Below are 57,194 nucleotides of genomic sequence, written 5' to 3'. Positions count from 1 at the left end.
ATGGTGACGGCAGCGAGAACAGTAACGATGGCGGTAAGTTTACGTGATGTCATAAGATGTCTCCCCGAGTAGGACGTTCAAAAGGAACGTTGGAACTTGCGGAAGCGTAACGTCGCGATGTGCATTTGGTTCCCGCGGTCACGAGAAAAAATAAAACCTCTGCGCGCTTAATTCATTTTTGAAACAACATGCGCAATCTGCTGGCCAAACAGTGGAGCATTTGAATGCCGGACAATGAGACAGATGACGTGCAAAAGCTGCAACCCGCAGCCGTGCAGGGCCGGATCGTTATATTCACCGCCGGTGGTCTTAACCCGCAGGTGATGATCAACGCATTGTCAGAGCGCTTTACCGATATTCACATCATCAAGGAATTGCCAGAATCAAAGGGCGAGATTGTAAAACGTCGCGCCAGACGTCTTGGCTGGATCAATGCCTTTGGCCAACTGGCAACGATGATTGCCTCACGACTTTATAAAACCGTCGCTGCCAAACGCTCGGCTGAAATCATCGCGCAGCACGGCCTGAGGGCCGACGAAAACCCTGATATTCCTGTCATCAAGGTCCTATCACTCAACAGTGACGAATGTCGCACGGCTGTGGAAGCGCTGAAACCCGATGTGGTCTTCACCATTTCCTGCCGTATTCTTTCGGAAAAAAACCTGGCCGCCATACCCTGCCCGGTCATCAACTTTCACGCTGGCATCAACCCTATGTATCGTGGCCAGATGGGCGGTTACTGGTCGTTGGTCGAAAATGACGCGGGCAATTTTGGCGCAACGGTGCATCTGGTCGACAAGGGCGTGGATACCGGTGGCACTTTGTACGAGCAGCGCACCACACCTGATAAGGCCGATACCATGGCCACTTACCCGCTGCTGTTGACCGCAGCCTCCACTGGCATTGCCATCAACGCCATTGAAGATGCGCTGTCGGGCACCCTGAAACCGCATCAACCGGCAGGGAAATCCGTGCTGCGTTTCCCTCCACCGGTGTGGATTTGGCTGGGCACGGCATAAAAAGGAATATCTGGTAGTCGCCAGTCGCATTCCTACAATAGAAGTGTCGTGTTAATTAAAGAAGCATCCAATAGAAACAGGCATGTTTCATAAAAAGGAATGTGCACACCTTGAAACAAATCGCAGCCTCCATCGAAGTGTCCCCCAAACAGGCAGTCGAATCGAAAGACTTGCCCGGCCTGTTTCCCGAGGGAACGTCGGTCTATCTTACGGATATCGGCACCGAGCCGCTGGACACCATGATCGGTGCGGCAAAACGGCTGCGCGATCTGGGCTATGAACCGGTGCCGCATTTTGCAGCGCGCCGCATGCCATCCCGCGAGTTGCTGGAAACCCGCATTAAACGCTCTGCCAGCGAAGCTGGCGTCAAGGATGTGCTGATCATCGGGGGCGGTGTGCCAAAACCGCTAGGCGAATTCACCAGCGCCATGGATTTGATTAACAGCCACCTCTTTGAAAAATACGGCATCAACCGCATGGCTGTTGCTGGCCACCCCGAGGGAAGCCCGGACTTTAATGACGCGGTTGCGCAGGAGGCACTGCAGCAGAAACAACTTTATGCTGACACCAGCGGAACTGAACTGCGACTATTGACGCAGTTCGGCTTTGCACCAGACAAATTCATCACCTGGTCTGAAACGCTGAAACAACAGGGCATTACCCTGCCCGTCCACATTGGTGTGGCAGGTCCGGCGAAGGTGACCACCCTCATTAAATATGCAGCCTTGTGTGGCGTCGGCAATTCCATTGCCTATCTGCGCAAGAACGCCCTGTCGCTGACCGCGCTTGCCACCCGCCATTCTCCTGAAGGCGTGGTGAAACCGATTGAGGATTTTTGGCTCAACAATCCTGACAGTGCCATCCGCCAGATGCATGTTTTCCCATTTGGCGGTCTGGTCAATTCGGCGCAGTGGTTGCGAGAGCGCGGCACATGGCCACCTTCTCTTTCACCCACCCAGGGCGCCGCCACTCTATGAAATGATTGCGCATCGCCGTCATAAGCGATGCCTGACCACTCAGACCGATTTCACCAGTTCGGCAAAGGCGTTGCGAATGCTTTCAGCCACCGTCTCAATCGGCCGGGATGGCTTGTCGCAAACCAGCAGACGAATATCGAACCAGCCAAGCTCCGGTAACCCTTCCTTATCACCCAGAATGACCATGTCATTCTGCACATAAGAACGTGGCAAAGGCGCAATGGCGAGATCAGCGGCAATCGCCGCATGCTGCGCCATGGTGTGGCCGCTCAGATAAGCGACGCGGTAGGAGCGATTGCGTTTATCGAGCGCGGTAATGGCGTCGGAACGCCAGATGCAGCCATCTTCCCAGATAGAAATCGGCAACGGATCCCGCAGATGCGCCGTACCACATTTCGCACCGGCCCAGACCAGCCTTTCGCGCATCATCACCTCACCGGTGTTGCGCAACGGGTGTGAGGCACAGTTGACCAGCGCCAGATCCAGACGTTTTTCATCCATCCGCTTATAAAGGCTGGAGCTGGAATCAATCGTCACATCCACCATGATGCCGGGAAACACTTCCGCAAAGCTCTTGAGGATACCCGGCAGCAACCCACGCTCGCCAATATCTTCCGGCGCGCCAAGCCGCACGACGCCTGACAGTTCCGGCATGATGAAACGCGACACCGCCTCGTTGGACAGCGCAATCATCCGCCGCGCATAGGTCAGCAGCATTTCGCCATGCGCGGTCAGTGTTACGGAACGCGCGTCGCGCAGGAACAATGTGGTGCGCAACTGCTCCTCAAGTTTCTTGATCTGCATGGAAACGGCCGACGGCGTGCGAAACACCACCTCAGCCGCCGTGGAGAAATTGCCCGTTTCGGCAATAGCCACAAACGTTCTCAGAATATCATTGTCCAGCAACGGCAAGGGCTGGCGAAACGGAACGGTCATGAGGCGCGCCTTCAAAATAATTTGAACGAAGCGACCTTACTATTATTTTTTCTCAACTTCAATATCGGCCACACCACGCCATCACGACTTTAAAAACCACTCGTGGTAAAACGTCGCATGACCACGCAGTCTCTTCACATCCCGTCCGGAATTTTCATATGACAAGGATGAAACGCAAATGGAGACCGTGACGTGACACGCCGTACCCTGCTTGTGACAACAGCCTGTCTGCTCTGTCTTTCTATACCGGCCCATGCCGAAGGTGATGTGGTGCGCGGCAAACAGGTGTTCAGCATCTGCGCGCCCTGCCATGCCATTGAACAGCCAAGCAACCGTATGGGGCCACATCTGGTCGGCATCATGGACAGGCCTGCCGGATCAATTGAGGACTACAAATCCTATTCGCAGGCGATGAAAGATGCCGGCGCCAATGGCCTTGTGTGGTCAGAGGATCAGTTGTCGCAATTCCTAGCCAGCCCGAAAAAATTTCTGCCCGGCACATCCATGCGGTTTTTCGGTTTCTGGACTGAGGACAAGGTCGATGACCTCATCGCCTATCTGAAACAACAGTCTGCCGAACAACAGGCACCGAAACCATAAACGGAGCCTGATCAAGGGCCGTTGGCCAGAACCTCTTCGGCATCCTCAAAGCTCATCGCAAATACCTTCTTGCCAATATCAAAGCTGAAGCCGCTGCGCGCAAAGGACGACATTTCCTTGCCATGGCGTTTTTCATCGAGATCAACACGCCGAAACGGCCCAAACGCCCGTTTGCGCGCAAACACCACAGCGGCGTAGAGATCATCCGCCTCATCCAGCGCCACGGCTGCCGTCTCTGATGCCACACCCTTGATCGACAGTTTCTGGGCAATCATCCGCCGCGACTTGCCGTTTCTGACCGCATTGCGGGTGGTAATGCCGGCAAAGACCTCATCATCCAGCGCCTTGAGATCGTAACCGATCTTCACCGCTGCATCCGCCAAGGCCTGCACCTGCTCCGGCGTTATGCCCTCGAACTTCTTCTGCGCCTTGCGTTTGATGGCATTGGCCAGTTGCTGCTCCGACATGATCTGCCGCTGCAAACGATAAAGCGTCGAGTTCTTGGCCCATGACAACATGCGCTTGGTTGGCACGGTATCAGGCACATCATCAAAGCTTGGCAGTGGTTCAGGTTCAAACACAGGATTCGCACGGAGGTTTAGGGGTTGGTGGGCGGTAGTTCTAGAGAATGAATCAATGAAAGGAAACTAGAGCACAGTCTCTTGTTTTCGCAGAAATGCAGTATTGCAGATCCACAAAACGCCCGCGCGAATACAAAAAAATAAAACGCGGAGAAACTTCACACCACCAGTTTTTTATTTTTTTATACTTACAATCTATTCTCAAAACGAAACTTCAATTCGCTCTAGACTCCACGATTAGTGTGAATATGATCTGGTCGTCACAACGCTGGGTTGGAGGGAGTTCGATGGTGGTTTCAAGTAACGATGCCAAAATCATGATTGGAATGGTGGCAAGGGGAGACGATCAGCATAATGTTGCGGCTTGGTTCGGTGAAAACCAAGGAAGAGTGGCTGATGCCTTGAGTGGCAAATACGGCACGACAGACGCCGCGCCTAAAAATGAACTCCCCCCAAGCGGCCCACCCGGCATGAAAGGACGAAGATTGCGCTACAAAGCCATAAAAGCAATTGAGGCATTAGAAGCAGGAGATAGCACAACCGCTCTGTCTCTCCTGAAAGAAGGCATCGAAAACTTCAACAAAAACGAATGAACTACAAGTAATCTCCCGGCCGCTCGAGCGAACGTCGACACGGCGGAACCCAAGCGAGCCGGGAGCTCTGAACACCGTTTTCCCACACAAACCAAGCATATCCAGTGGCCGTCGACGCCTTGGCGTCAACTCGTCCTTTGACCATAGGTACACGTTCGGTAAATTGTGCAAATAATGTTGGTGGTCGCTTCTTAAATATATTCTCGTAACGACCGACGCTTTCTAAAAAAACGGTCCTAGCCAATATTGCCACCCCAGAACGCGCCACAACTAGGGCTCGCTCAACAAATTCCTCTGCCAATCTGAATGGTGGATTTGTTATTACCCAATCGCGCGATCTCGTTTCATAAGGGTGAGTTAGAAAGTCGCGCACAGGACAGAACCCATAAGGATTCGCATCCGAAGCGTCGACCTCCCGAAAATACTCGGACAAAGGTCTAGCCATGTATCCGCGTCCAGCCGCTGGTTCAAGGCAAGTTAACTCACGTACTTTTTCTTTACCGATCACATGCTCAATGAGAGCTCTTGTTGCCCAAGGAGGCGTTGGGAAATCGTCTGCGCTGTCTTTAGGTTCTGTACGCTGGGCCATTACGGCATGAGAAGTATTCTGCATTCAAAAACTATATCGTAGTTTGCTAGAGACCGGAATCCCGCGTTCCCGAATAAGAGCACTTATGCATTAGATATTTCGGTTAACCATAGCCACTCTCACCAGAGCAGGCAAAAGACCATTACTGCCATAGTCACCAACTCTCACGTCGATATCAGCAAGAGCAGGTATGGCTCAACAACTGAGTAAATCGGAGAGATTTCCGACTCCAAAACACCCCGCACTTCGGCAGTGCATAATCATCATTTCTGGAAGAAAAGAGGCTCTAAAATTCAGGCAATAAAAAAGGCGGCAGAGCCGCCATTTTTATTTTTAAACCAACAAGTTGTTGATTTAATTGGTGCGGTCGAGAAGACTCGAACTTCCACGGGTTGCCCCACAGCGACCTCAACGCTGCGCGTCTACCAATTCCGCCACGACCGCATCGTGGTAGAGTGTCGTCCTTGCGGCGACGAACGAGCATGTAGCAAAAGCATTTCCGGTACACAAGTGTGTCGTGACAGTTTTTTGAAATTAAAAATCGGAAGGTGAATTACTACATTCAAGAAGCCCGGAAACCGGGCCTTGCAGCCCTATAATCATTCTGCGAAAAGGCTGTGGAAAGGACGCATATTATGCTCACACGCACCGATTTTGAAAAAACAATGCTGCCAACGGTCGAGTCAGTACCTGTTGAGTGGCGAATCTCGGACTGTCCCGTGCCCTATGAAGAGGCCATGGCCGAGATGGAAGCTCGTGTCGGCGCCATTTCAGAGGGCAAGGCAAACGAACTGGTCTGGCTTCTGGAGCATCCGCCCCTTTATACGGCCGGCACAAGCGCAACATCATCCGATTTGCTGGAGCCAAGCCGCTTTCCCGTCTACCAGACCGGGCGTGGTGGCGAATATACCTATCACGGCCCCGGCCAGCGTGTTGCCTATGTCATGCTGGACCTGAAAAGACGCCGACAAGATGTGCGCGCTTACGTGAGCTGTCTTGAGGAAGTGATTATCCGTACGCTTGACAAGATGAATGTGCGCGGCGAGCGCCGCGAAGACCGGGTTGGCGTATGGGTGCAGCGGCCGGAGCGCCCTCGCCTGCTGGATGGGCGTATTGCCGAAGACAAGATTGCCGCCCTTGGCATTCGCTTGAGAAAGTGGGTAAGTTTCCACGGACTTGCCATCAACGTCGATCCTGACCTGTCACATTTTTCCGGTATAGTGCCCTGTGGCATTTCGGAATTCGGCGTCACTAGCCTGGTGGATCTGGGTCTCCTAGTGATGATGAGCGATGTCGACCCGCTGTTGCGCCAGTCCTTTGAGGAAGTATTTGGCGAGACGATCAACGAGACGGCCTGAAAACTGATTGATAACGGGTGGAGGACCCGGCCCGCTCCTTTCGATTTTACAACAACACCATAAAGGAAAGTGACAATCATGTTCACAACATCAGCCTATGCCTGTGACGACGGTTCTTCCCCTCTGAAACTCGCCTCGATCAAACGTCGCGATCCCGGTGAGAACGATGTTGAAATTGAAATCGAATTCTGCGGCGTCTGCCACTCCGATATCCACACCGCACGCGGCGAATGGGCGGGCAGCCTTTATCCTTGCGTGCCCGGCCATGAAATCATCGGTCGTGTTGGCCGCATCGGCGCAAAGGTCACCAACCTCAAACAGGGCGACCGCGTCGGCGTTGGCTGCATCGTTGACAGTTGCCGCGCCTGCGACAGCTGCCGTGAAGGTCTGGAGCAATATTGCGAAAACGGCATGACCGGCACCTATAATGCGCCCGACAAGGCGATGGGTGGCAACGCCCATACGCTTGGCGGTTATTCCGGCCATATCGTTGTCGACAGACGTTACGTGCTGCGCATTCCAGAAACGTTGGATGCAGCAGCTGCCGCACCGCTTTTGTGCGCCGGCATCACCACTTATTCGCCCCTGCGCCACTGGAAGGCTGGTCCCGGAAAGCGGGTCGGTGTTGTGGGTCTCGGCGGCCTTGGCCACATGGCGGTAAAACTGGCCAATGCCATGGGAGCAACGGTTGTGATGATTACCACCTCGCCCTCCAAGGCCGATGACGCGAAGAAGCTTGGCGCGCACGAGGTGATCGTGTCGCGTGATGCAGACCAGATGGCAAAGGCCGCCTCCAGCCTTGACCTGATTATTGATGCGGTTGCTGCCGACCACGACATTAATGCCTATCTGGCGCTTCTCAAGCGCGATGGCGCGCTGGTGCAGGTTGGCGCACCGGAAAAACCGCTGTCGGTTCATGCCTTCAGCCTTATTCCTGGCCGCAAGACCTTTGCCGGTTCGATGATTGGCGGCATTCCTGAAACGCAGGAGATGCTGGATTTCTGCGCCCAGAAGGGCATTGCCGCGGAAATCGAGATGATCAACATCGATCAGATCAATGATGCTTATGAACGCATGATAAAAAGCGATGTGCGTTATCGCTTCGTCATTGATATGAAGAGTTTGCCCAAACAGGCTGCATAAGCAACAAGGGGCGCGACCAGCGCCCCTTTTTCTGCCGCTGCTGTTCGGTGATGACAAACAGCAAATGTGGTGGCAGCAGACATGGCAATGACGCAGGATAATTCCAGCAGCAATTCCTTTCGTGGCATGATGATCATGGCCGGGTGCATGGTGGTCTTGCCGGCCATGGATGCCATTGCCAAATACATGGCCACCTACGGCGGCATGTCACCGGGTCAGGTCACCTTCTACCGTTTCTTTTTCCAGCTGGTTTGCACACTGCCGCTGTTGCTGGCGGTGTCGCCCAAGGCGCTGTTGTCCACCCGCCGGCCGTTTCTCAACCTGTTTCGCGGTGTGTTGCATGCCGCCGCCAGCCTGATGTTTTTCGTGGCGGTCAAATACATGCCGCTGGCAGACGTGTTTGCCATCTACTTTGTTGAGCCCTTCATGCTGACCATGATGTCGGCGCTGTTTCTGGGCGAGAAGGTTGGCTGGCGGCGGTGGCTCGCCATCGTCATCGGTTTTGGCGGGGCGATGATCGTCATTCAGCCAAGTTTTGAAATCTTCGGTCTGAAATCGCTGCTGCCGGTGGCATGCGCATTCCTCTTTACACTCTATCTTTTCCTCAACCGCGCCATGGGTGACGGCGACACACCTTTGACAATGCAGACCATGGCCGGCATTGGCGGCACATTGTTTATGGCGGTAGCGCTTGGCATTGGCCATTCGCTTGGCGACGTGGATTTTGAGATATCACTGCCCGGTAACAGCCAGGCATGGCTGCTGCTGATTCTGCTCGGCGCGATCTCCGGTTATATGCACCTGTTGGTCGTCAAAGCATTTCGACTCGCCCCGATCTCGCTTCTGGCGCCCTTCCAGTATTTCGAAATCATCTCGGCAACGGCGCTGGGATTCGTTCTGTTCAGTGATTTCCCAAGCCCGTCCAAGTGGCTCGGCATCCTTATCATCGTTGCATCGGGCCTTTTCATCATCTGGCGGGAGCGTGTTCGCGCCACCTGAAGGATAAATCGCCATATGGATGGAGGAAAATTCATTTCCTCACACCAGCAAGATAGCTGTTGCACAAGATAACGGACAAGATTCGACAAGGACAAAACCGGAAAAAATCATCCGGTTTGCTGGCGATCCGCACTATTATGCGCAAAGGTGCGTTACTATTTTTCTCAAATATCTTTGCGCATTTCTGCCGTTGATCTCTTGATGCCACAGGGATTGAAACAGTCTTTTACGGCCACAGAAGTCCGCGTCCCGGACTGGCACAAGAACAACAGATCATTCAAATTTTACCTGAAATGTGAAGGCTTCATTAGCCGTCTTTATTGGCATCTCGTAAACCGTTCGCATCTACGCTTTGCCCAGTTTCATGATGAAACGGAGAGACGAAAGATGAATAATATGGGTGCTGCTTTCCCGCTTCCCGGCGAGGAAACAGGGCAGCGTTATATTGATGATACGACCTTTTTACGAAAACGAGCATTTCCAGACGGCATCAAGACAACAGCAGACGTTACGGCACTTATTGCGTTGAACCGGACGATTTCTCCCGACTCGGACGGCTGGGCCAGATTTTTTGTCGATAGCCTGACTGACTTCATTGTCTTTCACAGCTATCCGCAAGGGTCGATGGACACCTATAATGCCGACTGGTTTGTTGCGACCTTTGCGCCGGAAGGCATTATTCACAACAAGCTGAAACTGGCACTGTTACAAAACATCATCCGCAAGGCCCGTTATACACCGGTGTCACTGCGGGTCCTGGCGCTCAATCAGTTGCGGCTGGCCATTATTGCCCGCAAGGGCGCCTATGCGGATTTCCGTTCTGATGATGCGGTCATTACCGCGCAGGACATGGACTATATTGCCAGCCTGATCGACCTGCCATTGCAGACAACTGAAACATCCCTCCAGGCAGCCGAGCTTGCAGTGCTGCGCCATATCGATAACGCCGTCAAAGAAGATGGCAACCATCCCGACTGGGTGGAACTGATGGAAACCGTCAAAACCCTGTCAGCCCGCAAATCCTCCCGCATGCAAAGCAATGGCTGGCTGCAACTCAATTCCGACATGCTGTTTGGCGACGCCGCCAAAGCCTGAAACCCACCCCCGTGCGACATCCTTGTGTCCAGCTTCGCACGGGGCGCATGAAACTCCGCTATTGCCTTATAACGAATTAGTTTTTTGCATTTTTCGCCTTGTTTAGAATAACAAGCTCAGGCAAAAGTCTGACATATAACAATTCGCTCAAGGAGATACCCGATGGATGTACGCGCAGCAGTCGCCGTGCAGGCAGGCAAACCGCTCGAAGTCATGACCGTCCAGCTTGACGGCCCACGCGCCGGTGAAGTGCTCATCGAAGTCAAGGCAACGGGTATCTGCCACACTGATGATTTCACGTTGTCGGGCGCTGATCCGGAAGGCCTGTTCCCGGCCATTCTCGGCCACGAAGGTGCCGGTATCGTTGTCGACGTCGGCCCCGGCGTGACCTCGGTCAAGAAAGGCGACCACGTTATTCCGCTCTACACGCCGGAATGCCGCGAGTGCTACTCCTGCCTGTCGCGCAAGACCAACCTCTGCACCTCGATTCGCTCCACCCAGGGCCAGGGCGTGATGCCTGACGGTACTTCGCGCTTCTCGATCGGCAAGGACAAGATCCACCACTACATGGGCTGCTCGACCTTCGCGAACTACACGGTTCTGCCGGAAATCGCGCTGGCCAAGGTCAACCCCGACGCGCCGTTCGACAAGATCTGCTACATCGGTTGCGGCGTGACTACCGGTATCGGCGCCGTCATCAACACCGCCAAGGTCGAAATTGGCTCAACGGCAATTGTTTTCGGTCTCGGCGGCATCGGCCTCAACGTGCTGCAGGGCCTGCGCCTTGCCGGTGCGGACATGATCATCGGCGTGGACATCAACAATGACCGCAAGGAATGGGGCGAAAAGTTCGGGATGACGCACTTCGTCAACCCGAAGGAAGTCGGCGACGACATCGTGCCTTACCTCGTCAACATGACCAAGCGTAACGGCGACCTGATTGGCGGCGCGGACTACACATTCGACTGCACCGGCAACACCAAGGTCATGCGTCAGGCGTTGGAAGCCTCGCACCGCGGCTGGGGCAAGTCGGTCATCATCGGCGTGGCCGGTGCGGGCCAGGAAATCAACACCCGTCCGTTCCAGCTGGTGACCGGCCGTAACTGGATGGGCACTGCCTTCGGTGGCGCGCGTGGCCGTACCGACGTTCCGAAGATTGTGGACTGGTACATGGAAGGCAAGATCCAGATCGATCCGATGATCACCCACACCATGCCGCTAGAAGACATCAACAAGGGCTTCGAGCTGATGCATTCCGGTGAAAGCATTCGCGGCGTGGTGGTTTATTGATTACCTCGCAACCCTATACGGTCGATGTGCGGAGGCTCAACGAGTTCTCCGCCATCGAACTTTACGCCATGCTGAAACTGCGCGTGGATGTGTTCGTTGTCGAGCAGGAATGCCCCTACCCGGAGCTGGATGGCAATGACATCGACTGCCTGCATTTGCGGTTGATGCATGGTGATGAGTTGCTGGCCTGCGCGCGGCTGTGGCGCCCCTCAAATGAGGTGTTGCCACGCGTTGGTCGCGTTGCCGTGTCGCCCGATCATCGCGGCAAGAAACTCGGCGAAGCGCTTATGCGGGAAGCCATTATTGCCTGCGAACGCGAATATCCCGGCGAGGCCATTGAGATATCGGCGCAAAGCCATTTGCAGCGCTTTTACGGCTCGCTCGGGTTCACAGTCACATCGGAAGAATATGTCGAAGACGGCATTCCGCATGTCGATATGATACGGTCTGCACCATGATCTATGTTGACGCCGATGCCTGCCCGGTCAAACCGGAAATCCTCAAAGTTGCCGAACGGCACGGTCTGGAAGTGACATTCGTCGCCAATTCCGGACTGCGCCCGTCGCGTGATCCGATGATCAAGAATGTCATTGTATCCAACGGATTTGACGCCGCCGATGACTGGATTGCAGAACGTGCCAAGGATGGTGACATTGTTGTCACCGCCGATGTGCCGTTGGCCGGACGCTGCGTGTCCGCAGGCGCACTGGTGACAGGCCCGACCGGACGGGTGTTTGACGTTGCCAATATCGGCATGGCAACCGCCATGCGTGACCTTGGCCAGCACCTGCGCGAAACCGGCGAAAGCAAGGGTTACAACCCGGTTTTCAGCCCGCGTGATCGATCAGCTTTTCTCGAGACACTTGACCGTCTTTGCCGCAGGGTCAAAAAATAAACCGGCAAACAGGGGAAAGCCATGCGTGAAGGCGGAAAACGGCACGGCATCGACAGGCGTCATCGCCCCTTCCTGATCGCGCTTTTGCTGGCGGCACTCTCCCTGCCCGCCTCCCTGTACCTGATGCCGGAGCTGGCCATCGAAATTGCCGCGCTGATCTTTTTCTTAAGTTATCTGGCGCAGATCGCACGGCGCCTACACCTGTTGACGGCAGCCCATTTTAAAGCCCATGCCGATAGTGATGATGCACCAGCCATTGCCATCATTACAGTGACGCTGGTTGCCGTTGCCGTGTCGGTTGTCTCGCTGTTTTTTGCCCTGAACCACGCAGAAGGTGAAACCGTGCCGGCGCTTGCCATGGCGTTTGCTTCCGTGCTGCTTGGCTGGGTGACCATCCACACCATGGCCGCCATGCATTACGCCCATCTGTTCTGGCGGCCCAACGGTCGTGCCGACCATACGGAGCATAAGGGCGGCATGGATTTTCCAGACACGGAAGATCCCGGCGTTTATGAGTTTCTCTATTTCGCCTTCGTCATTGGCATGACGGCGCAAACCTCCGACGTTGGTGTCACCACCACGGTAATGCGCAAGGCAACGCTTGCTCATTCCATCGTTTCGTTTTTCTTCAACACCGTGCTTGTCGCAGCCTTCGTCAACGCTGCGGTGTCACTGGCCGGTTGATCCCTATACTCCAAGGAAAATTGCATGAAAATCATCTCCCAGAACACATCTTTCGGCGGCATGCAGGGCGTATTTGCCCATGATTCAGAAAGCTGCAAATCCGAAATGACCTTTGCGGTCTATGTGCCACCAAACGCGATCTCGGAGCCTTGCCCTGTTGTCTGGTATCTCTCCGGCCTCACCTGCACCCATGCCAACGTCATGGAAAAGGGCGAATACCGCCGCATGGCATCGCAACTCGGCCTGATCGTCATCTGCCCGGATACCAGCCCGCGCGGCAATGACGTACCGGACGAACTGACCAACTGGCAGATGGGTAAAGGCGCTGGTTTCTACCTCGACGCCACCGAAAAGCCCTGGGCCGAACGTTTCCAGATGTACACCTACATCACCGAGGAACTGCCTGCCCTCGTCTCGCAGCATTTTCGCATCGACATGAACCGTCAGGGCATTTTCGGCCATTCCATGGGTGGCCATGGCGCGATGACCATCGCCCTGAAAAACCCGGAACGTTTCAAGAGCTGCTCGGCCTTTGCACCAATCGTTGCACCAACCAGCGCCGACTGGTCGGCACCGGCACTGGAAAAATACCTCGGTGACGACAAGGCGACATGGCGCAAATATGACGCCTGCGAACTGGTCAAGGACGGTGCCCGTTTCCCGGAATTCCTGATCGATCAGGGCAAGGCAGACAGCTTCCTTGAAACCGGCCTGCGCCCATGGCTGTTTGAAGAAGCGATCCAGGGAACGGATATCGGCCTGACGTTGCGCATGCACGAACGTTATGACCACTCCTATTACTTCATCTCGACCTTCATGGACGATCACCTGAAGTGGCACGCTGAACGTTTGGGCTGATTGGCGAATAGCTGATTGGCGCACCTCCGCTTGGAGATGACGTTGCGCCACCCACGACCCTCATTCCCGCACGTGTTGCGGGAATCTAGTCATCCCAAGTCCTTGGGATGGAAAATATACTCTTTTCGCCGCGCAAATGCGCGGCGACTGGATCCCTGTGACATCCCTCGGGTCATACCCGAGGACAGGGAAGAGGAAGAGTGGCGCAAGCATGCGCCACACAGATATGCGTTCACCGGCAGCATAACCTTACGTTATGCAAAAACGTAAGTGCGATGAACCCGATATAAGCAGCTATTATCTCAAGGAAAAAGTGCGGTCGCCAGCGTTGCCGGAGCCGGCTTGGCCAGTTGGAATTCCTGAATGACCCGCGAGGCAACGCCATAGGCCAGATCACGCTCAAGGCTGTCCTTGTCCAGGCCGTAAACCGTGGCCGTAAACTTCGCCTCGGCAATCACTTCCCCCGTCGTGACCGCCGCTGCCCGCACCACGACCCGTGCTGATGAGCGAGCGCCCAGCAGGAACGGCTCTTTTTTCACTGATGCCAGACGAATGGTCAGCACCACACGCGGCCGCACAGTGGCGCGGCTAGTGACATCAATCGATTCAGAAACGTAGGAATGCACCATCTGCATCAGGCGGTGCGAAATTTCCGGCTGGGCGGCAACAAAGGCGCCGCGCACATCATAGACCAGCCTGTTTTTGTCGGCATCGTCAGGCATAAGCCGGAACGACATCAACGCCAGACAACACACCAGAAACGCGCCGGAACGCAGCACGGAACAACCGAAAACGCCTGTTGAACCAGATGTATGCGCGCGTGCAATTCCCGCCCGGTTTCCGAACACGAAAACCGACCAGAACGCTGTGATGCGCTGCAACTGACGTCTCATAATAACGACAACCCCGTCCCTGGGAATATGCCGCTATGATTTCCCGTTAGGGTTACGGAAGCGTTAAGAACCGCTTCTCAGTGATGCAAAAACATCGGCTGCAGCCTGCATGTCCACAAGGCGGTGAGCACGTCGCTGCGTGGCCTCTTCATCCTCACCCCAATGTTCGGCCGTCCAGTCTTCGTCCAGATGGGCAAAGGTCCAGATGTCTTCGAGGCTCCAGGCGCCCTCAGCAAAGGCCACCGCCAGAATGGCCGAACCGGTGATGGTGGTCATGGTGTGCAGTGCTGCCAACTCAAGCGCCGTATCATATTTGCGCAGCGTCACCGCAAAGGCAGCAACCGCTTCGCGCGGCTGTTCCTGATGAATAATGCCTTCCACCAGAATGAAGCGCGCACCGAGACTGTTGGCCGCCCAGTCAATGACCGGATCCCACAGATCGCCCTGACGCTCCACAAGCTCCTGCGGTTCGCCGGCCCGGTAGCACAAGAGATCGCTGGAGGAAAACCGCAAAATGTCTTCAAACACTGCCTGCGTATCTATGGCCACACCATCAATCGCCGTATTGACCGTGCGGGTGATTGGCATCACCGCCGGATTGACGACCTCTTTCTGCGCATCCCATTCCAGACACAGCAGGTCAGCAAGTGCCAGTGTCGGCACCACCAGCGGCTTTTTGGCCGGCGTACGAACTGGCTTGCCATCCAGCAACACCGAGAACTGGCCGTCATCGGCCTCGCCAACCGTGACCTCCTTGTAGAAACGCTTTGGCAGCGGTTTCTGCATCTGGATTTGCGCACGCAAAATAGGGTCCGGATGGCTCAAGCCTTCGGTCAGATCGTTCAACAGATCACGCATGATTAAGCCTCATCAATTCGCCTTGATATAGCCCGGTATTTCTCTGGGGTGAGCAACAACGGCATCGGCACCGGCCGCCCAAAGCTCAGGCTCGCTGGCATATCCCCACGCCACGCCAATTGCCGTGGCACCTGCAGCCTTTGCCATCTGCATATCATAGATGGCATCGCCAATCACGATCGTATCGGCTGGCACCATGCCGGTTTCGTCACAGCATTCGGTGACCATGCCCGGATGCGGTTTCGACGGGCAGTCGTCAGCAGTACGCGACACGATGAAATGTTTGCGAAAGCCATGGGTGTCCATGATCAGGTTCAGACCACGGCGAGACTTGCCGGTAACCGCACCCATCAGGATTTCTTCACGTGCCGCAAGCGCGGCAATCATCTCGGAAATGCCGTCGAACAAAGGCTCTTGCAGCCCCTCTTCAGCGCGCGTTTCCGCAAAGATCGCCTTGTAATGCGCCGTCATTGCCGTTGCTTCATCATCGACATGCGGTTTGCCCTGCATACGGGCAATCGCGATATCCAGCGTCAGGCCGATAATCGCCTTGGTCTGTTCGATGGTCGGGCGATCATAACCAAAATGTACGAACGTGCGCGCCATGACCTCGTGAATGAGCTTCACACTGTCAACCAGCGTGCCGTCGCAATCGAAAAGTACCAGTTTCATTCGTCGTCCTTGTCGCCATCAGCCTGGTCGAACCCGAGAAGGTTCCAGGTTTGCACCATGTGTGGTGACAATGGCGCAGAGACGCGCAGACGACCACCGGATGGATGCGGAATGTCGATATGGCGGGCGTGAAGATGCAGGCGCTTCTGAACACCACCGGGGAAATCCCAGTTGGGATCATCGATATAATATTTCGGGTCGCCAATGATTGGATGGCCCATCTGCAAGGCGTGAACGCGAAGCTGGTGCGTACGGCCCGTATAAGGCTCCATCTCAAGCCAAGCCATGGTCTGCGCGGCCGTATCGATCACACGGTAATAGGAAATGGCGTGGTCAGCGCCCTCCTCACCATGGGTAGCAACGCGCATGCGGTCGCCATCCGGCGTTTGCTCTTTCACCAGCCAGCTTGAAATCTTGTCCTGATGTTTGCGCGGCACGCCCCGCACCAGGGCCCAGTAGGTCTTCTTGGTGTCACGCTCACGAAACGCTGCCGTCAGCTTCTGCGCGGCACCGCGTGTACGGGCAACAACCAGCACGCCTGACGTATCACGGTCGAGACGGTGCACGAGGCGCGGTTTTTCACCCTTCGGACTGACCCAGGCTTCCAGCAGGCCATCGATATGGCGTGTAACACCTGAACCACCCTGCACGGCAATGCCAGCGGGCTTGTTGAACACGAACACCTTGTCGTCTTCATGCAGTAGCATACGACGCAGCAGCTCACCGTCTTCGGCGTGCTTGAGGTCCTTGGAGCCAATCGGCCCGCCTTTGACCTTGGCATCAGAATCGATTGGCGGCACGCGTACCATCTGGCCTGGCTGCACGCGGGCATCGGTCTTTACACGTCCGCCATCAACGCGCACCTGGCCGGAGCGCATCAGCTTCTGCAATTGACCGAAACCTAGGCCGGGATAATGCACCTTGAACCAGCGGTCCAACCGCATACCAGCCTCATCGGCTTCAACCTTGATATGCTCGATACCTGCCATGGGAAAATTCCAGTCTCGTTTGTTCTGCCTGCACCAATTATCCGGCAGGCCCTATTATTTAGAACGAGCCTTTAAAACAAAGCGCGGCCCAAGGCCAGCCCGACGCAAACCGCAAGAATTGAAATAACGACACTGGCAACAATATAAACCGCCGAAAGTGCCATTTCCCCGCGCTCAAACAGGCCGACAGCATCAAGAGAGAATGAGGAAAAGGTCGTAAAGCCTCCCAGCACGCCGGTCACTACCAGCAGCCGCATTTCCGTAGACGCATTGAACTTGCGCGCAATCACTTCCGACAGAAAGCCGATTGCCAGGCCGCCGACAACATTCACGGCCAGCGTTCCCCACGGAAAATGTGCACCCCACAGGCGAAGTGCCCAAAGGTTCACGAAGTAACGGGCAACCGAACCGACTGCACCGCCAATGGCAACAAGTAAAACATGAATCATGCTTCCAGCATAATTCAATGCGTTTCGTCCCGATACACCACGCCAAACAAAATCCAATTTTACTAAAATACAACCACGAGATTTAGCAGGAATGCAACTTGCAGGACATAGGATGAACTATGGTCAAGATTGTCAGATAGTGGAAAGAGATCATGACGCAGGTCTTAAGCATTTCGGCAAATACTGCCGCATACGCTATGGAGGCGTTAAAGCCGGCTCAACGCGAACCGAAAAAGACGGTCGTGGAAGAAGCGATCCATGCGCTTGCTCGCCGGGTCGAGCAAGGCAGCGACCAACAACTGCGCGCACTCATTAACGTAGTCAAACCACCATCATTGGCGCTTTATTTCCTGACCAGCAGCCATCATCAAAATCCCCAGGCGACCTATGAACAGGTTCAGGAAGCTTATGAGGATAACGAGAGCAAACACGAGGCCGCATAGTCCAAGTGAAGAGCTGCCCCTTTAAATCCCCCCCAAGAGAAAAGCGCCGGAGAGATTTCTACGGCGCTTTTTGTTTTTGACAATACCATGAGCTCTCAGAGTAATGCCTCAGTTGTGCTTGTGTTCGCTGGCCTCACCTGGCTTGGCGCTCTGCACCGACAGGGTAATGTCAACCTTGCCTGCCTTTTCGAAGGTCAGGGTAACAGGCACAGTGTCACCTTCGGCAAACGGCTTTTTGACTTCAAAGAACATGAAGTGCAGACCGCCGGGCTTCAGCTCAACTGTCTCGCCTGCCGGAACAGTAATGCCGTCATCCAGCTTGCGCATTTTCATCACTTCGCCCTGCATGGCCATTTCATGCAACTCAACACGGCCAGCCACATCTGATACTGCCGATACTAGCTTGTCATCAGCCTTGCCGGAATTGGTAATGCTTACAAAACCACCGCCAACCGGCTGGCCCGGCAACATGGCCTTGGAGAAACCGCCAGCAACCTCGAGATCACCAAGCTTGACGGCTGCCGCAGCATGATCAGCACCATGTCCAGCGGGTGCCACACCATGATCATGACCACCGCCATGCTCGGCCTTGGCGGCGATTTTCAAAACTGGAGCCGGATTGGCTAGGGAATGGGGGTCCGCACCCTTTTCAGCCACCTGATCCCAGACAACGGTGCCCTTGTCGCCGCACAGCTGCTTGACCTTGAAAGGCAGGTCGGTGCCCGCCTCTACGCCTGATATCTTGCCCTGAAAAACGAAGGTATCGTAAAACTCGTCCGGCAGATTGCCGTTCTTCCAGCGAAATTCAACCGGGCCGCTTTTGATCTCCTTGCCGTGGTTGCTGTAGGCCTTCTGGTAATCGCCCTTGACGATTTCCAGTTCCCAACCAGCCTTTGGCTGTGGTTTGGCGGAAATGAAACCTTCCGGCAACTGCACCTGAACCTCAGTGGTGGCTAGACCACCATCGCAGCCATGCGGCACCTGAAGGGCAGCGACAAATGTGCTTTCCGCCGTCGCGGTTTCATTGACGAAGGTAGAATGGGCAAAGCCCTGTGTTGCAGCAACCGACGTGAGCAATGTGGCATAGGCCAGAACGCTAATCTTTTTCATCTTGTTATCCCTGCGGCCGGTCCCCCGGACCATCAGCCGCCTTATGCCCAAAACAGGCGTTTTCATTTAATGCGTAGCAACGGATCAGATGAAAAAGGGAGGCGCGCGTGCTCTGGATCTTTCCAGAACAGTGGTATCGGCAAGGAAACGCTGCGGGGCTGGGGTGTTGTCCAGCCAGGTAAAGCTGGTGACAAGCCATGCTTCACCGTCTGGCAGCGGCAGCAGAATGGATGAGGCAAGCAGGCAAGCCTCGCAGAACAGCTTGCCGCTGATATCGAGGTGGCCTGCGGGGTCACCGGCGTGACCAAGGGTTGCGCCTGGCGCATCCTCGCCGTCATGTCCAAAGCATATTTCGGCAAAAGTACCGTCTGGCAGACGATAGCTCTCATCCAACACCGGCGCGGCAACCGCCGCCTCAACCGGCTTGTGGGCAAATCCAAGCGACAGCATCAGCATGGCGCAAAAAATGCGCACAAACCTCTCTATCGATTTTGATCTCTTGTTCATGGCCCACCTGTTTACAGCAAAGCGCTCTCTGCTTTTTGCCGCAAATCAAACACGCACGATTTATAACGCGTCCTGCAAAAGGAACAATTGGTTTTCCCAAGGCTTTTCATTTCATCAATGTGCAGTTTCAGGAGATGAAATCATGCCCGCAAAATCCAAGGCACAGCAGAAAGCAGCAGGAGCCGCCCTCGCCGCCAAACGCGGCGAGATCAAGAAATCGTCCTTACAAGGTGCTTCAAAAGAAATGGCCAAGTCCATGACAAAAAAGCAACTTGAGGAGTTCGCCTCCACTGACCATAAGGGTCTGCCGGAGCGTGTCGATAAAAAAGACTGAACGGACAGCACACCTTGTGACATGCCCGTAAAAATGCTTGGGTAACGTCACGACGACAATTATCTGTTCGCCTGCGGCATTTGGTCCTTGCCAAGCCACAGGGTTCGCAGATAATGAGCAAACTTCACCGCTGGGAGAAGCCGCTTAGGTGCGGTGCCGAAGGAGCAACCGCCCCGGAAACTCTCAGGCAAAAGGACCAGCGGGGAATGCATGACTCTGGAGAGAAGCCGCCTTTGCATGAAGGAATAGGCTCGCCGAAGGGATAACAATCTCAGGCGACAAGGACAGAGGGGGCTCTTGAACCGGCGCATTTGCGCCAAAACACGAGCCCGCGCGTTTTCGCGCAACCCTGGAGGCGTCTTTTGGACGATACCGCCGAGCTTAAAATCACCCCGCTTCATTCCCTGCATCTGTCGCTTGGCGCCCGCATGGTGCCATTTGCCGGTTATGACATGCCTGTGCAATATCCAGCCGGTGTCATGAAGGAGCATATCCAGACGCGCACCTCTGCTGGTCTGTTTGACGTGTCCCACATGGGTCAGGTCATCATCAAGGCAAAATCCGGCAAGGTTGAAGATGCAGCGCTTGCGCTGGAAACGCTGGTTCCTGTTGATATCCTGGGCCTGAAAGAAGGCCGCCAGCGCTACGGTTTCTTCACCGATGACAATGGCTGCATTCTCGATGACCTGATGATCACCAACCGTGGCGATCATCTGTTTGTCGTCGTTAACGCCTCCTGCAAGGACGCCGATCTGGCACATATGAAAGCGCATCTTTCCGACAGCTGCGACATTACTCTTCTTGATGATCGCGCGCTGATTGCCCTGCAAGGCCCGCGCGCCGAAGCAGTTCTGGCAGAACTGTGGGCCGGTGTTTCCAGCATGAAGTTTATGGATGTGCGCGAAGTGCCACTTCTTGACGTGTCCTGCATCGTTTCCCGCTCCGGTTATTCCGGTGAAGACGGTTTTGAAATCTCCGTACCGGCTGACAAGGCGGAATTTATTGCCAAGGCACTGCTTGAGCATCCCGACTGTGAGCCGATTGGCCTTGGTGCACGCGACAGCCTGCGTCTGGAAGCCGGTCTTTGCCTTTACGGCAACGACATCGACACCACCACTTCGCCAATCGAGGCTGCACTGGAATGGGCCATTCAAAAGGCCAGACGTGCGGGTGGCGAACGCGAAGGCGGTTACCCCGGCGCATCGCGCATTCTGACGGAACAGGCAAATGGCACATCGCGCCGTCGCGTTGGCCTCAAGCCTGAAGGCAAGGCGCCAGTGCGCGGTCACGCCAAGCTGTTTGCAGATGCTGAAGGCAAGACTGAAATTGGCGAAGTGACATCAGGCGGTTTCGGCCCTTCCGTAGAAGGCCCGGTTGCCATGGGTTACGTGCCGACAGACTATACCGCTCCTGGCACTGCAATTTTTGCGGAAGTCCGCGGCAAGTACCTGCCGGTTAGCGTCGCAGCCCTGCCCTTCATCACACCGACTTACAAACGATAAACTCTTTTAAAGACCTCCCGGAGAGAACCATGTTGAAATTTACCGCTGAACACGAATGGCTGAAACTTGAAGACGGCGTTGCCACTGTTGGCATCACCTCCCATGCGGCCGAGCAGTTGGGTGACCTCGTGTTTGTCGAACTGCCGGAAGTTGGCGCGACATTCAAAAAGAATGGTGAAGCCTCAACCGTTGAATCTGTGAAGGCTGCATCCGACGTCTATTGTCCACTGGATGGCGAAATCACCGAAATCAATCAGGCCATTGTTGATGACCCTTCGCTTGTGAACTCCGACCCGCAGGGTGCCGGCTGGTTCTTCAAGCTGAAACTCGCCAACGCTTCCGATGCTGATGCGCTGCTCGACGAAGCAGCATACAAGGAGCTGATTGCGTAATGACAACGCCAACTGATTTCCATTTCACGGACTACCAGCCCTATGACTTCGCAAACCGTCGTCATATCGGCCCGTCGCCGGCTGAAATGGAGGAAATGCTCAAAGTTATCGGTTACCGCAGCCTTGATGCGCTGATCGATGCCACCGTGCCCTCCTCCATTCGCCAGAAAACCCCGCTGACCTGGGGCGCGGCGCTGTCCGAGCGCGAAGCGCTGGACCGCCTGCGCGAAACGGCAAACAAGAACCAGGTTCTGACCTCACTGATCGGCCAGGGCTATTACGGCACCATCACGCCACCGGTTATCCAGCGCAACATTCTGGAAAACCCGGCCTGGTACACAGCCTACACCCCTTACCAGCCGGAAATCTCGCAAGGCCGTCTTGAAGCTCTCTTGAACTTCCAGACGATGATTTGCGATCTGACCGGTCTTGATGTGGCGAACGCCTCGCTTCTCGATGAAGCAACAGCGGCAGCCGAAGCCATGGCCATGTGCCAGCGTGTTGCAAAGTCCAAGGCAGCCTCTTTCTTTGTTGATGCCAACTGCCACCCGCAGACCATCGCCCTGATTGAAACCCGTGCAGCGCCGCTCGGCTGGAAAGTTATCGTCGGTAACCCGTTCGCCGATCTTGATCCGGTTGATGTGTTCGGTGCGATCTTCCAGTATCCCGGCACCCATGGCCACGTCAGCGACTTCTCCGGCATGATTGCCCGTCTGCACCAGACCGGTGCCATCGCAGCGGTCGCCACCGACTTGCTTGCACTGACACTGCTGAAATCTCCGGGTGAAATGGGCGCCGATATCGCCATCGGCTCCTCGCAGCGTTTCGGCGTACCTGTCGGTTACGGCGGTCCACACGCAGCCTTCATGTCGGTCAAGGACGCCATCAAGCGCTCCATGCCGGGCCGTCTGGTCGGTGTTTCCGTTGATGCACGCGGCAACCGCGCCTATCGCCTGTCGCTGCAGACCCGCGAACAGCACATCCGCCGCGAAAAGGCGACCTCCAACATCTGCACCGCGCAGGTGCTGCTGGCCGTTATGGCATCGATGTACGGCGTGTTCCACGGCCCGCAGGGCATCAAGGCCATTGCCCAGCAGACCCACAAGAAGGCCGTACTGATGGCCAAGGGTCTGGAAAAGCTTGGTTACACGATTGAGCCGGAAACCTTCTTCGACACGATCACCGTTGATGTTGGCCACATGCAGGGCGTTATCATGCGCTCGGCCGTTGCCGAAGGTGTGAACCTGCGCAAGGTCGGCTCGACCAAGATCGGCATGAGCCTTGACGAGCGCACCCGCCCGGCAACACTCGAAGCCGTCTGGCGCGCATTTGGCGGCAACTTTGTCGTTGCAGATTTTGACGCCGACTACCGTCTGCCGAAGGATCTGCTGCGCACCAGCCAGTACATGACGCATCCGATCTTCCACATGAACCGCGCCGAAAGCGAGATGACCCGTTACATCCGCCGCCTTTCGGACCGCGATCTGGCTCTGGACCGTTCGATGATCCCGCTCGGTTCCTGCACCATGAAGCTGAACGCCACAGCCGAAATGCTGCCGATCACCTGGCCGGAATTTTCGGATATCCATCCGTTCGTGCCAGCCAATCAGGCACTCGGCTACAAGGAGATGATCGACGATCTCTCGGAAAAGCTGTGCTCGGTCACAGGTTATGACGCATTTTCCATGCAGCCGAACTCCGGCGCGCAGGGCGAATATGCCGGCCTTCTGACCATCCGCAACTATCACCTTGCCAATGGTGATACGCACCGCGACGTATGCCTTATCCCGACCTCCGCGCACGGCACCAACCCGGCGTCTGCACAGATGGTTGGCATGAAGGTCGTACCGATCAAGGTTCGCGAAAACGGTGACATCGACATCGACGATTTCCGTGAAAAAGCAGAGCAGTATGCGGCGAACCTCTCCTGCTGCATGATCACCTACCCGTCCACCCACGGCGTGTTTGAGGAAACGGTTCGCGAGATTTGCGACATCACCCACAAGCATGGCGGTCAGGTCTATCTCGACGGCGCCAACATGAACGCCATGGTCGGCCTTGCCCGCCCCGGCGACATCGGCTCCGACGTCTCGCACCTCAACCTGCACAAGACCTTCTGCATTCCGCATGGTGGTGGTGGTCCCGGCATGGGTCCAATCGGCGTCAAGGCACATCTTGCTCCGTTCCTGCCCGGCCACGTCGCAAGCGATGGTCGTGAAGGCGCGGTCTCTGCTGCACCGTTCGGTTCACCATCGATCCTGCCGATCTCATGGAGCTACTGCCTGATGATGGGCGGTGAAGGCCTGACGCAGGCAACCAAGGTTGCCATCCTCAACGCCAACTACATCGCAGCCCGCCTCAAGGGTGCCTACGACGTGCTCTACAAGTCCGAAACCGGCCGTGTAGCGCATGAGTGCATCATCGACACCCGCCCGCTGGTGGATAGCTGCGGCGTGACCGTGGATGACGTGGCAAAACGTCTGATCGACTGCGGTTTCCACGCACCGACGATGAGCTGGCCGGTTGCAGGCACGCTGATGATCGAGCCGACAGAATCGGAAACCAAGGCAGAACTCGACCGTTTCTGCGATGCCATGCTGGCCATCCGTGAGGAAGCCCGCGACATCGAAGAAGGCCGCAGCGACAAGCTCAACAACCCGTTGAAGAATGCGCCGCACACGGTGGAAGATCTGGTTGGCGAATGGGATCGTCCTTATTCCCGCGAAAAGGGTTGCTTCCCGCCCGGTGCTTTCCGCATCGACAAATACTGGTCGCCGGTCAACCGCATCGACAACGTCTATGGTGACCGTAACCTCATCTGCACATGCCCGCCGATGAGCGAGTACCAGGAAGCTGCAGAATAAAATGAAATGGCCCGCCTCTGGCGGGCCTTTTTTTAGCGCAAAGCATAGCTCACTGCAGAACAGCGCTCCCAAAAAATTAGTTTCATTAACAAACGATAAAACAAATATAACTAATTATATCCACAGCATATCCCCTCCTACTTTCCTCCCTGTGGATCCCAAGCATATGTCTATCCGCTTCAAGCTAATTGCAAGCATCTCGATGCTATCGGCAGCTATTGCCACGATCGTTGCTGTTTCATTTTTCAGTATTTCCACCATTTCCGAGCGCACTTATTCATTGCTGCAAGACAGAATTCAGCCAATGGCCCAGCTCAAGATGGTTGCAGACATGTATGCCGTCAATATTGTCGACACCACGCACAAAATCGCTGGTGGTGAAATGAGCTGGGAGGACGGCAGCAGCAGTCTGGCAAGCGCTCAGTCAAACATTGACAAGGCTTGGAGTGCTTACGAGAGCAGCTACATGACGCCGGAGGAAAAAAATCTTGCGACGACATTCAAGGCGCATCTTGCCGAATCCGCCCCTGTCTTGAACGAATTGTCGCAAATCATTGCAAAGCGCGACATGCAGTCTTTGGTGATGTTCAGCCGCACCAAGCTCTATCCGACGATTGACCCACTTTCCGGTCCGATCAACGATCTGATCAATTTGCAAATCGAAACTGCAAAGTCCGATTATCAGGCAACGCTCAAGGAAAAGAATTCCATATTCTTCTGGATGAGTGCTCTTAGCCTCGTCGCACTTGGCATCGTTGGTTTCTCGGTAGCTGTCGTTACCGGCGGAGTCTCCAAACCCCTCTCGCGGCTTGAAAACCTGATGCGCCGCATCGCCTCTGGCGACCTTGAGGTAAAGCTGTTTGGCGAAGACCGTAAAGATGAAATCGGCAAGATGATCGCCGCCGTTGCCGTGTTCCAACAATCTGCCATTACCAACCGTCAACTGGAAGCAGATGCCGCCGGTGCCCGTGCGCGCGCCGAGCAGGAACGCGCTCGCCTGACAGCAGAGGCGGAAGCCGCAGCCCAGGCACGCCTTGAAGCCGCAACATCTGGTCTTGCAACAGGCCTGCAGCGCCTTGCTGCTGGTGATCTTGCTTTCCAAATCACCGAACCCTTCTCGGCAGATTTCGATGCGCTGCGCCACAACCTCAACAGCGCTGTCAGCCAGTTGAACACCACCATGATCGAAATCACCCAGGCTGCATTCAGCATTGAAAGCGGTACATTCGAGATCAGCCAGAGTGCAACCGACCTGTCGCGCCGTACCGAACAACAGGCCGCATCTCTGGAAGAAACCGCAGCAGCGCTCGACCAGATCACCGCAAATGTGTCGAATTCCGCGCAGCGCACCAACGACGCCCGCAAGCTGACCGGACAGGCCAATGAAAACGCTAAAAAGTCTGGCGAAGTGGTCGCGAATGCGGTGGCTGCCATGCAGAAAATCGTCCAGTCCTCGACGCAGATCTCCAGTATCATTGGTGTGATCGATGAAATCGCCTTCCAGACCAACCTTCTGGCTCTGAATGCAGGCGTGGAAGCGGCCCGCGCTGGCGAGGCTGGCAAGGGCTTTGCCGTCGTCGCTCAGGAAGTGCGCGAACTGGCACAACGTTCCGCGCAGGCTGCCAAGGAAATCAAGGAACTGATCCGCAATTCCGGCAACGAAGTTGAAAACGGCGTGAAGCTCGTTTCCGAAACAGGCACGGCGCTGAAATCCATCGAAGAGATGATTGACGAGATCAACCACCATGTTGAATCCATCGCAACATCGTCGCGTGAACAATCCACGGGCATGTCAGAGGTCAATGTTGCCGTCAACCAGATGGATCAGGTTACCCAGCAGAACGCAGCCATGGTCGAAGAGACCAATGCAGCCAGTGCTACACTTGCCTCTGAAGCGTCGCGCATGAAACAGCTGATGAGTCAGTTCAAGCTGGGCCAGCAGCAGACGCAAGGTTACGCGCAAAGCCGTTACGCAGCGTAAGACAGAACTTCCTGCCCAAACAGAAAGCGCCGCACTTACCAGCGGCGCTTTTCTTCTAAGTGCACGGCAGGAACATGTCCTGTTTTGCGACAGTGACGATAACTCTGAGAAGATTTCGCTTACCGCGTCGCTTCACCTTTCCATAAGCCGTGCCGCTTAATGTGCACGACAGGTAAATGGGGCCAGAACAGGCAGGGCAACGCATGAGCATTTCAGCAATCACCAGCAACGCTTTATCAGGCATGCAGGCCCATAGCCGAAGCCTCGCAGCAACCGCCAACAATATCGCCAATGTCAGCACGCCAGGTTATGCCCGCCTTGAAACCAGCTTTTCAAGCAACGCCTTTGGTGGTGTTTCCGCTTCTGTCAGCCCATCCAGCGATGGCGCCGGCGTCGGCCTCGCCAGCGAAATGCTTGATAGCATCAATGCCGAAATCGGCTTCAAGGCCAATGCGGTCGTCTTCGAAACTGGTGCCGACATGTGGGACATGTTGCTGACCATCAAGCGCGACTGAACTTTGCAATTAGAGATATGAGTAAGAAGAAATTACTTATGAAAAGCATTCTGGCGAAAGCCGTTATCATTACATCCACACTCTTAGCTGCCCATAATCAAGCCTCTGCCGATGCCCTTATAGACGATCTGAAAGACGCGAAATCCAGGCTATATGGATACGATCTGGGCCCTGTAAATCCAGATGTATATTACGAAGTAATGCAGAAAAACCTGTCCACCAGACTGCCTGGGAAATGGATTCAGATATCCGACATCGAAGTTGACAAGGACAATATAGATAAGAGATGCGAAGCGAATTATTTTGAGTTCGCCCGGATAGACGAATATTCATTCTCGAAAAAATACCAAACTGCCGAAACCGCGGACATCTACATCCTCAAAGCGGGAACGACGTACAGTGTTCGTCGCGACTATCAGCAAGCAATAAAAGACATCGAAAAACTCGGGAAAGATTTTCCGGATTTCGATAAGAATGCAACCCAACGCTCTCTACGGTTCTTAAACCTAGAGCGGATTGTCTTGATGACCAGCGCCAGCACGGTGATTGAAGCATCACTCGAAGGAGCGGTGTCGATGTACGGACGCTGCCCTTGAAACGGCAGCGACCGTTGACTGTACCTCACACCTGACCGCTTAAACTGTCCTGGTAATTACAGAGGCGATGCCTAAATTTATCAGCGCGTCAGCTGAATATCGCTCGTCACAACGTTCTTTCCGTTTGCACCGTCCTTATCGGTGGTGCGCAGGCGCAGGCCGTTATTGCCCACCTTGCTGATGGTCATATTGGCCACCCGGTCGCCATTGATTTCACGGTTCCAGCGCACGGTCAGATTGATAGCATCACCCTGACGTTTTCCGCTGAGCGCTGACGGGCGGCCGGACGGGCCAACATAATTTCCTTTATAGCTGTTGCCACTGGCCGCCAAGTCGGCAGATATCTCACGTTTGACCACCACCAGTCCACGGCACGTGCCTTCCATGCGCAGCGATTGGCCCGCCGGATTGGACTGGAATGTGCAAGTAACCTTCACCGGCGATGCATTGGTTCGCATACGCACGGTGCCGCTACCCTTCCAGCTGCCGCCAAGACTAGCGAGAAACTGGCTTTCATTCGCCATTGCGGGCGGTGCAGCAACAACTGCGGCAAGCATAATGATCGATGCTAACTTATAGCTCATGACGCTGTTCCTTTTCACATGAACAGCCAACGTCCAGCAGTGCCGATAGTTCCTTCACACAGAAGCGTTAACCGTAACAGCAACCAATTTCAAAATCGCGCGTTTCACGCCAGCTTCGCCTCGCATCAGAAAGAGCCGTCGATGACAACGCTAACAACACCCATCCAGACAGACGCCCAATCACTAGGCAAAACCCCGCATTCCGGCATCTCTGACCGTTCACTGCTGGCACTGGCTGTGCTGAACTTTTTCCTGGCCGATGCGCGGGATGGGCTGGGGCCATTTCTGGATGCGTTTCTCGCCACCAATGGCTGGTCGGCCATGCAGCTTGGCCTGATTGCCACGGTCGGTGGGCTGATCGGTCTTGCAGCAACGCCCCTGTGTGGGGCACTGGTCGATAGTTCAACCTGGAAACGGCTGCTGATTGCCGTGCCGGTCATCATCGTCACCGTTGGTGCATTGATCACGCTGATCTTTACCAACGAGGCAGTTGTCTGGACCGGTCAAATCATGACGGCGGTTGTTGGCGCAGTGATAGGACCTGCCCTCGCTGGCCTGACGCTTGGTCTTGTTGGCGAAAAACTCTTTCCACGCCAGATTTCTCGCAACGAGTTCTGGAACCATGGCGGCAATTTCGTCTCGTTATTTGCGACCTATATGGCCGTGTCTGCCTTCGGCATTTCGGGCGTCATCGGGTTGATGATCGTCACCGCTGTCGGCGCTCTTGCTGCCATTGCCGCCATTGATCCGAAACGCATTGATCACAAGGTTGCCCGCGGCCTGGCTGAGGACAAGGGTGAGCCCGGACCATCCGGAATAAAGATACTGCTGAATGAAAAAGGCCTGATTTTTCTGGCCATCATCCTGCTGATCTTTCACTTCGGCAACGCACCGATGGGCCGCTTGATCGCGCAGGATTTTGCCATTGAGCTCAACTCGCCGTTTCGCACCACCGCCATCATTACCGGTGTCGCCCAATTTGCGATGATCTTCGTGGCCGCCGCTGCACCGTGGCTCATTCGCCGGTTTGGTCTGTCGACCATGTTTCTGATTGCGCTGATCGCCCTGCCCATTCGCGGCCTGCTTGCCGCGTCTTTCGAACAGTTCTGGGTTATTTACCCCGTGCAATTGCTTGATGGCATTGGTGCAGGCCTGCTGGGCATTGCCACCCCGGTTGCGGTTGAACGTATTTTGAAAGGCACGGGCCGCTTTAATGTCGGCCTTGCCAGCGTCATGACCCTGCAAGGCATCGGCGCCTCCTTGAGCAACGGCGTTGCAGGCTGGTTGACCACCAAGGGTGGTTACGCACTTTCGCATCTTGTTGGCGGCGGCATCGCGGCCATTGCCATCGCCTTGTTCCTGCTGTTCCGACACGACATCGTGCCGCCGAAGGATGTCCAGAAAGCCTGAAACGCAAAAGGAGACCGCGAGGTCTCCTTTTTCAATTCACAAGGTCTTGTCGATCAACCGACGAAGGCGCGTTCGATCACGAATTCTGCTGGCTTGTTGTTAGCACCTTCATTGAGGCCAGCCTTTTCCAGCAGTTCCTTGGTGTCTTTCAGCATTGCGGACGAGCCGCAGATCATGCCGCGATCGATTTCAGGATCGAACGCAGGTACACCAAGATCGGCAAACATCTTGCCGTTTTCAATCAGGTCGGTGATGCGGCCGGTGAAGGGATAATCTTCACGGGTCACCGTTGCGTAATGCTTGAGCTTGTCGCCAACCAGTTCGCTCAGGAACTCGTGGTTCTTGATTTCCTCGACCAGATCGAAACCATATTTCAGCTCAGCCACATCACGGCATGTATGCGTGAGAATGACTTCCTCGAACTTTTCGTAGGTTTCTGGGTCACGGATAAGGCTTGCGAAAGGCGCAATGCCGGTACCGGTCGAGAACATGTAAAGACGTTTGCCGGGTGTCAGCGCGTCCAGCACCAGCGTGCCTGTCGGTTTCTTGCGCATCAGCACCGTATCGCCCGGCTTGATGGCCTGGAGGTGCGAGGTCAAAGGACCATCTGGCACCTTGATCGAGAAGAACTCAAGTTCTTCATCCCAGGCCGGGCTGGCAATCGAATAGGCACGGTAAACAGGCTTTTCACCGACCATCAGGCCGATCATGGCAAATTCGCCGGAGCGGAAACGGAAACCGGCCGGGCGTGTCATGCGGAAACGGAACAGACGGTCGGTATAATGCTCAACCGAAATCACCGTTTCGGCGTAAACGCCGTCCGGAATCTTGGCTGCGAATTCTTCATTCTTGGCTGGAGCATTCATGCGTTGGTCCGTCCATTTCAGGTCTACGATGGATATTGCAGGGCAATTATACCATTCCATGCCGCATTTAAAGGCATGGAATGTCATAGCTGGTCTACGTTTGAAAAATATGCACCACAATCTCATGTTTTCATGAGATCCGTTGCAAAACACCCACCAAAATTAAGCTTCGGCTTGCAAAATACGAGATGTCATACTGCCGCACGCCGACGCCAGCTGTATGAATCAGTGGTCACAGCTTCCTTTACCGCTGGCTGATAATGAACATCAATGCCGGGAATACGATGTTCAGACAGTCTGCGGATCGCTGTTTCATTGGTCACCGACAGGCTGGAAAAACCGGTGCGCAACATATGCGGAATCTGGTCAAGCAGCACATCGCCCACCGCCCTTACCTCGCCAGCAAAGCCAAGGCGCGAGCGCAGCAATGAGGCGTGGCTAAAGCCGCGACCGTCATTATAGGCCGGAAATGAAATGGCCACCAGCGCAATACGGTCCAGATAAGGTGCCAAACGCAACACATCATCAGCAGGCTTGATCAGCACGCCAAGGTTCACGTCATTGCTTTCCTCTACCTTCACAAGGAAGCTATCAAGATCAAGGATCGCCTGTTGATCGTCAGTGGCCTTTACGTCCTCGCTTTCGATAACCCAGGGGTCGTTCTCGACAAAGCCGCTTTCGTTCCAGATTTTTGTCATGTCCAGTCTTCCTTATGCCGCTTCTGCCGCAGAGCCATAGAGCGCATCCTTGAAAGGTTGCTGCCCGACACGACGGTAGGCTTCAAGGAAAGTCTCCTCTTTCGACAGACGCAGGCCAATATAGGTATCGACAATCGTCTCAATGGCGTCGGTGACCTTTTCAGGTTCGAAACCACGGCCGATGATTTCACCGATCGAGGTGTTTTCATCACCGGAACCACCCAGCGTGATCTGGTAAAGCTCCGCACCCTTCTTTTCCACGCCCAGCAGGCCGATGTGGCCGACATGGTGGTGACCGCAGGCATTGATGCAGCCGGAAATCTTGATTTTGAGCTCACCAATTTCCGCCTGACGCTCTGGCGAACCAAAACGCGTGGAGATTTCCTGCGACACGGGAATGGAACGCGCATTGGCAAGCGCGCAATAATCGAGCCCGGGACAGGCAATGATATCGGTGATCAGTCCGGCATTGGCGGTTGCCAGGCCCGCTTCGGCGAGAGCGCGGTAAACGGGCTCCAGGTCAGCCAGCGCCACATGCGGCAGAATGATATTCTGCTCATGGCTGATGCGGATTTCATCCAGCGCATATTCCTCGGCAATGTCTGCCACGATATCCATCTGTGCATCGGTCGCATCGCCCGGAATGCCGCCAATCGGCTTCAGGGAAATGGTCACCATGCCGTAGTCAGGGTGCTGGTGCGGCTGCACATTCTGGTCGACCCAACGAGCAAAGGCCGGATCAGCCTTTTTCCAGCGGGCAAGGCTTTCCCAGCCCTCTGCACGCGCCTGCAGGTCAGGGGCGGCAAAATAGGCGGTAATAGCCTGAACATCGGCTTCCGGCAGTTTCAACTCGCCATTGCGCAGGTGCGCAAATTCTTCGTCCACCTGACGGGCCAGCTCTTCCGTGCCGGTTTCATGGACCAGGATCTTGATGCGTGCCTTGTATTTATTGTCGCGGCGGCCGTGCAGGTTATACACGCGCATGATGGCAGTGATGTAGGACAGCAGGTCCTCTTCCGGCAGGAAGTCGCGCAGTTTCTTGGCAATCATCGGCGTTCTGCCCTGCCCGCCACCGACGTAAACGGCAAAGCCAATCTCGCCCTTGTCGTTTTTCTTCATGTGCAGACCAATGTCATGCACCTGAATGGCGGCGCGGTCGCGCTCGGCACCGGTCACGGCAATCTTGAACTTGCGCGGCAGGTAGGAAAACTCCGGGTGTACGGACGACCACTGGCGCAGGATTTCCGCGTATGGGCGTGGGTCGGCCACCTCATCGGCAGCAGCGCCGGCGAAATGGTCGGCAGTCACGTTGCGAATGCAGTTACCCGATGTTTGCAGCGCGTGCATTTCAACGCTGGCAAGCTCGTGCAGAATATCAGGCGTATCCGACAGTTTTGGCCAGTTATACTGGATGTTCTGGCGGGTGGTGAAATGGCCGTAACCACGGTCATATTTGCGGGCGATATGCGCCAGCATGCGCATCTGCCGCGCATTCAACGTACCATAGGGAATGGCAACACGCAGCATGTAGGCATGCAGCTGAAGGTAAACACCATTCATCAGTCGGAGGGGCTTGAACGCATCTTCAGCCAGTTCGCCAGAAAGGCGGCGCTCTACCTGATCACGAAACTGGTCCACACGGCTCTTTACGAAAGCGTGATCGAATTCGTCGTAGCGGTACATGTTATTCCTCAGACTGCAATAAAGGCGGAATCGGCAGGCGTGAAGCCCGCTGCGTAATGAATGGTCGGGCCAGCGGCACGAATGCGCTCTCTCAAACGCGTCGGCCAAAGACGGCCATCCTGTTCGGCGACATCAACCAGATTGACGTCAACCACACGGTTTGCGGAAAAGTCGCGTTTGCCAACCTCTTCCAGTGAAGCAACCGCTTCGGCGTGGCGGGCAACAAAGGCCGCCTGCAGGTCTTCCGTCCATGTGCCATTGGCATCAAGCCACACGGCAATGCCATCGCCCAGCCGGTTCGCAGTCAGAACCTTGTCAGCCATTTTCATACTCCTTCTTGCGATCCGCGACCCGGCCAGACAGGGCCAGAGCCTCGGATCTCTCAAAATTCGCGCCAGCAACCGCTTCCCCGATGATAACCATGACAGGACCTGTCAGTTCATCCCGGAATTCGAGGTCGGGCAAATCGTTCAACGTGCCGTGCAACAGGCGTTTATCGCTTCGGCTTGCATTTTCAATCACCGCCACGGTGGTTTCCGCAGCCAGCCCGGCATTCATCAGGCGGGTCGCCACGGAGGCCGCAACCGTGCGGCCCATGTAAACGGCAACCGTCGCACCTGACACGGCAAGACTTGCCCAGTCGGGCAGAATATCGCCGGTCAGATCATGGCCGGTGGTAAAGATCAGCGAAGAGGCAACGCCACGCAGTGTCAGCGGCAGTTCGAAATCGGCAGCAGCAGCAAAGGCAGAAGTAATACCTGGAACGATCTGGTAGGAAATACCGGCTTCACGAAGAGCCGCCATTTCTTCGGCCGCACGGCCATAGACCAGGGGATCGCCGGATTTCAGGCGCACGACACGTTTGCCCTCCAGCCCCAACTGCACCAGCAGCTTGTTGATCTCGTCCTGCGACTTGCTGTGGCAGCCCTTGCGCTTGCCAACCGACAGACGCTCGGCATCGCGCCTGCCCATATCGACAACGGCCTGCGGAACAAGCGCGTCGTAAACAATCACATCGGCTTCCATAAGCACGCGCTGGGCACGCAGCGTCAAGAGGTCTTCCGCACCTGGACCGGCACCCACCAGCCAGACATACCCCTTGTTGTTGCCAGCCGTATTCAGCAGCCTGTTGGCCTCGGAGCGCGCCGAAGCGCCATCATTGATGGCAACCGCGTCGGCAACAGCACCGGAAAAGAACTGACGCCAGAAGCTGCGACGCAAGGCACCCTTCGGCACCAGCTTTTCAGCCGCGTCACGATATTCGACGGCCAAACGCGCCAAAGCACCAAGCGATGGCGACAGCATCTGGTCAATGCGGGCACGGATCATTTGCGCCAGAACCGGGCCTGCACCTTCCGTGCCGATGGCAATGGCAACCGGCGCACGCGACACCAGTGCAGGTGTGAAGAAATCGCAATACTCAGGCTGGTCGACAGCATTGGCCGGAATGCGGGCTGCACGGGCGGCATCGACGATGGCGCGGTCCTGCGCACCGTCACCGGTGGCGGCAAAAACCAGCGATGCACCAGCAAGCACATCAGGGACAAAAGCCTGCGCCACATGCCGCACACCACGGCCTTCATGCTGATGCAGAAAACCGGCATAATCTGCTTCCGGATGATCGGCATAGGCTATGATACCGGCATTGGTGTTCAACAGCAGGCGGACCTTGGCAAAAGCCTCATCGCCATTGCCAAACACGGCAACGCACTTGCCCTCCACCTTGAAGAAGGCGGGAAAGGTCGAAAGCCGGTCACTGGCATATGGGGAGGCACTGTCCTGATACATGTCTCAAAGTATCGCTGATCCGGCCAAATACTTGAAGAAACAGAAATTCCGCCTAACCCACTAGCTGGATTTTTCTTTTCTGCGATTGGTGGCTTTTGAGGATAACTAACCAACCCTCCCTAAAACATCCGCCTAAAAAGCCCTAAATCCATCGAAAAACCGATGTTTTTGCTTCACATTTTTGGCAAAACGCGAATATGGTTGGGGACAAATTTCGAGGAATGAAACCGTGAAAACCACAACGCTTGCGTCCCGCCTTCTCGATGTTATCGAGCATGACATATTACCGCTGACGACAAAAGGTGTCGCGACCGGAAACAAGGTTTTTGGCGCCGCCATCCTGCGAAAATCCGACCTGTCGCTGGTGATTGCCGAGACCAATAACGAGCTTGAAAACCCGCTGTGGCACGGTGAGGTTCACACCTTGAAACGCTTCTACGAGATGGGTGAAAAGCTCAACACCAAGGACCTGATTTTCCTCTCTACCCACGAGCCCTGCACCATGTGTATGTCGGCCATCACCTGGGCGGGGTTTGATAATTTCTATTCGTTCTTCAGCCATGAGGATTCACGCGATGCCTTCGCCATTCCGCATGACCTGAAGATCCTGAAGGAGGTATTTGGCCTCGAACCCGGCGGATATCGCCGCAACAACGCCTTCTGGAATTCCTATTTCATTGCCGACCTTGTGGACAGCGAGGCCGAACCGGCACGCGCGCAGCTGAAAGCGCAGACAGATCGCATCAAGGCGATTTACAACAGCCTTTCCGACACCTACCAATCCTCCAAAACTGACAACGACATTCCCCTTAACTGACCCCGTAACGGACATAGCCGAAAGCAGCAGCATGGAAGCCTCGAAGGACATCTCCCGCCTCATCGAGATCATGGAGGCGTTACGTCAGCCGGAAACCGGTTGCCCGTGGGATATCGTGCAAACCTTTGAAACGATCAAACCTTACACGATCGAAGAAGCCTATGAGGTCGCAGACGCTATCGAACGCAAGGACACGGATGATCTTTGCGAAGAACTCGGTGACCTTCTGCTACAGGTGGTATTCCATTCCCGCATCGCCGAGGAAATGGGCGAGTTTTCCTTTGGTGACGTGGTTCATGCCGTCACCTCAAAAATGATCCGCCGGCACCCGCATGTCTTTGCCGTGTCCGACGCGGACACGCCTGAAACGGTAAAACTGCAATGGGATACCATCAAGGCTGGCGAAAAACGCGAGCGTGCGGAGCGCCGCGCCAAGCGTGGTATCACCGAGGATTTCAAGGCCGGTTTCCTGGGCAATGTTCACCGCAGCCAGCCGGCATTGACCGAGGCACTGAAACTGCAGGAACAGGCTGCACGGGTCGGTTTCGACTGGTCCAAGCCGGAACCGATCCTCGACAAGATCGAGGAGGAAGTGGCAGAACTGCGCGAGGCGCTGGCATCTGGCAAACCGGAAAAAGTGGCTGACGAACTCGGCGATCTGATTTTTGCACTGGTCAATATCGGACGCCATGTCAGCGCGGATCCTGAGACGGCACTGAGAGGAACGAACACAAAGTTCCGTCGCCGTTTCAACCACATAGAACAAAGCCTTGAATCAAATAATGAGCGCCTTGAAGACGCAGGCCTCGAACGCATGGAAGCGCTGTGGCAGGCGGCCAAGGCTATCGAGCGGCAACTGGACTGATTGCGTGTATCTACCGCTATGGCCCGGTGACGGGCCATAGGTGCCATATCAGGAGATTGCTGTGCGTATGGCGTCAGCCGATCCAGCCTCAACCGGCTCAAGGTCTTGCGAACGGAACACCGTCAGGCGGTTACGCCCGGCACCCTTGGCCGCATAAAGGGCGATATCGGCCTTTTTCAACAGCAGCTTGGCAAAGTTCACCTTTTCCTCGCACACAGCAATGCCCATGCTGAGAGTGGCCGATATTTTCTTGTCTTCAGTTGTGTGAATGATGGCGCTGACGCAGGTGCGTATCTTCTCGGCCAGGATGGCAGGATTGTCCTTGCCGGAAGCACGCAGGAAAATGACAAATTCCTCTCCGCCGAACCGGGCAATCACATCATTGGGGCGCAGCATGGCCGACAGTTCCTGCGCCACCCGCGCCAGTACCTCGTCGCCAGCCAAGTGGCCATGCGTGTCGTTGATCTTCTTGAAGTGATCAATATCGGCCATGACGATGGCATCACCCACCCGCAGCGTATCCGGCAGGCTTTCAAAAAACGAACGACGGTTGGAAATGCCGGTCAGCGCATCAATGTTGGCAAGGCGCAGCAAGTCTGCCTCGGCCCGTTCCTTGACCAACGCCATCACAAAAACCGCAATGGCAAAGTGGCAGACAATCGACAGGAAAAACGCGTTGGTCGGCGCAATGATTGCAACCGTTGGAAACTGATACCCGACAATGGCCATTATCCGCAGCATGGCGGAGGTTGCAAGCGCAAGGCTCAGCACCACGCGCACTGGCAATTTCTCCAGCATGCGGTCGCGGTACACGCAAAATGCGGCAATCAACAACAACATCGCGGCCAGTGCATTAAAAAGGCTCGCCCGCAATTCGGCGACCATATACCAAGCGGCACCAACCAGAAAACCTGTACCTATGATGGGAACCATCATGACCAGCCACTGCCGGTTGCTTTTGCGTTGGCTGCTGACGCGGCACACGCCCACGACGAAGACTGCATAACCAATCGCACCCGCCATAAACGCCACCACCGACCACAAGTAGATCTGCTCGGGCGTCTTGCGTCCAAAAATCACAAAGGTTGAAGCAAGGGCGCTGAGGAAAAAACCGATCGACAGAAGACCGAGACCAATATTGCCAGACGAGCGTGAGCGCACGTAAAGGAAACACAGCGCACCGACAAAAAACGACATCTGGTGCAGCAGCAGGACGGTTTGCGTATCAAGAGGTTCAGTCATTCAAAAACTCATCGGTACAGTATGCCTATTATCAGAAAGGCCCTCCCAAACCACAACCGATAAAACCTCGTTGCGCAAAAAAGTAAAAAAATAGAAAAAACAACCGGGGTTTGACAATATCAGCCACACACCCTGGAGGCGAAAATATACCCCGACAGCGGTTCTGATATATCAAAACTGAGCGCTAACTGTTTGTTTTAAGATAAAACTACTTGCATAGCGATCACGCCACCGGTCGCAGACACTTCATTAAGCCTGTTTGCAAGTTTATTCATGTGAATGTGTGTTGGAAGCGGTGATTACCGCTCCCAGTCCTCAGGCTCGCTTATCGCTATCTTGCCAAGCTTGCGTTCCAGCTGCGCGGTCTGCGCTTCCGACATGCGCACATCAAGCGCGACGGAACCATCTTCACGGTCCTCACGCTCATCGACAATTGCATTGTCATAAACCCACGACAGCAGATGAAGCTTGTCGACCGGCAGGACAACCGTCGTTTCGGTCAACACGCCGGACAGACGCACCGAAATCTCGTCCATCAGGGCATCAACACCCTCACCCGTCACAGCCGATACGGCCTTGATGTTGTCACGCCCTTGCACGCGCTGCATGATGGCGTCATGGGCCTCGGTTTCCAGCCTGTCGACCTTGTTCCACACCTCGACAACGCGTTCGGACATTTCCTTCTCATCGATCCCGAGATCGGCGAGAATACGCAGCACGTCAGCCGACTGCGCGGCATTGTCGGGGTCCGACATGTCACGCACATGCAGAATGAGATCGGCTTCCAGCACCTCTTCCAACGTCGCGCGGAACGCCGCGACAAGGTGGGTTGGCAGGTCGGAAATGAACCCCACGGTATCGGAGAGAATGACGGTGCGGCCATGCGGCAGCTTCATGCGACGCAGCGTCGGGTCAAGCGTGGCAAACAGCATGTCCTCGGCCAGCACGCCAGCACCGGTAATGCGGTTGAACAGCGTTGACTTGCCAGCATTGGTATAGCCCACTAGCGCGACGATCGGATGCGGCACCTTGCGGCGTTTTGAACGGTGCAGCTGGCGCGTGCGAACAACCTGTTCCAGTTCACGTTCCAGCTTGACGATACGATCCTGCAACAGACGACGGTCGGCTTCGATCTGAGTTTCACCTGGACCACCCATGAAACCGGCACCACCGCGCTGACGCTCCAAGTGGGTCCAGCTGCGGACCAGACGGCCCTTCTGGTAGTTCAGGTGGGCAAGATCAACCTGCAGCGTGCCTTCCTTGGTGGATGCACGACGTCCAAAGATTTCCAGAATGAGGCCGGTACGGTCAATGACCTTGGCATTCCAGTGTTTTTCAAGATTGCGCTGTTGCACCGGTGTCAGAGGATGGTCGACGATAACCAGGCCGGCATCATGCTCATTCAGCAGGTGGTTGATTTCTTCGATCTTGCCAGTGCCAAACAGAGTGGCCGGGCGCGGCTGGTTCACGGAGACGACCAGACCGGCAACAACTTCAAGATCAATGGCGAGCGCCAGACCCTTTGCCTCTTCCAGCTTTGCATCACTGGAGCGCACTGGAGCGACAATTATCGAAGGGTCTTTTGACTCACGTCCCTGCTTGAGAACCGGCACCAGCACCACCGCGCGCATATCGTCCCGATGCTTTTCCAATTCGGGAATAATGGATTCACTTGATGTGTCGCGTGTCGAAATGGTCTTATATCCTGTCTAGAAAACGCCTAAAGGGCAAACGGGAAACACGCCTAAACGTTCCCTTGCCCTTTTGGATCGCTATGTTTTTAACGCTCTAACCGCGAGGTCAGCCTATATTTAGGCAGCACCCTCTTCGGTTTCAAACATCTGCATCGGCTGACCGGGCATGATGGTCGAAATCGCGTGCTTGTAAACAAGCTGCGAATGGCCATCACGACGAAGAAGAACGCAGAAATTGTCAAACGACGTGACAACACCCGTCAGCTTCACACCATTGATAAGGAAAATCGTCAGCGAAATCTTTTGTTTGCGAACGGTATTAAGGAAGAGATCTTGCAAATTCTGAGAACGTTCCGCCATGGCGCCGCTTCTTTCTTTCTTGCCGGTAAAAACACCGGAAAATAATCAATCAATAACCGCTGGTTGAGTAGGTTCAACCCCTCATAACCCTCGTCCGCGACTCTGGTACCAAATCGCGCAATTTTGCGCAATGTCGAAAGCGTACGGAATGGTTCGCCAGCAACATATGATGCACCGATTCAGCAAAGAAAAACCAGCCTAAAAATACTGTATCGACACCCGGAACAATTGTTCCACATCACGCACCGCATCTGCGGCGGCAAATAGCACAACCCGGTCCCGGGCCTTGATTTTCATCGAGCCATCTGGACGCAGCACCTTGCCTTCACGGTAGATGGCGCCAATACGGATGCCATCAGGCAAATCGAGGTCACGCAGCATGCGCCCGACCAATGGTGAGGTCTCCAGTGCTTCGGCCTCAATGACCTCGCCAGAGCCCTTCTGCACCGAATAGACCGAGCGAATGCGCCCCTTGCGCACATGCTGCAACACACGCGAAATGGTCACGGCACGCGGATTGATGAAGGCATCAATGCCAAGTGATTTCGTCACATCATGGAAAGACGTGCTGTTGAGCAACACGAGGTTTGACTTGCAGCCAAGCTGCTTTGCCATGACCGCACCAAGAATATTCGTCTGGTCATTGTTGGTCAGGGTTACGATCAGGTCCGCATCCTGAATATCTGCCTGCAGCAATATCTTCTGGTCGACCACAGAACCATTGAGAACAATAGTCTTGGACAACAGGTCGGACGCAGTGACTGCTTTCTCACGATCAAATTCGATGATCTTGACCCTGGTATTGGGCTGCAATTCCTCGATCTTGCTGGCCACGTAATGGCCGATATTGCCGGCACCGGCAATGATGATGCGCCGCGCTTCCTGCTCGTCATGGCCGAACAGGCCAAGCGTGCGGCGGGCATGCTGGCGCTGACAGATCACATAGGCCAAGTCACCGGTGCGCAACTGATCGGACGAGCGTGGCACGATCAGCAGGCCGTTACGATAGATACCAGTCACAGTGGCAATCAGATCCGGAAACAGGCTGCTCAGCTGGTGCAGCGGCGTGTTGATGACAGGGCAGTCTTCCATGCACTCGATTGCCAGCATGGAGATATTGTCGTCGGCAAAACGCACAACGTCATTGGCGCCGGGAAAGGCGATGCGCCGCAACACCATTTTACCGACCTCAACCTCCGGCGAAATCGTCACGTCGATCGACATGTTTTCGCGGCTGAACAGGTCGGCATATTCCGGCTGCAGATAGCTCTGGTCACGGATACGGGCAATCTTGGTCGGCACGCTGAACAGTGCATGCGCGACCTCACAGGCAACGATGTTGATTTCGTCGTGCAGCGTCACGGCGATGATCATGTCGGCCTGATCGGCACCGGCCTTGGCCAGCATGTCAGGATGCGCGCCATGCCCGACATAACCACGCACGTCGAGCGTCTCGGTGATGGCAGTAATCAGTGCGGCGGATGTATCAATGACGGAGACTTCATTGTCTTCCCGCGACAGCTGCTCGGCAATGCCGTAGCCCACCTGCCCCGCACCACAAATGATGACCTTCATGATACCTCTTCACCCGCCGAATCGACACGCAGATTGCGTGCCTTCCCGATGCTTATACGCCGAGTGATTTCAATTTGCGATGCAGTGCGGAACGCTCCATTCCGACAAATTCCGCCGTGCGGGAAATATTGCCACCGAACCGGTTGATCTGCGCCACCAGATAATCCCGCTCGAACATTTCACGCGCTTCACGCAGCGGCAGGGTCATGATGTGCTGATCACCCTGCGCGGAAATCTTCGGCAGCATGTCGCCAATATCGGACGGCAGCATGTCGGCAGTAATCGTCGGATCACCACCTTCAGGACGCGCCAGGATCATCAACCGCTCGATATTGTTGCGCAGCTGGCGAATATTGCCCGGCCAGTCATGGCTCTGCAGCACCGCCATGGCGTCATCGCCAATCTTGCGTGAGCGAATACCGGCCTGCTCGGAAATCTGGCGAATAAACATGTCGACCAGATAAGGAATATCCTCACGGCGTTCCGACAAGGCAGGTACCTTGACCGGCACCACCGCCAGTCGGTGATAGAGATCTTCGCGGAAACGGCCCTCGGCAATCAGGCTTTCAAGATTATAGGCTGTGGACGAGATGATGCGGATATCCACCTTCACCCGCTTGCCGCCACCCACACGTTCAAACTGCTGATCGATCAGCACGCGCAGGATCTTGTTCTGCGTTTCGCGTGGCATTTCCCCGACCTCATCAAGGTAGAGAATGCCGCGATGCGCCTCTTCCATCGCACCGATCTTGCGCGGCTGTCCCGGCTGACCTTCGGTACCGAACAGCGCAATTTCCATGCGGTCCGGCGTAATCGTCGCGGCATTCAGCGCCACAAACGGACCGGAAGCACGGCTGGACTTCTTGTGGATCATGCGCGCCACAAGTTCCTTACCCGAACCGGAGGGGCCAAGGATCATGATACGGCTGTTGGTCGGGGCTGTGCGATCAATGGTTTGGCGCAGTTGCGATACGGCAAGCGACGCACCGATCAGTTCCGCCGCGTCACCGGTGCGCTTTTTCAGTTCCTGCACTTCACGCTTCAGCTTGGAGTTTTCCAGCGCACGTTCAGCAATCAGAATAAGGCGGTCGGTCTTGAACGGTTTTTCAATGAAGTCAAACGCACCGCGCTTGATGGCGTTGACGGCCGTTTCGATATTACCGTGACCGGAAATCATCACCACGGGCAGGTCCGGATGGCGGCTCTTGATCTCATCCAGCAATGCCAGACCGTCAAGACGGCTGCCCTGCATCCAGATATCCAGAAACACCAACCGCGGCACGCGTTCCGAAATCGCCGCAAGCGCGCTGTCGGCGTCATGCGCCATACGTGTTTCATGCCCTTCATCGGACAGAATACCCGCAACAATCTCACGAATGTCAGCTTCGTCATCCACGACCAGAATATCAGACGCCATAGGCCACTTCCTTGTCACTTGCTGCTTCGGTCGCATCAAGATGCGGCAGAATCACTCTAATCATGGCTCCATGGCCATGGTCGAAATCGGCGGGTGCATCATGCAGTTCGATCTGCCCGCCATGCTCTTCAATAATCTTTTTGACGATTGCCAGACCAAGGCCGGTGCCCTTGTCCCGCATCGTCATATAGGGCTCCAGAATGCGGTGCCGATTTTCAGCCGGCAGGCCACGGCCATTGTCGATGACGTCCACCACGAAGTGATCCGTATCGAACTGGCTGCGCACCAGAACACGGCCTTCACGACGCTCGCCGCCATCCACGTCAACGGCGTCGATCGCCTCGACAGCGTTCTTGATCAGATTGCCAAAAGCCTGCCCCAGCATACGTGCATCAAACAACCCGTTCTGGGCATCTTCACCCAGTTCGGTGCTGATCTTTACGTGGCTTGCGCCAATTTCCCGCAGGAATGCCGCGTCTTTCAGAATGTCACGCAGATCGGACTTTTCCTTGGTCGGCTTCGGCATGCGCGCAAAGGCCGAAAACTCGTCGACCATACGGCCGATATCGCCCACCTGGCGCACGATCGTATCGGTACACTGGTCAAACACCTGCCGATCCTCATCGGCAATCTGCTTGCCGAAGCGGCGCTTGATGCGCTCGGCAGACAGTTGGATCGGTGTCAGCGGGTTTTTGATTTCATGGGCAATACGGCGCGCCACATCCGACCAAGCGGTAGAGCGCTGCGCAATCACCAGATCGGTAATGTCATCAAGCGTAATGACATAGGCGTCACGGGCCGCTTCGCGCGTTACCTTTACGTTGAGTGCCCGTTCCTTGCCACGCCGCATGATGTTGATCTGCTTGTGGAACTCACCACGCGACCAGACGGCAGCCTCAGTCACCACCTGATCGATCTCAGGCGCTGCATCACCCAACTTCACGCCCATCAGCTTGTCGGATGGCATGGCTAGGAAATCCTCGGCCGAAGGATTGGCAATGGTGATCTGCCGGTCTTCATCCACACCGATAACCGCCGCTGTCACACCTGACAGCACGGCCTCGATAAAGCGCCGGCGCGCATCGATATCGTCCTTGGCTTCGAGAATTTCGCGCTGCTGGGTGCGAATTTCCGAAATCATCTTGTTGAAGGTGCGCGACAACCTGCCAACGTCACCGTCAACGGCGCGCACTGGCACCAGCACATTCATGTTGCCGGTTGCCACACTGTCGGCCGCACCAATCAACAGGCGGATCGGCCGCACGATACGGTCGGCAACCGCAATGGCGGTCCAGATGGCGGCCAGCAGCACGATCAGCGCAAAACCGAGATAAAGAATGGCAAAGGCCACCTGCAACGAGGCGCGGCCCGCCTCCATGGCTTTGTATTCATCGCGGTTTTCATCCATCAACCGCATGGCGACCATGACCTTCGGGTCAACCGCACGCACAGTATAAAGGAACGTGCCACCGATGCTGTCGAGCTTGATGATGGCGCCAACCAGGTTGGTAATGCCAGGCGGAATAAGCGTCGGCTGACCGGCAGCGGCCTTTTCCAGCGCATCCTGCGGAATGGCCGGCAGCGGCTTTTCCGTTTCGATATTGGCCTGCACGATCGCATCACCATCTTCACGCACCAAAAATGCGCCAAGCAGGCCACGGCCCTTGGCCTGCCGTGTCAGCAGGTCCACAAAACCGGTACGGTCGAGATAAAACAGTGCGCGGTTGCGCTCCAGGTCATTGGCCATGGAAAGCGTCTGCCCCTGAACATAGGAGGCATTTTCCATCATATAGGCCTGAGCCACATTGCTGGAAGATTCCACGATCGACTGGGTTCTGATCGAGAACCAGCGATCAAGGCCGGCATTGAGCGTGATACTGGCGAAAATCGCCACCAGAACCGCCGGTGTAATCGCCACAATCGAAAACAGCACAACGATGCGAATATGAAGGCGCGCAGCAGCACGTCCTACCCGGCGGGCTTTCAGCAGACGGCTGACTTCACGGCCGATCAGATACATCAGGCCAAGCACGAACAACCCGTTGATGACACCAAGGCCGATCACAACGTTGGATGTTGGCGAAATGGGGGTCAGGCCAACGAGAATAAACAGGGAGAAGATGGCGCACGAAAGCGCAGCGCCAGCCAGCAAAAGACCGGGCAAAGCAAAGGATATGCGCCGGTCTTTCACACTTGCATCGCTCACGTCACTGTCCGCAGCGTAGTCGGCGGCAGGTGCTCGCATTCAATTCTCCTGATTGCAGCCACGTGTCCAATGGCAGCCTGAAAGCGGAATCACTCTTATGAAATTGTCCCGCGTGTTTTTCAAGCAACACAATGTGGCGAAAATGCAACGAGAATTTCGCGTCTGTCAATATCTCAGGTCGTACGCGAGCTACGATACACCGAGACACCTAGCTCACGGATTTTCTTGCGCAACGTGTTGCGGTTAAGACCGAGAAGATCGGCCGCCTTGATCTGGTTGCCCCGCGTGGCCGTTAAAGCCGCGAGAATAAGCGGATATTCCATCTCGCGCAGGACGCGGTCATAGAGGCCAGCAGGCGGCAAATCGTCGCCAAAACCGGAGAAATACTCGCGCATATTTTCTTCCACGGCCTGCGAGATTGTTAGCGTACCGGTGCGGACATTCATCTTGTCCATCGGACGTTCAGGCACATCGGAATTCAATTCCGAATCGATGATCTCCTTGGTGATCACTTCCTGCGGATAAAGAGCCATCAAACGACGAATAAGGTTTTCCAGCTCGCGCACGTTGCCAGGCCAGGCATAAGCCTTCATCAGTTCCAGCGCATCCGTTTCGAATCGCTTGCCCTCAAGCCCTTCCTTTTCTCCCTGCTGGATGAAGTGGCGAACCAGATCGGCAATGTCTTCTGCACGGTCACGCAGCGGCGGCAGGCGCAGAGGCACCACGTTGAGGCGGTAATAAAGGTCTTCGCGGAACAGACCCTGATTGATGGACTGTTTCAGATCCTTGTTGGTGGCCGCAACAATGCGGACATCAGTGCGGATCGGTGTACGTCCGCCAACGGTGGTGTATTCGCCCTGCTGCAGCACGCGCAAGAGTCGGGTCTGTGCATCCATCGGCATATCGCCAATTTCATCGAGGAACAGCGTGCCGCCTTCGGCCTGTTCAAAACGGCCGGTGGAGCGGTTCTGCGCGCCCGTAAAGGCACCTTTTTCATGGCCGAACAGTTCGGACTCAATCAGGTCACGCGGAATGGCCGCCATGTTGATGGCCACGAAGGGACCGTTGCGACGCTTGCCATAATCATGCAGCGCCCGTGCCACCAGTTCCTTGCCGGTACCGGATTCACCGGTGATCATCAGCGTCAGGTCGGTCTGCATCAGGCGCGCCAGCACGCGGTAGATTTCCTGCATGGCAGCAGAGCGGCCAACCAGCGGCATGCCATCCTGCATGTCATCGTCCAGCTTGGCAGGCTTGCGCTTCGGCTCAGCCAGTGCTCGGCCAATGATGGCAATCAGCTCTGTCAGGTCGAACGGCTTTGGCAGGTAATCGTAAGCACCCTTTTCCGACGCCTTGATGGCCGTCATGAAGGTATTCTGCGCGCTCATGACCAGCACGGGCAGTTCCGGACGAGCCTTCTTGATGCGTGGCAGCAGGTCAAATGCGTTTTCGTCAGGCATTATCACGTCAGTGATAACCAGGTCCCCCTCACCTGCAGAAATCCAGCGCCACAATGTGGCGGCATTGGAAGTAATACGCACGTCATAACCGGCTCGGCTGAGAGCCTGATTAAGCACAGTGCGGATGGCCGCGTCATCGTCGGCCACAAGGATCGTCGCTGTCATGGGGTATTTCCTGTCGGGTTCGGAATTGTACGCTCTTCCTGCGCTATTTCCGGTGAAACGGGCATGAGAACACGGAATGTCGTGCGATGGTTCTGGCTGTCGCATTCGATAATGCCGCCATGGGCACCAATCAGCTTGGCCACCAGCGCCAGACCGAGGCCGGAGCCATTGGTCTTGGTGGTAATGAACGGGTCAAAAAGATACGGCAAAAGGTCCGACGGAACGCCGGGACCATTATCCACCACACAGAACTCAAGCGGCAGCGAAATGCGCTCACGCGTTCCGGCAACCGAAAGCCGGATGCCCGGACGGTAAGCGGTGGTCAGAACGATTTCACCATCCTGCTGGTTGCCAATCGCCTCTGAGGCGTTCTTGACCAGATTGAGGAAAATCTGCACGAGCTGGTCGCGGTTTGCATAAACCGGCGGCAAGGACGGATCGTAATTTTCGCTGATCTTGATGTTGCGGGCAAAGCCAGCCTTGGCGACCGCCTTCACGTGATCCAGCACCGAGTGGATATTGACGGGAACGCGGTCCACGGGACGCTCGTCGGAAAACACTTCCATACGGTCAACCAGCGACACGATACGGTCGGTCTCGTCACAGATCAGCCGTGTCAGCGCACGGTCATCATCGGCAACCGATGTCTCGAGAAGCTGTGCTGCACCACGAATGCCCGAAAGCGGGTTCTTGATTTCATGGGCCAGCATCGAGGCAAGGCCAGACACCGAACGGGCAGCGGCGCGATGGGTCAGCTGACGGTCGATCTTGTCGGCCATCGAACGTTCCTGAAACACCACAACCACAGAGCCGGGTTCGCTGACAACCGGTGCCACGTAAAGGTCGACCAGCTTCTCCTGACCAAGCCGCGGCGAGCTCAGGTCCACACGGTATTCATTGACCGGTGCGCGACGTTCGCGCACCTGCTCGATCAGCGCCAGCAGCGGGCTCCCGAACGGAATGAAGGTCGAGATGCGGTAACGTGCCAGATGGGCGGCACTGGCGCCAAAAAACGCTTCCGCTTCCCAGTTGGCAAAGGCGATAAAACCTTCGGCATCAACCAGAACCACCGGATTTTGCACCGCGTTGAGAACAGCCATGGCAAGCGCATTGCTGGCTGCCGGATCATGTGTCGGAACAGTCATGCGGCCTTCCTTGCAGCAAACAATGCTGCGCCTTCTTCCAGAGCAGCACGCACCATCTGCGTGACCTGCGCTGCATTTTTCGATGTCATGATCGTTGCCTTGTCCTGTCCCGCCATGTGCGGCGCGAACCTTTCCAGATACCAGCCAAGGTGTTTGCGCGCGTGGCGCAAGCCTGCCTCAAGCCCATAAAACTCAAGCATCATTTCATAATGTTCAACGGCGAGTGCTGCGATATCCTGTCGCGCAGGGCCGTCATGTCCGGCAAGCACGGCTGGCAGCCAGGGCTGGCCCTGCGCGCCACGTCCCGCCATCACCGCATCGGCACCGGAGCGGCGCAAAATTTCCTTGGCATCTTCCACGGTCTCAACATCGCCATTGGCAATCAACGGTACGGAAATGGCATCACGAACGGCGCGAATGGCATCCCAGTCGGCTCGTCCCTCGTAAAACTGCATGCGGGTGCGGCCATGAATGGTAATCAGCTGTACGCCTGCATCCTGCGCACGCCTTGCAATCTCCGGCGCATTGAGGGAATTTTCATCCCAGCCAAGACGCATCTTCAATGTCACGGGAACCTTGACGGCATTGACTGTCGCCTCGATCAGCGTCAGCGCATGGTCAGGGTCACGCATCAGCGCCGAGCCGGAATAACCGCCCGTCACCTTCTTGGCTGGACAGCCCATATTGATGTCGACAATATCCGCGCCATTGGCTTCAACGATCTTGGCAGCCTCGGCCATCCAGTGCGCTTCACGTCCGGCCAGCTGCACCATGTGCGGCGTCATGCCTGCGTTTCTCAGCCGCGCCCAGGATTCACCACGGTTGGCCACCAGCTCGCGGCTTGCCACCATTTCCGTTACCACCAGCCCGGCGCCAAAACGCCAGGCGATCTGCCGGAACGGCAGATCAGTTACCCCCGACATAGGCGCAAGGACAGCCCGGTTACGAACGGTTACGGAGCCGATATTAAAAGGCGCTGACAACTCCGGGATGGGCAATTGATGATCTTTCGTGCAGAATTATGCTTTGCATTATTTTTAGACATATATTGCGCAGTTGCCAAGCACTTTCACACGGCAATGTGCTGCTTTTATAAAGATCAGGGATTGCAGAGGCGTGATGACGACGCGCGTGATCTTAAAAACCGGGCAAATGATCGATTTACTCTCAAGCCTGTGACCAAGCAACGCCAAGGCTGCAAAAGCCTTTTGTTGTTTGAGACTCTGGACCGCTCAAGTCAACTCCTTTACGAGCAGACAGCATCTTGGATCAATTGATGAGAGAAGTGAGACAGACAGCATGAAAACCGGCGTCATTATTGTTGCCGCTGGCCGTGGCGAACGGGCAGGCTCCCCGCAGGATGGACCGAAACAATACCGGTTGATTGGAGGAAAGCCCGTCATTGAGCACACGCTTGAGGTTTTCCTGGCCTGGGCAAAATCTCCAGTCATCACCGTCGTCATTCATCCAGACGACAAGGACCTGATTGCCCCCGTGCTGCAACGCCTCGATGCAGGCGACCGCATTCGCACCGTGCTTGGTGGCGCAACCCGCCAGCAATCCGTCCTCGCCGGCCTGAAGGCCATGGCACCGGATGACCTTAGCCACGTCATGATCCATGACGCCGTGCGGCCCTTCATCGATCACGATCTTCTCGACCGCGTGGCCAACACGTTGTCGCAAGGTGCCCAAAGCGCCCTGCCCGTGCTAGCCGTGACAGATACGCTGAAGCGTGGCTCGGCAGCCGGTTACAGCGAAGAGACCGTGCCGCGCGCTGGCCTTTACGCCGCCCAGACACCACAGGCTTTTGCCTATCAGGCAATTACACAAGCCCACGAACAGGCCGCTCTTTCCGGACGGGATGACTTTACCGACGATGCCTCGATTGCCGAATGGGCGGGGCTGCCGGTCAAGCTCGTCGAAGGGCTGGTCGATAATGTAAAACTGACTTTGAAACGGGATATCACCATGGCCGATGAAAAACTCACCCAGGCACTGCCGGATGTACGCACAGGTAACGGGTATGATGTTCATCAGCTTGAGCCAGGTGATGGCGTGACCCTGTGCGGTGTGTTCATTCCCCACGACCAGAAACTCACGGGACACTCGGATGCTGACGTTGCCCTGCACGCGCTGACGGATGCCCTGCTGGCCACCTGCGGCGCCGGTGACATTGGCGACCACTTCCCGCCATCCGATCCTCAGTGGAAGGGTGCCGCATCGCGCATCTTTCTGGAACATGCTGCAAACGTCGTGCGCGGCAATGGCGGCACCATCATGAATGCCGATGTGTCGCTGATTGCCGAAGAGCCAAAGATCGGCCCGCACCGTCAGGCCATGCGCGAAATGTTGTCGGAAATTCTCGGCATCACACTCGACCGTTGCTCGGTCAAAGCCACCACCAATGAAAAGATCGGCTTTGTCGGCCGCAAGGAAGGCATTGCCGCCATTGCCACTGCGACCGTGGTCTATCAAGGCCGCCAGGCATGAGCATCTTCCCGGACGATATCGCAGCACTGGCGCAAAAGATGATCTCGCACGGCACGGCCCGTGGCGAGATGGTCTCGACAGCGGAAAGCTGCACCGGCGGTCTGATTGCCGGCGCACTGACCGAAATCGCCGGCTCATCCGCTGTGGTCGACCGGGGATTTGTCACCTACACCAACGAGGCCAAGGCCGACATGCTGGGCGTACAAGACAAAACGCTTGAAACATTCGGCGCGGTGTCGAAAGAGACCGCATTGCAGATGGTCCAGGGTGCGCTGCTGCGCTCAAGGGCAAGCCACGCCGTGGCGGTCACCGGCATTGCCGGTCCGGGCGGTGGTTCTGACACCAAGCCGGTTGGCCTTGTGCATCTGGCGGCGATGAGCCGCAACGGCGCGATCCTACACCGCGAAATGCGCTACGGCGACATTGGCCGTGATCAAGTGCGTCTCGCCACCGTCAAAACGGCACTGGAAATGCTGCTGGACGTGTCTGGAGCAAAATAATCAGGTGCCGTAAATCTTGTCGGCCCGCGCCTCGAAGGCTTCGGCAAACATCCGGAAGGCCCGGTCAAACATCGTGCCCATGACGGCACTCAAGATGCGGCTTTTGAATTCGTAATCGATGAAGAAGTGAACCGAACAACCACCATCGTCCATGGGCTCAAAGCGCCAGCGATTGTCGAGATATCTAAACGGGCCATCGAGATATTTCACATCGATGGCCAGATCATTGCCATTCAGCAGAACCTGTGTGGTGAAGGTTTCGCGGATCGCCTTGTAACCAACCGTCATATCCGCAATCAGCAGCGCCTTGCCGTCCCGTTCCTTGCGGGAACGCACGGACAGGCCTTCGCACAGAGGCAGGAATTCAGGATATCGCTCAACGTCGGCAACCAAAGCATACATGCGTTCTGGGGAATGCTTGACGGGGCGACTGGTTTCAAACTGCGGCATAGTCCGCAGTTAATCTGCGAGCATCAGAATATCAAGAAGCCTTTGCATGTCGCGGCGTGATTTCACCTGAAAGATCGGCACATCGGCGCCATATCGCTCAAAATTGCGCAAGAAAGCCGGCGCGTATTTCTTCTCGAAGTTCCAGATATATTCCAGAAACTCCCGGTCCGGCAAAGGTTCCGGGCAGCCATCCGCCATAGCAGGCCGGACTGTGCCATAATAACGTGCCACGCGGCGGGCAACGCCGGTCAGGCATACAAAGCGCGACATGCGCACCCAGATGACGATGTCGGTGCGTGGCAAACGAATGTCAAAGGTTGATGGATTGCTGCCATCCATCACCCAGCGATCCCGCGCAATCAGCTCTTCGAGCAATGCGTGCTGCTCAACCCTGTCCCGCTGCTGCCAACCGGGTAACCACCTGATGTCACGATCGATCGACTGATATTCCAGCCCGAATTTTGCAGCCAGCTTGAGAGAAAGCGTTGTTTTTCCGCCACCTGAGCAGCCAACCACCATGATGCGGGATGCCTGTCGAATGAGACTTGCCGCTTTTTGCGCTTCATCAATTTTCTGCATCATACCCCTCACCTCAATGCAGCTTCCCGAAATTGACTATTGCAACCATGCCTACAGGATTGCTATTGATTTGCCACAATGAGTACATCTTTTGGGTGCAAACGAGGCAAGCCTCCCAACTTGTTTCTGTATCGGACATCCGAAGAATACTTGCCTTAACAACAATTCAGGTTTGACCTGCCGAGTGAGCCGATGGACGATTTTTCAAATATCATCAACCTTCTTGAATCCGCAAAGCAACTGGCATCGATGAATGGCATGCCTGTTTTGGCCTATCTTATCGATGTTGCCAAATGTGAAGCGCGCGAGAACAAGCCGACACTTCGCAAGCGCAAGCGTGGCGAGTCTACCGCGAAAGAAGAAACCACAGCATGACGCAACAGGCTGCCGCCTGTGATGTGGCAGCCAACTGACAAGCAGAAATGCGACCCATAAAAAAAGCGCCCTTGAGGCGCTTTTTTATTGTCCTGATCAGGCCGTTGTCCCGATTATTCGGCAGCAATGAGAAGCTTCTTCTCACGTGCGGCGCGCAGACGTGCAAAGTCATCACCGGCATGGTGCGAAGAACGGGTCAGCGGGCTGGACGACACCATCAGGAACCCCTTGGTGTACGCCACAGTCTCGTAAGACTTGAACTCTTCCGGTGTGACAAACTTCTCGACCTTGTGGTGCTTGCGGGTCGGCTGCAGATACTGGCCAATGGTGATGAAATCCACATCGGCAGAACGCAGGTCGTCCATGAGCTGCAGCACTTCGTTACGCTCTTCGCCAAGGCCAACCATGATGCCGGACTTGGTGAACATGGTCGGATCCAGTTCCTTCACCCGCTGCAACAAACGTACCGAATGGAAGTAACGCGCACCCGGACGAACCGTCAGGTAATTGCCCGGTACGGTTTCCATATTGTGGTTGAACACGTCAGGCTTGGCCGCAACAACACGCTCCAGCGCGCCTGGCTTCTTCAGGAAGTCTGGTGTCAGGATTTCGATGGTTGTGCCAGGCGATGCCGCACGAATGGCCCAGATCACCTTTTCAAAGTGTTCAGCGCCACCATCAGCCAGATCGTCACGGTCCACAGAGGTGATAACGACGTGAGACAGACCCATCTGCTTGACGGCCTTGCCGATGTTCTCCGGCTCATTCTGATCAAGCGCATTCGGCTTGCCGGTTGACACGTTACAGAAAGCACAGGCACGGGTACAGATTTCACCCATGATCATGAATGTCGCGTGTTTCTTGCTCCAGCACTCGCCAATGTTGGGACAGCCTGCTTCTTCGCACACGGTCACCAGCTTGTGGGAACGAACCAGTTCGCGGGTTTCCTGATACCCTTTCGAGGTCGGCGCCTTGACGCGAATCCACTCAGGTTTGCGCGCAACCTCGGTATCGGGCTTGTGAGCCTTTTCCGGGTGGCGAACACGCTTTTCTTCCTGCGAAGTCCTGTCGAGAATGGTGACCATGAAAACCTGCTTTCACCGAGTTTTACGGCTCATTAGAACAATTCCAGAAAAACTGTAAGGGGATTCTCTGGAAGGGCCTAAAATAATGGGTCTCAGGACACGTTGCCGTGAAACAACCTGTCCTGTCTTGATTTACCGCCGGACGATTTTGGCAACAAACAGCAACAGGCTGGCACCAAGAAACGCGGTGATGAAATAGCCCAGACGGCTATCCTGCACGAAAACATCGAACTGGCGCAGCACGGCAACAGCCACGACCGAACCGACGATGCCCAGAATAATGTTCATGAAAACGCCGAAGCGAATATCCATCAGCTTGCCTGCGAGCCATCCGCCCAGACCGCCAATGATAATTGCACCAATCCAGCCAACACTTTCCATGATCTACTCCGTTAAAGTTCCGCTCCCCAAAAGGGTTTACTCCAGATAGGGAGCGGCAGATTTCAATCAAGCATTCAGAACGCGACCATAGGCGTCCAGCACGCTTTCCTTCATCATTTCCGACAGGGTCGGATGTGGGAAGATCGTGTGCATCAGTTCTTCTTCTGTGGTTTCAAGGTTCATCGCCACCACGAAGCCCTGGATCAGTTCGGTCACTTCTGCACCAACCATGTGCGCGCCGATCAGCTCACCGGTCTTCTTGTCGAAGATGGTCTTGATCATGCCCTGGTCTTCACCCAGCGCGATTGCCTTGCCGTTGGCAGCGAAGGAGTAACGGCCCACGCGGATTTCGCGGCCCTGTTCTTTCGCCTTGGCTTCCGTCAGACCGACCGAAGCGACCTGCGGGTTGCAGTATGTGCAGCCTGGGATCTTGCTCTTGTCCATCGGGTGAACATTCGGCAGACCGGCAATCTTTTCAATGCAGATCACGCCTTCATGCTCGGCCTTGTGGGCGAGCATTGGAGGACCGGCAACGTCGCCAATCGCGTAAAGGCCCGGCACGTTGGTCTTGCCGTAACCGTCAATCACCACGCAACCGCGATCCGTCTTGACACCTAATGTTTCCAGACCAAGGTTTTCGATGTTGCCCTGTACGCCAACAGCCGAGATCAGGCGATCGGCAGTGATCTGCTGAACCTTGCCATCCTTGGTTTCAACATGCGCCGTAATCGAGTTTGCACCCTTTTCGACCTTGGAAACCTTGGCTTCGGTGATGATCTTCAGGCCGCGCTTTTCAAGCTGCTTGCGGGCGAAAGCGGAGATTTCCGCATCTTCGACCGGCATGACATTGGCCATCAGTTCGACAACGGTCACGTCAACGCCCATGGAGCGGTAGAAGGACGCAAATTCGATGCCGATGGCGCCGGAGCCCATCACGACAATCGACTTCGGCATGAAGTCAGGCTTCATCGCTTCGAAATACGTCCAGATCAGCTTGCCATCCGGCTCGATGCCTGGCAGCGCACGCGGACGTGCACCTGTGGCAACGATGATGTGCTTGGCTGTGTAGGTACCCTCACCCAGAACGCCCTTTGGAACAGGGTTTTGTGGCTGAACGGCAGGCTTGGCCGTCTTGCCGACAACGATCTCGTTTGGTTTGGTCAGCTTTGCCTCGCCCCAGATCACGTCGATCTTGTTCTTCTTCATCAGGTAGGCAACGCCACCGTTGAGACGAGCGGAAACGCCACGCGAACGTGCAACAACTTCCTTCACGTCGGCGGTGATGGTGCCGTCCAGCTTCAGACCGTAATTCTTGGCGTGATTGGCATTATCAAGCACTTCGGCAGAGCGCAGCAGTGCCTTGGTTGGAATGCAGCCCCAGTTAAGGCAGATGCCCCCCAGATGCTCGCGCTCGACAATGGCCGTCTTCAAACCAAGCTGGGCAGCACGAATGGCAGTGACATAACCGCCGGGACCGGAACCGATAATGATGACGTCATAGGCGTTCGACATTTAGGCTATCACTCCTTGTTTCATTTTTGAGGTGGCGCGAGGCATTCGCATTCCACCCTTTTGTCGGGAGCAAAGCCTGGGCTTGAAGCCTATTGTCCGAAATCTTCCGGTATTGGCTCGGCCGCTGTCAGCATCCCGTATATTTCGTCTTTCAGGATCATTCTGCGCTTGCGCATATCGGCCATATGAAAATCATCGCATGGCTCGATATCTGTCTCCGCCCGGTGAATTTTCTGGTTCAGCGCCTCGTAAGCGGCGCTGATCCTGTGAAAGTGTCCGTCACGCTCGCGCAGATGGCGAATGAGGCTGACATATTCAGCAAATTCCTCGGGCAGTTGGTGCGGTGTGTTCGACATGCCGTAACCTCCGTCTTGCGGTTGATACGGTCAGGCTAGACGCCCGCTGCATTCGCTCCTTGATCCTGATCAAAACCTGTCAAATTGCATTACAATCCAAGCATCATGCGCACGACCGGCTCCAGGCCGCGACCAAGCGCACGGGTATTTTCTGCGTCCAGATGCACGCCATCAATTGGTGTGGCAACAGAGACCGAACCGGCGTCAAAGAAGCCGCATTCCTTCTCGTCCGCCAGATCGCGGTAAAGCGAGGCCAGCATCTTGGATTCCTCCACTGCACCTGCATACATTGCCGCGAAATAGGAATTTGCAGTTTCGCAGATCAGTGGCGGTGCAACGATCAGAATTTCCGGTTGCTCATCCGAGCCGAAATGCCATTCGTGACGGCGCACCAGGCTGACGAGCCTTTTGACGCCGCTTGTCGCAGCAACGGCAAAACCGCCGCCAGCAAGGCCACGTTTCAAATCGTTGGTGCCAAGCATGATGATGACGAGGTCAAGCGGACCATGGCTGTGCAACAGCGTTGGCAAGGTGCGTGCACCATTGCGATCAAAGTCAGACAGGTTATCGTCATAAACAGTGGTACGGCCGTTCAGGCCTTCGGCGATGACAACAACGTCATTGCCCAATGCCTTTTGCAAGACAGTCGGCCAACGATCATCAATCGCATGACGCCCCATATTGGCCGCGTCATAACCCCATGTCAGACTATCGCCATAGCAAAGAACAGTCTTCGTCACGTGCAGCTCCTGAATACAGCGAGCCGAAAACCATATGCGGTTTTCGGCTCTGCTCTTTTCTTAAACCAGCATGCCCATCGGGTTTTCGATGTAGCGTTTGAAAGCACCGAGAAGTTCAGCACCCAACGCGCCATCAACGCAACGGTGGTCAGTGGACAATGTGACCGTCATGACATTGGCGATCTTGATCTCACCATTCTTGACAACCGCACGCTGTTCACCGGCACCAACAGCCAGAATGGTGGCATGTGGTGGGTTCACAACAGCCGAGAAGCTCTTCACGCCCATCATGCCCATGTTGGACACGGCAGTCGTACCGCCCTGATATTCTTCAGGCTTCAGCTTGCGCTCCTTGGCGCGCTTGCCGAGATCCTTCATCTCGTTGGAGATGGCAGACAGCGACTTAAGCTCAGCCTGACGAACGATCGGGGTGATCAGACCACCGGGGATCGACACGGCAACGCCAACATCAGCATGCTTGTGCTTGACCATGTTGGTTTCGGTCCAGGATACGTTGGCATCCGGAACGTCACGCAGGGCAAGGGCAAGCGCCTTGATGACCATGTCATTGACCGACAGCTTGTAGGCTGGCTTGCCATCCTTTTCAGGGGAAGCAGCGTTGAGCTGTGCGCGCAGTGCCATCAGGGCATCCAGTTCGCAATCCACGGAAACGTAGAAATGCGGAATGGTCTGCTTGGATTCCTGCAGGCGCTTGGCAATGGTCTTGCGCATGCCGTCATGTGGCACAAGTTCGTAAGAACCCTGCTCGAACAGCTTGAGAACGGCCTCTTCGCTCATGCCCTTTGCAGCAGCAGGTGCCGAAGCAGCAGCAGCAGTGGTTGCCGGAGCAGCCTTTGCACCACCGGACGCAACTGTCTTTTCAATGTCAGACTTCACGATACGGCCACGTGGACCGGAACCGGAAACCGCAGACAGATCAAGACCAGCTTCCTTGGCCAGACGGCGTGCCAGTGGCGACGCAAAAACGCGTTCGCCAGACTGTTCAGCCTTGGCAGCAGGTGCCGGTGC

59 protein-coding genes, 1 tRNA gene, 1 pseudogene and 1 riboswitch (2 of these 62 cut by a window edge) are annotated in these 57,194 nt (G+C 55.6%); of the genes and pseudogenes, 27 read left to right on the top strand and 34 right to left on the bottom strand.

Features of this window, described 5'->3' with window-relative positions; translation table 11 throughout:
- Nucleotides 1-53, bottom strand: the 5' portion of a protein-coding gene (locus tag IB237_RS11665; RefSeq protein WP_192488769.1) for an entericidin. 109 nt of this gene lie to the left of the window's left edge; 53 of the gene's 162 nt are visible here — the first part of the coding sequence; it begins with the start codon at nt 51-53; its stop codon lies beyond the left edge, outside the window.
- 171 nt (nt 54-224) lie between these two features.
- On the opposite strand from IB237_RS11665, the pseudogene IB237_RS11660 reads away from it, so the two are divergent.
- Nucleotides 225-1,036 (top strand): annotated as a pseudogene (locus IB237_RS11660) (formyl transferase).
- An 84-nt stretch (nt 1,037-1,120) separates the two neighbouring features.
- Nucleotides 1,121-1,996, top strand: coding sequence for a methylenetetrahydrofolate reductase (locus IB237_RS11655; RefSeq protein WP_371815291.1), 876 nt, complete (start codon nt 1,121-1,123; stop codon nt 1,994-1,996).
- A 39-nt stretch (nt 1,997-2,035) separates the two neighbouring features.
- Here the strand turns inward: IB237_RS11655 and IB237_RS11650 are convergent, their stop codons facing one another.
- Nucleotides 2,036-2,932, bottom strand: a complete 897-nt coding sequence (locus IB237_RS11650; protein WP_192488767.1) for a LysR family transcriptional regulator — start codon at nt 2,930-2,932, stop codon at nt 2,036-2,038.
- 192 nt (nt 2,933-3,124) lie between these two features.
- On the opposite strand from IB237_RS11650, the gene IB237_RS11645 reads away from it, so the two are divergent.
- A complete protein-coding gene (locus IB237_RS11645) occupies nt 3,125-3,532 on the top strand; it encodes a cytochrome c family protein (protein ID WP_192488766.1) in 408 nt (135 codons plus the stop codon).
- A gap of 11 nt (nt 3,533-3,543) precedes the next feature.
- Here the strand turns inward: IB237_RS11645 and recX are convergent, their stop codons facing one another.
- Nucleotides 3,544-4,113 (bottom strand): recombination regulator RecX, encoded by a 570-nt coding sequence (gene recX, locus IB237_RS11640; protein ID WP_371815290.1) that lies wholly within the window; start codon nt 4,111-4,113, stop codon nt 3,544-3,546.
- Between the two features lie 287 nt (nt 4,114-4,400).
- Here recX and IB237_RS11635 point away from each other — a divergent pair, with 287 nt between their 5' ends.
- The gene (locus IB237_RS11635; RefSeq protein WP_192488765.1) at nt 4,401-4,706 is read left to right on the top strand and encodes a hypothetical protein; all 306 of its coding nucleotides are present in this window, start codon (nt 4,401-4,403) and stop codon (nt 4,704-4,706) included.
- A 948-nt stretch (nt 4,707-5,654) separates the two neighbouring features.
- Here IB237_RS11635 and IB237_RS11630 read toward each other — a convergent pair.
- Nucleotides 5,655-5,739: transfer RNA gene (locus tag IB237_RS11630), tRNA-Leu, on the bottom strand.
- 191 nt (nt 5,740-5,930) lie between these two features.
- On the opposite strand from IB237_RS11630, the gene lipB reads away from it, so the two are divergent.
- From lipB to fghA, 9 genes are all read left to right on the top strand, one after another.
- Nucleotides 5,931-6,653 (top strand): lipoyl(octanoyl) transferase LipB, encoded by a 723-nt coding sequence (gene lipB / locus IB237_RS11625; RefSeq protein ID WP_192488764.1) that lies wholly within the window; start codon nt 5,931-5,933, stop codon nt 6,651-6,653.
- 78 nt (nt 6,654-6,731) lie between these two features.
- Nucleotides 6,732-7,796 (top strand): NAD(P)-dependent alcohol dehydrogenase, encoded by a 1,065-nt coding sequence (locus tag IB237_RS11620; RefSeq protein ID WP_192488763.1) that lies wholly within the window; start codon nt 6,732-6,734, stop codon nt 7,794-7,796.
- Nucleotides 7,797-7,883: 87 nt separating this feature from the next.
- Complete coding sequence (locus IB237_RS11615; RefSeq protein WP_192488894.1) at nt 7,884-8,795, top strand: DMT family transporter; 912 nt, start codon at nt 7,884-7,886, stop codon at nt 8,793-8,795.
- 387 nt (nt 8,796-9,182) lie between these two features.
- Entirely contained in the window at nt 9,183-9,890 is a 708-nt protein-coding gene (locus IB237_RS11610; RefSeq protein WP_192488762.1) for a hypothetical protein, read from the top strand.
- 162 nt (nt 9,891-10,052) lie between these two features.
- Nucleotides 10,053-11,180 carry an S-(hydroxymethyl)glutathione dehydrogenase/class III alcohol dehydrogenase gene (locus IB237_RS11605; protein WP_192488761.1) on the top strand — a complete coding sequence of 376 codons (1,128 nt, stop codon included), beginning with the start codon at nt 10,053-10,055 and terminating at the stop codon, nt 11,178-11,180.
- Nucleotides 11,180-11,638: a GNAT family N-acetyltransferase gene (locus IB237_RS11600; protein WP_371815305.1), complete on the top strand. Its 459-nt coding sequence runs from the start codon at nt 11,180-11,182 to the stop codon at nt 11,636-11,638. Before IB237_RS11605 ends, IB237_RS11600 begins: the two co-directional genes overlap by 1 nt.
- On the top strand, nt 11,635-12,075 hold the full coding sequence (locus IB237_RS11595; protein WP_192488760.1) for a YaiI/YqxD family protein: 441 nt from the start codon (nt 11,635-11,637) through the stop codon (nt 12,073-12,075). Before IB237_RS11600 ends, IB237_RS11595 begins: the two co-directional genes overlap by 4 nt.
- A gap of 21 nt (nt 12,076-12,096) precedes the next feature.
- Nucleotides 12,097-12,759, top strand: a complete 663-nt coding sequence (locus IB237_RS11590; protein ID WP_192488759.1) for a DUF1345 domain-containing protein — start codon at nt 12,097-12,099, stop codon at nt 12,757-12,759.
- Nucleotides 12,760-12,783: 24 nt separating this feature from the next.
- On the top strand, nt 12,784-13,617 hold the full coding sequence (gene fghA / locus IB237_RS11585; protein ID WP_192488758.1) for an S-formylglutathione hydrolase: 834 nt from the start codon (nt 12,784-12,786) through the stop codon (nt 13,615-13,617).
- A gap of 302 nt (nt 13,618-13,919) precedes the next feature.
- Here fghA and IB237_RS11580 read toward each other — a convergent pair whose 3' ends face one another.
- From IB237_RS11580 to crcB, 5 genes are all read right to left on the bottom strand, one after another.
- The gene (locus tag IB237_RS11580) at nt 13,920-14,498 is read right to left on the bottom strand and encodes a hypothetical protein (protein WP_371815288.1); all 579 of its coding nucleotides are present in this window, start codon (nt 14,496-14,498) and stop codon (nt 13,920-13,922) included.
- A 75-nt stretch (nt 14,499-14,573) separates the two neighbouring features.
- Complete coding sequence (locus tag IB237_RS11575) at nt 14,574-15,368, bottom strand: ATP12 family chaperone protein (RefSeq protein WP_192488757.1); 795 nt, start codon at nt 15,366-15,368, stop codon at nt 14,574-14,576.
- A 12-nt stretch (nt 15,369-15,380) separates the two neighbouring features.
- A complete protein-coding gene (locus IB237_RS11570; protein WP_192488756.1) occupies nt 15,381-16,040 on the bottom strand; it encodes an HAD-IA family hydrolase in 660 nt (219 codons plus the stop codon).
- On the bottom strand, nt 16,037-17,029 hold the full coding sequence (locus tag IB237_RS11565; protein ID WP_192488755.1) for an RluA family pseudouridine synthase: 993 nt from the start codon (nt 17,027-17,029) through the stop codon (nt 16,037-16,039). The genes IB237_RS11570 and IB237_RS11565 overlap by 4 nt, the downstream gene beginning before the upstream one ends.
- Before the next feature lie 71 nt (nt 17,030-17,100).
- A complete protein-coding gene (gene crcB, locus IB237_RS11560) occupies nt 17,101-17,478 on the bottom strand; it encodes a fluoride efflux transporter CrcB (protein ID WP_192488754.1) in 378 nt (125 codons plus the stop codon).
- A gap of 152 nt (nt 17,479-17,630) precedes the next feature.
- On the opposite strand from crcB, the gene IB237_RS11555 reads away from it, so the two are divergent.
- Nucleotides 17,631-17,921 (top strand): hypothetical protein, encoded by a 291-nt coding sequence (locus tag IB237_RS11555; RefSeq protein WP_192488753.1) that lies wholly within the window; start codon nt 17,631-17,633, stop codon nt 17,919-17,921.
- Between the two features lie 108 nt (nt 17,922-18,029).
- Here IB237_RS11555 and IB237_RS11550 read toward each other — a convergent pair whose 3' ends face one another.
- Nucleotides 18,030-19,031: a copper chaperone PCu(A)C gene (locus IB237_RS11550; protein WP_192488752.1), complete on the bottom strand. Its 1,002-nt coding sequence runs from the start codon at nt 19,029-19,031 to the stop codon at nt 18,030-18,032.
- A gap of 84 nt (nt 19,032-19,115) precedes the next feature.
- Nucleotides 19,116-19,505 carry a hypothetical protein gene (locus IB237_RS11545; RefSeq protein WP_371815287.1) on the bottom strand — a complete coding sequence of 130 codons (390 nt, stop codon included), beginning with the start codon at nt 19,503-19,505 and terminating at the stop codon, nt 19,116-19,118.
- 175 nt (nt 19,506-19,680) lie between these two features.
- Between IB237_RS11545 and IB237_RS11540 the strand changes: the two genes are divergently transcribed.
- From IB237_RS11540 to IB237_RS11510, 7 genes are all read left to right on the top strand, one after another.
- Complete coding sequence (locus IB237_RS11540; RefSeq protein ID WP_192488890.1) at nt 19,681-19,872, top strand: DUF3008 family protein; 192 nt, start codon at nt 19,681-19,683, stop codon at nt 19,870-19,872.
- A 121-nt stretch (nt 19,873-19,993) separates the two neighbouring features.
- A riboswitch (glycine riboswitch) is annotated at nt 19,994-20,081 on the top strand.
- Between the two features lie 153 nt (nt 20,082-20,234).
- The gene (gcvT, locus tag IB237_RS11535; protein ID WP_192488751.1) at nt 20,235-21,374 is read left to right on the top strand and encodes a glycine cleavage system aminomethyltransferase GcvT; all 1,140 of its coding nucleotides are present in this window, start codon (nt 20,235-20,237) and stop codon (nt 21,372-21,374) included.
- Between the two features lie 29 nt (nt 21,375-21,403).
- The gene (gene gcvH, locus IB237_RS11530) at nt 21,404-21,766 is read left to right on the top strand and encodes a glycine cleavage system protein GcvH (protein ID WP_192488750.1); all 363 of its coding nucleotides are present in this window, start codon (nt 21,404-21,406) and stop codon (nt 21,764-21,766) included.
- Complete coding sequence (gene gcvP, locus IB237_RS11525; RefSeq protein ID WP_192488749.1) at nt 21,766-24,630, top strand: aminomethyl-transferring glycine dehydrogenase; 2,865 nt, start codon at nt 21,766-21,768, stop codon at nt 24,628-24,630. The genes gcvH and gcvP overlap by 1 nt, the downstream gene beginning before the upstream one ends.
- 166 nt (nt 24,631-24,796) lie before the next feature.
- Nucleotides 24,797-26,611, top strand: coding sequence for a methyl-accepting chemotaxis protein (locus IB237_RS11520; RefSeq protein ID WP_305852549.1), 1,815 nt, complete (start codon nt 24,797-24,799; stop codon nt 26,609-26,611).
- A gap of 203 nt (nt 26,612-26,814) precedes the next feature.
- Entirely contained in the window at nt 26,815-27,126 is a 312-nt protein-coding gene (locus IB237_RS11515) for a flagellar basal body protein (RefSeq protein WP_192488748.1), read from the top strand.
- 38 nt (nt 27,127-27,164) lie between these two features.
- Nucleotides 27,165-27,722 carry a hypothetical protein gene (locus IB237_RS11510; RefSeq protein WP_192488747.1) on the top strand — a complete coding sequence of 186 codons (558 nt, stop codon included), beginning with the start codon at nt 27,165-27,167 and terminating at the stop codon, nt 27,720-27,722.
- 80 nt (nt 27,723-27,802) lie between these two features.
- Here IB237_RS11510 and IB237_RS11505 read toward each other — a convergent pair whose 3' ends face one another.
- Nucleotides 27,803-28,306, bottom strand: coding sequence for a hypothetical protein (locus tag IB237_RS11505; RefSeq protein ID WP_192488746.1), 504 nt, complete (start codon nt 28,304-28,306; stop codon nt 27,803-27,805).
- Nucleotides 28,307-28,447: 141 nt separating this feature from the next.
- On the opposite strand from IB237_RS11505, the gene IB237_RS11500 reads away from it, so the two are divergent.
- Nucleotides 28,448-29,716, top strand: coding sequence for an MFS transporter (locus IB237_RS11500; protein WP_192488745.1), 1,269 nt, complete (start codon nt 28,448-28,450; stop codon nt 29,714-29,716).
- Nucleotides 29,717-29,769: 53 nt separating this feature from the next.
- Here the strand turns inward: IB237_RS11500 and IB237_RS11495 are convergent, their stop codons facing one another.
- The 5 genes from IB237_RS11495 to cysG all read right to left on the bottom strand — a co-directional run bounded on the left by IB237_RS11495 (nt 29,770) and on the right by cysG (nt 34,751).
- Complete coding sequence (locus IB237_RS11495) at nt 29,770-30,582, bottom strand: ferredoxin--NADP reductase (RefSeq protein WP_192488744.1); 813 nt, start codon at nt 30,580-30,582, stop codon at nt 29,770-29,772.
- Between the two features lie 191 nt (nt 30,583-30,773).
- A complete protein-coding gene (locus IB237_RS11490; protein ID WP_192488743.1) occupies nt 30,774-31,280 on the bottom strand; it encodes a DUF934 domain-containing protein in 507 nt (168 codons plus the stop codon).
- A gap of 12 nt (nt 31,281-31,292) precedes the next feature.
- The gene (locus IB237_RS11485; RefSeq protein WP_192488742.1) at nt 31,293-32,963 is read right to left on the bottom strand and encodes a nitrite/sulfite reductase; all 1,671 of its coding nucleotides are present in this window, start codon (nt 32,961-32,963) and stop codon (nt 31,293-31,295) included.
- Nucleotides 32,964-32,971: 8 nt separating this feature from the next.
- Nucleotides 32,972-33,286 carry a DUF2849 domain-containing protein gene (locus IB237_RS11480; RefSeq protein ID WP_192488741.1) on the bottom strand — a complete coding sequence of 105 codons (315 nt, stop codon included), beginning with the start codon at nt 33,284-33,286 and terminating at the stop codon, nt 32,972-32,974.
- On the bottom strand, nt 33,279-34,751 hold the full coding sequence (gene cysG / locus IB237_RS11475) for a siroheme synthase CysG (RefSeq protein ID WP_192488740.1): 1,473 nt from the start codon (nt 34,749-34,751) through the stop codon (nt 33,279-33,281). Before cysG ends, IB237_RS11480 begins: the two co-directional genes overlap by 8 nt.
- 229 nt (nt 34,752-34,980) lie before the next feature.
- Between cysG and IB237_RS11470 the strand changes: the two genes are divergently transcribed.
- Together IB237_RS11470 and mazG are read left to right on the top strand one after the other, a co-directional pair.
- Entirely contained in the window at nt 34,981-35,568 is a 588-nt protein-coding gene (locus IB237_RS11470; protein WP_192488739.1) for a nucleoside deaminase, read from the top strand.
- 31 nt (nt 35,569-35,599) lie between these two features.
- Nucleotides 35,600-36,433: a nucleoside triphosphate pyrophosphohydrolase gene (mazG, locus tag IB237_RS11465; protein ID WP_192488738.1), complete on the top strand. Its 834-nt coding sequence runs from the start codon at nt 35,600-35,602 to the stop codon at nt 36,431-36,433.
- Nucleotides 36,434-36,481: 48 nt separating this feature from the next.
- Here the strand turns inward: mazG and IB237_RS11460 are convergent, their stop codons facing one another.
- The 9 genes from IB237_RS11460 to dusB all read right to left on the bottom strand — a co-directional run bounded on the left by IB237_RS11460 (nt 36,482) and on the right by dusB (nt 48,680).
- Entirely contained in the window at nt 36,482-37,675 is a 1,194-nt protein-coding gene (locus tag IB237_RS11460) for a GGDEF domain-containing protein (protein WP_192488737.1), read from the bottom strand.
- Between the two features lie 299 nt (nt 37,676-37,974).
- Nucleotides 37,975-39,306, bottom strand: a complete 1,332-nt coding sequence (gene hflX / locus IB237_RS11455) for a GTPase HflX (protein WP_246787799.1) — start codon at nt 39,304-39,306, stop codon at nt 37,975-37,977.
- Between the two features lie 180 nt (nt 39,307-39,486).
- Nucleotides 39,487-39,729 (bottom strand): RNA chaperone Hfq, encoded by a 243-nt coding sequence (gene hfq / locus IB237_RS11450; RefSeq protein ID WP_027673217.1) that lies wholly within the window; start codon nt 39,727-39,729, stop codon nt 39,487-39,489.
- 198 nt (nt 39,730-39,927) lie between these two features.
- A complete protein-coding gene (gene trkA / locus IB237_RS11445) occupies nt 39,928-41,304 on the bottom strand; it encodes a Trk system potassium transporter TrkA (protein ID WP_192488736.1) in 1,377 nt (458 codons plus the stop codon).
- Between the two features lie 52 nt (nt 41,305-41,356).
- Nucleotides 41,357-42,721, bottom strand: coding sequence for a sigma-54 dependent transcriptional regulator (locus IB237_RS11440; protein WP_192488735.1), 1,365 nt, complete (start codon nt 42,719-42,721; stop codon nt 41,357-41,359).
- The gene (locus tag IB237_RS11435) at nt 42,711-44,966 is read right to left on the bottom strand and encodes a PAS domain-containing sensor histidine kinase (RefSeq protein ID WP_192488734.1); all 2,256 of its coding nucleotides are present in this window, start codon (nt 44,964-44,966) and stop codon (nt 42,711-42,713) included. Before IB237_RS11435 ends, IB237_RS11440 begins: the two co-directional genes overlap by 11 nt.
- 134 nt (nt 44,967-45,100) lie before the next feature.
- Nucleotides 45,101-46,552, bottom strand: a complete 1,452-nt coding sequence (gene ntrC / locus IB237_RS11430; protein WP_192488733.1) for a nitrogen regulation protein NR(I) — start codon at nt 46,550-46,552, stop codon at nt 45,101-45,103.
- Nucleotides 46,549-47,697 (bottom strand): nitrogen regulation protein NR(II), encoded by a 1,149-nt coding sequence (locus IB237_RS11425; protein ID WP_192488732.1) that lies wholly within the window; start codon nt 47,695-47,697, stop codon nt 46,549-46,551. Before IB237_RS11425 ends, ntrC begins: the two co-directional genes overlap by 4 nt.
- Entirely contained in the window at nt 47,694-48,680 is a 987-nt protein-coding gene (gene dusB / locus IB237_RS11420; protein ID WP_312945989.1) for a tRNA dihydrouridine synthase DusB, read from the bottom strand. Before dusB ends, IB237_RS11425 begins: the two co-directional genes overlap by 4 nt.
- A gap of 316 nt (nt 48,681-48,996) precedes the next feature.
- Here dusB and IB237_RS11415 point away from each other — a divergent pair, with 316 nt between their 5' ends.
- A complete protein-coding gene (locus tag IB237_RS11415) occupies nt 48,997-50,187 on the top strand; it encodes a bifunctional 2-C-methyl-D-erythritol 4-phosphate cytidylyltransferase/2-C-methyl-D-erythritol 2,4-cyclodiphosphate synthase (RefSeq protein ID WP_192488730.1) in 1,191 nt (396 codons plus the stop codon).
- Nucleotides 50,184-50,687, top strand: coding sequence for a CinA family protein (locus tag IB237_RS11410; protein WP_192488729.1), 504 nt, complete (start codon nt 50,184-50,186; stop codon nt 50,685-50,687). The genes IB237_RS11415 and IB237_RS11410 overlap by 4 nt, the downstream gene beginning before the upstream one ends.
- Here the strand turns inward: IB237_RS11410 and IB237_RS11405 are convergent, their stop codons facing one another.
- Both IB237_RS11405 and IB237_RS11400 read right to left on the bottom strand, forming a co-directional pair.
- Complete coding sequence (locus IB237_RS11405; RefSeq protein WP_192488728.1) at nt 50,688-51,137, bottom strand: type II toxin-antitoxin system RatA family toxin; 450 nt, start codon at nt 51,135-51,137, stop codon at nt 50,688-50,690.
- Nucleotides 51,138-51,146: 9 nt separating this feature from the next.
- Nucleotides 51,147-51,716, bottom strand: a complete 570-nt coding sequence (locus IB237_RS11400; protein ID WP_371815304.1) for an AAA family ATPase — start codon at nt 51,714-51,716, stop codon at nt 51,147-51,149.
- Nucleotides 51,717-51,908: 192 nt separating this feature from the next.
- On the opposite strand from IB237_RS11400, the gene IB237_RS11395 reads away from it, so the two are divergent.
- Nucleotides 51,909-52,091 carry a hypothetical protein gene (locus tag IB237_RS11395; RefSeq protein ID WP_192488726.1) on the top strand — a complete coding sequence of 61 codons (183 nt, stop codon included), beginning with the start codon at nt 51,909-51,911 and terminating at the stop codon, nt 52,089-52,091.
- A gap of 113 nt (nt 52,092-52,204) precedes the next feature.
- Here IB237_RS11395 and lipA read toward each other — a convergent pair whose 3' ends face one another.
- From lipA to IB237_RS11365, 6 genes are all read right to left on the bottom strand, one after another.
- On the bottom strand, nt 52,205-53,176 hold the full coding sequence (gene lipA / locus IB237_RS11390) for a lipoyl synthase (RefSeq protein ID WP_192488725.1): 972 nt from the start codon (nt 53,174-53,176) through the stop codon (nt 52,205-52,207).
- Nucleotides 53,177-53,308: 132 nt separating this feature from the next.
- On the bottom strand, nt 53,309-53,557 hold the full coding sequence (locus IB237_RS11385) for a GlsB/YeaQ/YmgE family stress response membrane protein (protein ID WP_192488724.1): 249 nt from the start codon (nt 53,555-53,557) through the stop codon (nt 53,309-53,311).
- Nucleotides 53,558-53,623: 66 nt separating this feature from the next.
- On the bottom strand, nt 53,624-55,069 hold the full coding sequence (gene lpdA, locus IB237_RS11380) for a dihydrolipoyl dehydrogenase (RefSeq protein WP_192488723.1): 1,446 nt from the start codon (nt 55,067-55,069) through the stop codon (nt 53,624-53,626).
- A gap of 89 nt (nt 55,070-55,158) precedes the next feature.
- The gene (locus tag IB237_RS11375; RefSeq protein ID WP_192488722.1) at nt 55,159-55,425 is read right to left on the bottom strand and encodes a YdcH family protein; all 267 of its coding nucleotides are present in this window, start codon (nt 55,423-55,425) and stop codon (nt 55,159-55,161) included.
- An 89-nt stretch (nt 55,426-55,514) separates the two neighbouring features.
- Complete coding sequence (locus IB237_RS11370; protein WP_192488721.1) at nt 55,515-56,165, bottom strand: SGNH/GDSL hydrolase family protein; 651 nt, start codon at nt 56,163-56,165, stop codon at nt 55,515-55,517.
- A gap of 60 nt (nt 56,166-56,225) precedes the next feature.
- A protein-coding gene (locus IB237_RS11365) for a pyruvate dehydrogenase complex dihydrolipoamide acetyltransferase (protein WP_192488720.1) crosses the window boundary here: on the bottom strand, nt 56,226-57,194 show its 3' portion. 348 nt of this gene lie beyond the right edge of the window; 969 of the gene's 1,317 nt are visible here — the last part of the coding sequence; its start codon lies off the right edge, out of view; the stop codon is at nt 56,226-56,228.

It is taken from the genome of Agrobacterium sp. AGB01, from assembly GCF_014851585.1.
Lineage (GTDB): Bacteria > Pseudomonadota > Alphaproteobacteria > Rhizobiales > Rhizobiaceae > Agrobacterium.
The sequence above is the reverse complement of the archived record's forward strand: the minus strand, read 5'-3'. Positions and strand labels throughout refer to the sequence as shown.

Coding starts and splice junctions, on each gene's coding strand:
- IB237_RS11650 (WP_192488767.1), bottom strand. CDS start 2,932: ATGACCGTTCCGTTTCGCCAGCCCTTGCCGTTGCTGGACAATGATATT.
- IB237_RS11635 (WP_192488765.1), top strand. CDS start 4,401: ATGGTGGTTTCAAGTAACGATGCCAAAATCATGATTGGAATGGTGGCA.
- lipB (WP_192488764.1), top strand. CDS start 5,931: ATGCTCACACGCACCGATTTTGAAAAAACAATGCTGCCAACGGTCGAG.
- IB237_RS11620 (WP_192488763.1), top strand. CDS start 6,732: ATGTTCACAACATCAGCCTATGCCTGTGACGACGGTTCTTCCCCTCTG.
- IB237_RS11615 (WP_192488894.1), top strand. CDS start 7,884: ATGACGCAGGATAATTCCAGCAGCAATTCCTTTCGTGGCATGATGATC.
- IB237_RS11610 (WP_192488762.1), top strand. CDS start 9,183: ATGAATAATATGGGTGCTGCTTTCCCGCTTCCCGGCGAGGAAACAGGG.
- IB237_RS11605 (WP_192488761.1), top strand. CDS start 10,053: ATGGATGTACGCGCAGCAGTCGCCGTGCAGGCAGGCAAACCGCTCGAA.
- IB237_RS11595 (WP_192488760.1), top strand. CDS start 11,635: ATGATCTATGTTGACGCCGATGCCTGCCCGGTCAAACCGGAAATCCTC.
- IB237_RS11590 (WP_192488759.1), top strand. CDS start 12,097: ATGCGTGAAGGCGGAAAACGGCACGGCATCGACAGGCGTCATCGCCCC.
- fghA (WP_192488758.1), top strand. CDS start 12,784: ATGAAAATCATCTCCCAGAACACATCTTTCGGCGGCATGCAGGGCGTA.
- IB237_RS11575 (WP_192488757.1), bottom strand. CDS start 15,368: ATGCGTGATCTGTTGAACGATCTGACCGAAGGCTTGAGCCATCCGGAC.
- IB237_RS11570 (WP_192488756.1), bottom strand. CDS start 16,040: ATGAAACTGGTACTTTTCGATTGCGACGGCACGCTGGTTGACAGTGTG.
- IB237_RS11565 (WP_192488755.1), bottom strand. CDS start 17,029: ATGGCAGGTATCGAGCATATCAAGGTTGAAGCCGATGAGGCTGGTATG.
- crcB (WP_192488754.1), bottom strand. CDS start 17,478: ATGATTCATGTTTTACTTGTTGCCATTGGCGGTGCAGTCGGTTCGGTT.
- IB237_RS11555 (WP_192488753.1), top strand. CDS start 17,631: ATGACGCAGGTCTTAAGCATTTCGGCAAATACTGCCGCATACGCTATG.
- IB237_RS11550 (WP_192488752.1), bottom strand. CDS start 19,031: ATGAAAAAGATTAGCGTTCTGGCCTATGCCACATTGCTCACGTCGGTT.
- IB237_RS11540 (WP_192488890.1), top strand. CDS start 19,681: ATGCCCGCAAAATCCAAGGCACAGCAGAAAGCAGCAGGAGCCGCCCTC.
- gcvH (WP_192488750.1), top strand. CDS start 21,404: ATGTTGAAATTTACCGCTGAACACGAATGGCTGAAACTTGAAGACGGC.
- gcvP (WP_192488749.1), top strand. CDS start 21,766: ATGACAACGCCAACTGATTTCCATTTCACGGACTACCAGCCCTATGAC.
- IB237_RS11520 (WP_305852549.1), top strand. CDS start 24,797: ATGTCTATCCGCTTCAAGCTAATTGCAAGCATCTCGATGCTATCGGCA.
- IB237_RS11515 (WP_192488748.1), top strand. CDS start 26,815: ATGAGCATTTCAGCAATCACCAGCAACGCTTTATCAGGCATGCAGGCC.
- IB237_RS11510 (WP_192488747.1), top strand. CDS start 27,165: ATGAAAAGCATTCTGGCGAAAGCCGTTATCATTACATCCACACTCTTA.
- IB237_RS11505 (WP_192488746.1), bottom strand. CDS start 28,306: ATGAGCTATAAGTTAGCATCGATCATTATGCTTGCCGCAGTTGTTGCT.
- IB237_RS11500 (WP_192488745.1), top strand. CDS start 28,448: ATGACAACGCTAACAACACCCATCCAGACAGACGCCCAATCACTAGGC.
- IB237_RS11495 (WP_192488744.1), bottom strand. CDS start 30,582: ATGAATGCTCCAGCCAAGAATGAAGAATTCGCAGCCAAGATTCCGGAC.
- IB237_RS11490 (WP_192488743.1), bottom strand. CDS start 31,280: ATGACAAAAATCTGGAACGAAAGCGGCTTTGTCGAGAACGACCCCTGG.
- IB237_RS11485 (WP_192488742.1), bottom strand. CDS start 32,963: ATGTACCGCTACGACGAATTCGATCACGCTTTCGTAAAGAGCCGTGTG.
- IB237_RS11480 (WP_192488741.1), bottom strand. CDS start 33,286: ATGGCTGACAAGGTTCTGACTGCGAACCGGCTGGGCGATGGCATTGCC.
- cysG (WP_192488740.1), bottom strand. CDS start 34,751: ATGTATCAGGACAGTGCCTCCCCATATGCCAGTGACCGGCTTTCGACC.
- mazG (WP_192488738.1), top strand. CDS start 35,600: ATGGAAGCCTCGAAGGACATCTCCCGCCTCATCGAGATCATGGAGGCG.
- IB237_RS11460 (WP_192488737.1), bottom strand. CDS start 37,675: ATGACTGAACCTCTTGATACGCAAACCGTCCTGCTGCTGCACCAGATG.
- hflX (WP_246787799.1), bottom strand. CDS start 39,306: ATGCGCGCGGTGGTGCTGGTGCCGGTTCTCAAGCAGGGACGTGAGTCA.
- hfq (WP_027673217.1), bottom strand. CDS start 39,729: ATGGCGGAACGTTCTCAGAATTTGCAAGATCTCTTCCTTAATACCGTT.
- trkA (WP_192488736.1), bottom strand. CDS start 41,304: ATGAAGGTCATCATTTGTGGTGCGGGGCAGGTGGGCTACGGCATTGCC.
- IB237_RS11440 (WP_192488735.1), bottom strand. CDS start 42,721: ATGGCGTCTGATATTCTGGTCGTGGATGACGAAGCTGACATTCGTGAG.
- IB237_RS11435 (WP_192488734.1), bottom strand. CDS start 44,966: ATGCGAGCACCTGCCGCCGACTACGCTGCGGACAGTGACGTGAGCGAT.
- ntrC (WP_192488733.1), bottom strand. CDS start 46,552: ATGACAGCGACGATCCTTGTGGCCGACGATGACGCGGCCATCCGCACT.
- IB237_RS11425 (WP_192488732.1), bottom strand. CDS start 47,697: ATGACTGTTCCGACACATGATCCGGCAGCCAGCAATGCGCTTGCCATG.
- IB237_RS11415 (WP_192488730.1), top strand. CDS start 48,997: ATGAAAACCGGCGTCATTATTGTTGCCGCTGGCCGTGGCGAACGGGCA.
- IB237_RS11410 (WP_192488729.1), top strand. CDS start 50,184: ATGAGCATCTTCCCGGACGATATCGCAGCACTGGCGCAAAAGATGATC.
- IB237_RS11405 (WP_192488728.1), bottom strand. CDS start 51,137: ATGCCGCAGTTTGAAACCAGTCGCCCCGTCAAGCATTCCCCAGAACGC.
- IB237_RS11400 (WP_371815304.1), bottom strand. CDS start 51,716: ATGCAGAAAATTGATGAAGCGCAAAAAGCGGCAAGTCTCATTCGACAG.
- IB237_RS11395 (WP_192488726.1), top strand. CDS start 51,909: ATGGACGATTTTTCAAATATCATCAACCTTCTTGAATCCGCAAAGCAA.
- lipA (WP_192488725.1), bottom strand. CDS start 53,176: ATGGTCACCATTCTCGACAGGACTTCGCAGGAAGAAAAGCGTGTTCGC.
- IB237_RS11385 (WP_192488724.1), bottom strand. CDS start 53,557: ATGGAAAGTGTTGGCTGGATTGGTGCAATTATCATTGGCGGTCTGGGC.
- lpdA (WP_192488723.1), bottom strand. CDS start 55,069: ATGTCGAACGCCTATGACGTCATCATTATCGGTTCCGGTCCCGGCGGT.
- IB237_RS11375 (WP_192488722.1), bottom strand. CDS start 55,425: ATGTCGAACACACCGCACCAACTGCCCGAGGAATTTGCTGAATATGTC.